Annotated in this window: 50 protein-coding genes, 1 tRNA gene and 1 pseudogene (1 of these 52 only partly in view); 40 read left to right on the top strand and 12 right to left on the bottom strand. The window is 70.7% G+C overall.

Features of this window, described 5'->3' with window-relative positions:
- Window positions 1–776: the start of a SulP family inorganic anion transporter gene (locus ACTWQI_RS05605; protein ID WP_443268032.1), read on the bottom strand. 1,591 nt of this gene lie to the left of the window's left edge; only the first 776 of its 2,367 coding nucleotides appear in the window; its start codon is at window positions 774–776; its stop codon lies off the left edge, out of view.
- A gap of 397 nt (window positions 777–1,173) precedes the next feature.
- Window positions 1,174–2,163, bottom strand: a complete 990-nt coding sequence (locus tag ACTWQI_RS05600) for an ATP-binding protein (RefSeq protein ID WP_443268030.1) — start codon at window positions 2,161–2,163, stop codon at window positions 1,174–1,176.
- A 102-nt stretch (window positions 2,164–2,265) separates the two neighbouring features.
- Here ACTWQI_RS05600 and ACTWQI_RS05595 point away from each other — a divergent pair, with 102 nt between their 5' ends.
- Window positions 2,266–3,120 (top strand): oxidoreductase, encoded by an 855-nt coding sequence (locus tag ACTWQI_RS05595; protein ID WP_443268029.1) that lies wholly within the window; start codon window positions 2,266–2,268, stop codon window positions 3,118–3,120.
- 396 nt (window positions 3,121–3,516) lie between these two features.
- On the opposite strand, the gene ACTWQI_RS05590 is transcribed toward ACTWQI_RS05595, so the two are convergent.
- Window positions 3,517–4,353, bottom strand: coding sequence for an HAD family hydrolase (locus tag ACTWQI_RS05590; RefSeq protein ID WP_443268027.1), 837 nt, complete (start codon window positions 4,351–4,353; stop codon window positions 3,517–3,519).
- Window positions 4,354–4,795: 442 nt separating this feature from the next.
- Between ACTWQI_RS05590 and ssd the strand changes: the two genes are divergently transcribed.
- The 7 genes and pseudogenes from ssd to ACTWQI_RS05555 form a co-directional block, all read left to right on the top strand.
- On the top strand, window positions 4,796–5,929 hold the full coding sequence (gene ssd, locus ACTWQI_RS05585; protein WP_443268025.1) for a septum site-determining protein Ssd: 1,134 nt from the start codon (window positions 4,796–4,798) through the stop codon (window positions 5,927–5,929).
- A complete protein-coding gene (locus ACTWQI_RS05580) occupies window positions 5,926–7,116 on the top strand; it encodes a TadA family conjugal transfer-associated ATPase (protein WP_443268023.1) in 1,191 nt (396 codons plus the stop codon). Before ssd ends, ACTWQI_RS05580 begins: the two co-directional genes overlap by 4 nt.
- Complete coding sequence (locus ACTWQI_RS05575; protein ID WP_443268021.1) at window positions 7,113–8,033, top strand: type II secretion system F family protein; 921 nt, start codon at window positions 7,113–7,115, stop codon at window positions 8,031–8,033. Before ACTWQI_RS05580 ends, ACTWQI_RS05575 begins: the two co-directional genes overlap by 4 nt.
- Entirely contained in the window at window positions 8,030–8,836 is an 807-nt protein-coding gene (locus ACTWQI_RS05570) for a type II secretion system F family protein (protein WP_443268019.1), read from the top strand. The genes ACTWQI_RS05575 and ACTWQI_RS05570 overlap by 4 nt, the downstream gene beginning before the upstream one ends.
- Before the next feature lie 82 nt (window positions 8,837–8,918).
- Entirely contained in the window at window positions 8,919–9,119 is a 201-nt protein-coding gene (locus ACTWQI_RS05565; RefSeq protein ID WP_443268017.1) for a DUF4244 domain-containing protein, read from the top strand.
- Window positions 9,106–9,471, top strand: coding sequence for a TadE family type IV pilus minor pilin (locus tag ACTWQI_RS05560; protein ID WP_443268015.1), 366 nt, complete (start codon window positions 9,106–9,108; stop codon window positions 9,469–9,471). The genes ACTWQI_RS05565 and ACTWQI_RS05560 overlap by 14 nt, the downstream gene beginning before the upstream one ends.
- Window positions 9,468–9,839 (top strand): annotated as a pseudogene (locus ACTWQI_RS05555) (Rv3654c family TadE-like protein); the annotation flags it as partial. The gene ACTWQI_RS05560 and the pseudogene ACTWQI_RS05555, both read left to right, overlap by 4 nt.
- Before the next feature lie 40 nt (window positions 9,840–9,879).
- Here ACTWQI_RS05555 and ACTWQI_RS05550 read toward each other — a convergent pair.
- Complete coding sequence (locus ACTWQI_RS05550; protein ID WP_443268012.1) at window positions 9,880–12,468, bottom strand: DEAD/DEAH box helicase; 2,589 nt, start codon at window positions 12,466–12,468, stop codon at window positions 9,880–9,882.
- A 54-nt stretch (window positions 12,469–12,522) separates the two neighbouring features.
- Between ACTWQI_RS05550 and bldG the strand changes: the two genes are divergently transcribed.
- From bldG to ACTWQI_RS05490, 12 genes are all read left to right on the top strand, one after another.
- On the top strand, window positions 12,523–12,864 hold the full coding sequence (bldG, locus tag ACTWQI_RS05545; protein ID WP_009716787.1) for an anti-sigma factor antagonist BldG: 342 nt from the start codon (window positions 12,523–12,525) through the stop codon (window positions 12,862–12,864).
- 85 nt (window positions 12,865–12,949) lie between these two features.
- On the top strand, window positions 12,950–13,396 hold the full coding sequence (locus ACTWQI_RS05540; RefSeq protein ID WP_443268640.1) for an ATP-binding protein: 447 nt from the start codon (window positions 12,950–12,952) through the stop codon (window positions 13,394–13,396).
- 536 nt (window positions 13,397–13,932) lie between these two features.
- Window positions 13,933–16,338, top strand: a complete 2,406-nt coding sequence (locus tag ACTWQI_RS05535) for a sodium-translocating pyrophosphatase (protein ID WP_443268009.1) — start codon at window positions 13,933–13,935, stop codon at window positions 16,336–16,338.
- A 134-nt stretch (window positions 16,339–16,472) separates the two neighbouring features.
- The gene (locus ACTWQI_RS05530) at window positions 16,473–17,030 is read left to right on the top strand and encodes a small secreted protein (protein WP_443268007.1); all 558 of its coding nucleotides are present in this window, start codon (window positions 16,473–16,475) and stop codon (window positions 17,028–17,030) included.
- Window positions 17,031–17,132: 102 nt separating this feature from the next.
- Window positions 17,133–18,656 carry a DUF7059 domain-containing protein gene (locus ACTWQI_RS05525; RefSeq protein WP_443268638.1) on the top strand — a complete coding sequence of 508 codons (1,524 nt, stop codon included), beginning with the start codon at window positions 17,133–17,135 and terminating at the stop codon, window positions 18,654–18,656.
- A 176-nt stretch (window positions 18,657–18,832) separates the two neighbouring features.
- Window positions 18,833–19,030 carry a hypothetical protein gene (locus tag ACTWQI_RS05520; RefSeq protein ID WP_443268005.1) on the top strand — a complete coding sequence of 66 codons (198 nt, stop codon included), beginning with the start codon at window positions 18,833–18,835 and terminating at the stop codon, window positions 19,028–19,030.
- Between the two features lie 227 nt (window positions 19,031–19,257).
- Window positions 19,258–22,098 (top strand): type I DNA topoisomerase, encoded by a 2,841-nt coding sequence (gene topA / locus ACTWQI_RS05515; protein WP_443268003.1) that lies wholly within the window; start codon window positions 19,258–19,260, stop codon window positions 22,096–22,098.
- Between the two features lie 205 nt (window positions 22,099–22,303).
- Complete coding sequence (gene tmk / locus ACTWQI_RS05510; protein ID WP_443268001.1) at window positions 22,304–25,585, top strand: dTMP kinase; 3,282 nt, start codon at window positions 22,304–22,306, stop codon at window positions 25,583–25,585.
- A gap of 234 nt (window positions 25,586–25,819) precedes the next feature.
- A complete protein-coding gene (locus ACTWQI_RS05505) occupies window positions 25,820–27,088 on the top strand; it encodes a DNA polymerase III subunit delta' (RefSeq protein WP_443267999.1) in 1,269 nt (422 codons plus the stop codon).
- A 172-nt stretch (window positions 27,089–27,260) separates the two neighbouring features.
- A complete protein-coding gene (locus ACTWQI_RS05500) occupies window positions 27,261–28,859 on the top strand; it encodes an alpha/beta hydrolase (RefSeq protein ID WP_443267997.1) in 1,599 nt (532 codons plus the stop codon).
- 139 nt (window positions 28,860–28,998) lie between these two features.
- Window positions 28,999–29,075 (top strand) — tRNA-Thr (locus ACTWQI_RS05495).
- Between the two features lie 440 nt (window positions 29,076–29,515).
- A complete protein-coding gene (locus ACTWQI_RS05490; RefSeq protein ID WP_443267995.1) occupies window positions 29,516–30,787 on the top strand; it encodes an MFS transporter in 1,272 nt (423 codons plus the stop codon).
- Between the two features lie 111 nt (window positions 30,788–30,898).
- Here the strand turns inward: ACTWQI_RS05490 and ACTWQI_RS05485 are convergent, their stop codons facing one another.
- On the bottom strand, window positions 30,899–31,759 hold the full coding sequence (locus ACTWQI_RS05485) for a glycoside hydrolase family 19 protein (protein WP_443268636.1): 861 nt from the start codon (window positions 31,757–31,759) through the stop codon (window positions 30,899–30,901).
- Between the two features lie 381 nt (window positions 31,760–32,140).
- Here ACTWQI_RS05485 and ACTWQI_RS05480 point away from each other — a divergent pair, with 381 nt between their 5' ends.
- From ACTWQI_RS05480 to ACTWQI_RS05400, 17 genes are all read left to right on the top strand, one after another.
- Window positions 32,141–32,620, top strand: a complete 480-nt coding sequence (locus ACTWQI_RS05480; protein WP_443267994.1) for a histone deacetylase — start codon at window positions 32,141–32,143, stop codon at window positions 32,618–32,620.
- A gap of 163 nt (window positions 32,621–32,783) precedes the next feature.
- Complete coding sequence (locus tag ACTWQI_RS05475; RefSeq protein WP_443267991.1) at window positions 32,784–33,578, top strand: VOC family protein; 795 nt, start codon at window positions 32,784–32,786, stop codon at window positions 33,576–33,578.
- Window positions 33,579–33,838: 260 nt separating this feature from the next.
- Window positions 33,839–34,003: a hypothetical protein gene (locus ACTWQI_RS05470; protein ID WP_443267989.1), complete on the top strand. Its 165-nt coding sequence runs from the start codon at window positions 33,839–33,841 to the stop codon at window positions 34,001–34,003.
- The gene (locus ACTWQI_RS05465; protein ID WP_443267987.1) at window positions 34,000–34,167 is read left to right on the top strand and encodes a hypothetical protein; all 168 of its coding nucleotides are present in this window, start codon (window positions 34,000–34,002) and stop codon (window positions 34,165–34,167) included. The genes ACTWQI_RS05470 and ACTWQI_RS05465 overlap by 4 nt, the downstream gene beginning before the upstream one ends.
- A 403-nt stretch (window positions 34,168–34,570) precedes the next feature.
- Window positions 34,571–35,671 carry an RNA polymerase sigma factor gene (locus ACTWQI_RS05460; protein ID WP_443267986.1) on the top strand — a complete coding sequence of 367 codons (1,101 nt, stop codon included), beginning with the start codon at window positions 34,571–34,573 and terminating at the stop codon, window positions 35,669–35,671.
- Window positions 35,672–35,782: 111 nt separating this feature from the next.
- On the top strand, window positions 35,783–36,769 hold the full coding sequence (locus ACTWQI_RS05455; protein WP_443267983.1) for an ABC transporter ATP-binding protein: 987 nt from the start codon (window positions 35,783–35,785) through the stop codon (window positions 36,767–36,769).
- Window positions 36,766–37,536 carry an MlaE family ABC transporter permease gene (locus ACTWQI_RS05450; RefSeq protein ID WP_443267981.1) on the top strand — a complete coding sequence of 257 codons (771 nt, stop codon included), beginning with the start codon at window positions 36,766–36,768 and terminating at the stop codon, window positions 37,534–37,536. The genes ACTWQI_RS05455 and ACTWQI_RS05450 overlap by 4 nt, the downstream gene beginning before the upstream one ends.
- Before the next feature lie 2 nt (window positions 37,537–37,538).
- Complete coding sequence (locus ACTWQI_RS05445; RefSeq protein ID WP_443267979.1) at window positions 37,539–38,366, top strand: MlaE family ABC transporter permease; 828 nt, start codon at window positions 37,539–37,541, stop codon at window positions 38,364–38,366.
- Window positions 38,367–38,369: 3 nt separating this feature from the next.
- On the top strand, window positions 38,370–39,629 hold the full coding sequence (locus tag ACTWQI_RS05440; protein WP_443267977.1) for an MCE family protein: 1,260 nt from the start codon (window positions 38,370–38,372) through the stop codon (window positions 39,627–39,629).
- Entirely contained in the window at window positions 39,626–40,654 is a 1,029-nt protein-coding gene (locus ACTWQI_RS05435) for an MCE family protein (protein WP_443267975.1), read from the top strand. The genes ACTWQI_RS05440 and ACTWQI_RS05435 overlap by 4 nt, the downstream gene beginning before the upstream one ends.
- On the top strand, window positions 40,651–41,652 hold the full coding sequence (locus tag ACTWQI_RS05430) for an MCE family protein (protein ID WP_443267973.1): 1,002 nt from the start codon (window positions 40,651–40,653) through the stop codon (window positions 41,650–41,652). Before ACTWQI_RS05435 ends, ACTWQI_RS05430 begins: the two co-directional genes overlap by 4 nt.
- Window positions 41,649–42,827, top strand: a complete 1,179-nt coding sequence (locus ACTWQI_RS05425; protein ID WP_443267971.1) for an MCE family protein — start codon at window positions 41,649–41,651, stop codon at window positions 42,825–42,827. The genes ACTWQI_RS05430 and ACTWQI_RS05425 overlap by 4 nt, the downstream gene beginning before the upstream one ends.
- Complete coding sequence (locus ACTWQI_RS05420) at window positions 42,824–44,065, top strand: MCE family protein (RefSeq protein WP_443267970.1); 1,242 nt, start codon at window positions 42,824–42,826, stop codon at window positions 44,063–44,065. Before ACTWQI_RS05425 ends, ACTWQI_RS05420 begins: the two co-directional genes overlap by 4 nt.
- The gene (locus tag ACTWQI_RS05415; protein WP_443267968.1) at window positions 44,062–45,348 is read left to right on the top strand and encodes an MCE family protein; all 1,287 of its coding nucleotides are present in this window, start codon (window positions 44,062–44,064) and stop codon (window positions 45,346–45,348) included. Before ACTWQI_RS05420 ends, ACTWQI_RS05415 begins: the two co-directional genes overlap by 4 nt.
- Window positions 45,321–45,893: a hypothetical protein gene (locus ACTWQI_RS05410; protein ID WP_443267966.1), complete on the top strand. Its 573-nt coding sequence runs from the start codon at window positions 45,321–45,323 to the stop codon at window positions 45,891–45,893. The genes ACTWQI_RS05415 and ACTWQI_RS05410 overlap by 28 nt, the downstream gene beginning before the upstream one ends.
- Window positions 45,894–46,001: 108 nt before the next feature.
- A complete protein-coding gene (locus tag ACTWQI_RS05405; RefSeq protein WP_443267964.1) occupies window positions 46,002–46,760 on the top strand; it encodes a hypothetical protein in 759 nt (252 codons plus the stop codon).
- 284 nt (window positions 46,761–47,044) lie between these two features.
- Complete coding sequence (locus ACTWQI_RS05400) at window positions 47,045–48,016, top strand: carbohydrate kinase family protein (protein WP_443267963.1); 972 nt, start codon at window positions 47,045–47,047, stop codon at window positions 48,014–48,016.
- Window positions 48,017–48,134: 118 nt separating this feature from the next.
- On the opposite strand, the gene ACTWQI_RS05395 is transcribed toward ACTWQI_RS05400, so the two are convergent.
- The 4 genes from ACTWQI_RS05395 to ACTWQI_RS05380 form a co-directional block, all read right to left on the bottom strand.
- Complete coding sequence (locus ACTWQI_RS05395) at window positions 48,135–49,625, bottom strand: glycosyltransferase family 87 protein (RefSeq protein WP_443267960.1); 1,491 nt, start codon at window positions 49,623–49,625, stop codon at window positions 48,135–48,137.
- 98 nt (window positions 49,626–49,723) lie between these two features.
- Window positions 49,724–50,374 carry a class I SAM-dependent methyltransferase gene (locus ACTWQI_RS05390; protein WP_443267958.1) on the bottom strand — a complete coding sequence of 217 codons (651 nt, stop codon included), beginning with the start codon at window positions 50,372–50,374 and terminating at the stop codon, window positions 49,724–49,726.
- Window positions 50,371–51,024, bottom strand: coding sequence for a TIGR04282 family arsenosugar biosynthesis glycosyltransferase (locus ACTWQI_RS05385; RefSeq protein WP_443267956.1), 654 nt, complete (start codon window positions 51,022–51,024; stop codon window positions 50,371–50,373). The genes ACTWQI_RS05390 and ACTWQI_RS05385 overlap by 4 nt, the downstream gene beginning before the upstream one ends.
- Window positions 51,021–51,731, bottom strand: coding sequence for a glycosyltransferase family 2 protein (locus ACTWQI_RS05380; protein ID WP_443267954.1), 711 nt, complete (start codon window positions 51,729–51,731; stop codon window positions 51,021–51,023). Before ACTWQI_RS05380 ends, ACTWQI_RS05385 begins: the two co-directional genes overlap by 4 nt.
- A 118-nt stretch (window positions 51,732–51,849) precedes the next feature.
- Between ACTWQI_RS05380 and ACTWQI_RS05375 the strand changes: the two genes are divergently transcribed.
- The 3 genes from ACTWQI_RS05375 (at window position 51,850) to ACTWQI_RS05365 (ending at window position 54,233) form a co-directional block, all read left to right on the top strand.
- Window positions 51,850–52,593 carry a response regulator transcription factor gene (locus ACTWQI_RS05375; protein ID WP_443267953.1) on the top strand — a complete coding sequence of 248 codons (744 nt, stop codon included), beginning with the start codon at window positions 51,850–51,852 and terminating at the stop codon, window positions 52,591–52,593.
- A 5-nt stretch (window positions 52,594–52,598) separates the two neighbouring features.
- Window positions 52,599–53,780, top strand: a complete 1,182-nt coding sequence (locus ACTWQI_RS05370; RefSeq protein WP_443267951.1) for a sensor histidine kinase — start codon at window positions 52,599–52,601, stop codon at window positions 53,778–53,780.
- A gap of 81 nt (window positions 53,781–53,861) precedes the next feature.
- The gene (locus ACTWQI_RS05365; protein WP_443267950.1) at window positions 53,862–54,233 is read left to right on the top strand and encodes a hypothetical protein; all 372 of its coding nucleotides are present in this window, start codon (window positions 53,862–53,864) and stop codon (window positions 54,231–54,233) included.
- Between the two features lie 19 nt (window positions 54,234–54,252).
- On the opposite strand, the gene ACTWQI_RS05360 is transcribed toward ACTWQI_RS05365, so the two are convergent.
- The 3 genes from ACTWQI_RS05360 to ACTWQI_RS05350 all read right to left on the bottom strand — a co-directional run bounded on the left by ACTWQI_RS05360 (window position 54,253) and on the right by ACTWQI_RS05350 (window position 57,368).
- On the bottom strand, window positions 54,253–55,320 hold the full coding sequence (locus ACTWQI_RS05360) for an NAD-dependent epimerase/dehydratase family protein (RefSeq protein ID WP_443267948.1): 1,068 nt from the start codon (window positions 55,318–55,320) through the stop codon (window positions 54,253–54,255).
- A gap of 116 nt (window positions 55,321–55,436) precedes the next feature.
- Window positions 55,437–55,700 carry a GlsB/YeaQ/YmgE family stress response membrane protein gene (locus tag ACTWQI_RS05355; protein ID WP_443267946.1) on the bottom strand — a complete coding sequence of 88 codons (264 nt, stop codon included), beginning with the start codon at window positions 55,698–55,700 and terminating at the stop codon, window positions 55,437–55,439.
- Window positions 55,701–55,832: 132 nt separating this feature from the next.
- Complete coding sequence (locus ACTWQI_RS05350) at window positions 55,833–57,368, bottom strand: ATP-dependent DNA ligase (RefSeq protein ID WP_443267944.1); 1,536 nt, start codon at window positions 57,366–57,368, stop codon at window positions 55,833–55,835.
- Window positions 57,369–57,414 lie beyond the last annotated feature (46 nt).

Raw genomic sequence — 57,414 nt, 5'->3', positions numbered from 1 at the left:
GACGGCAGATCCACCTGCGGCAGCCGCAGTCCGGCCAGCACCGTCGCCGCCGTGGCGACGGCGACCGCGATCAGCGCTGCCGGCGCCTTGCGGAGCCGTCGGCCCCAGCGCCCGGGCAGCCGCGGCCACGCGAGGAGGGTCACCCCGGTCAGGACGCTGACCGACAGCGCGGCGGGGTGAGGGTTCGCCAACTGGCCGGGCAGCGCCAGGACGTTGGCGACCGCCGAGCTCTGCGGACTGCCGCCGAGCACGACGTGAAGCTGCGCCAGGGCGATGGTGACGCCGATGCCGGCCAGCATTCCGTGCACGATCGCAGGGCTGACGGCCAACGCCGACCGGGCCACTCGCGCACATCCGAGGGCGAGTTGGGCGAGTCCGGCGACCACGGTGAGAGCACAGGTGGTCCGCCAGCCGTAGACCTGGATCATGTCCGCTGTGATCACGGTGAGACCGGCTGCCGGTCCGCTGACCTGAAGGGGAGCGCCGCCCAGAAGCCCTGCGACGATGCCGCCGGCAGCTGCGGCGACGAGCCCCGCCTGGAGGGGGGCGCCGGTGGCCATAGCGATGCCGAGCGAGAGCGGGAGGGCGATCAGGAAGACGGTGACCGACGCGGAGAGGTCGGCCGGATGGATACGGAACGGTCGGCCAGGACGGCCCGGCGAACTCGGGTCCTGCGACGTCGGACGGGTTCGTGGCGTCCGAGGGCTCCGTTTCGTGCGGTCGGAGCGGTAGCTGCGAGAGGGGCGGTCGATGCGCGTGGGCGTACAGGCGGACATGGTTCCCGTCTCCTCCGGGGCGGCGCGGTCGCGGTAAGGCGCGGCCGTGGGTCACGGCGTACAGCGGCGGGATCGTGGATCGTCCTGGCGTTCGACAGGGTGATGATCGACCCAGGCATCCTCAACTCTCGGTAAACGAATAGTAATGCAGAGTAAAGGAGATCAGAAGTCATTCGGGTCGAAAAGGGTATTGATTACGTCGAACAGGTGAATGGGGATGGTGATCGTATTGTCATATAAATACGCCGTCTTGGTTATGCAGGTTGGGCGCGTCGGCGCCACGCCCACATGAGGCGGGGAGCTGGTCCTGACGTTCGGAGCCCGCGGCCCCGGCGGGGGACTCACCGGGGCCGCGGAGGGTGAGGTCGCCGGCGTGAAGCCGGGGCGATGGTCCGGGTCAGACGGGAAGGGGCGCGGCTGTCCGCTCCCCCAGAACGAAGGCCGGGTCGACCTGGCTCGCCAGATCGGCGCCCGTTCGCGCGTTCCCCCAGCTCTCCGCGTTCTTCAGATGGAAGTGGACCATCTGCCGGGTATAGCGCTCCCAGTCGCGCCGCTCGTACGAGGAGTCGGCCGCCTCGTGCAGGGTGCTGAGAGCGTGGCGATTGGCGGGCTCGAGGTCGTCGAATCGCGGCGGGCGCCCCTTCTCCATCGACCGCACCCAGTCGGAGTGGCCGACCGTCACGAGCAAGTCGTCGCCCACCTCGCGGCGGAGGAAGTCCAGATCGTCCGGCCCCTGGATCTTGTTGCCCACGACATGCAGCGCGATGCCGAAGTCGCGGGCGTACTCCTTGTACTGGCGGTAGACGGCGATGCCCTTACGGGTCGGCTCGGCCACGAGGAAGGTCGTGTCGAAGCGAGTGAACATGCCTGAAGCGAAGGAGTCGGAGCCGGCCGTCATGTCGACCACGACATATTCGTCACGGCCGTCGATGAGGTGGTTGAGGCAGAGTTCCACCGCGGCGACCTTGGAGTGGTAGCAGGCGACTCCAAGATCACCTTCGGCGAAGAGCCCGGTCACCATCAGCCGCACGCCGGTGCCGTCCTCGAGTGCGACGGACCGCGCGCACGCGGCGTACACCGGGTTGTCCTCGCGAATCCGCAGAAGGCGCGATCCCTCGCCCGGCGGAGTCGTCTTGATCATGGTGTCGGCCGAGGCGATCCGTGGATTGGTGCCCCGGAGATAGTCCTTGATCAGTGGCAGATGGGCGCCCATGGGGGGAAGTTCCGCGGCTGCTGCCTCGTCCAGACCCAGGGCTGCGCCCAGATGCTGGTTGATGTCGGCGTCCACGGCGATCAAGGGGATGCGGGCGGCGGCCAGATGGCGAATGAACAGCGAGGACAGCGTGGTCTTGCCGCTGCCACCCTTGCCTACGAAAGCGATCTTCATGTTCACCAAGAGTAGGCGCGTGTCTGCACGGAGTGACTACCGAGGATGAGGAAGACCACTCCTTCGAGGGGGTGCGAGCGCCGACTGCGTAGGGTCGTCACCATGACTGCGTCTTCCCGGGGAACGAACCCCGGTCCCTCGGAGAATGCCGACCCGCTAGCCGCGCTGGGCGACCTCCCCGGTGTGCCCGGCACCGTGGATTCCGTGCGCAAGGCTGTGGACCGGGTCTACGGCCACCGGGTGATGCGCCGCCGCAGCAACGAGATCACATCGGAGGCCGCGCTGCGTGGCGCCCGTGCGTCGGCGGCGCTGGCCGGAGCCGACTGGGCGCTGGAGGAGGTGCGACGGCGCAGCGACTTCGGGGGTGAGGGCGAGCCGAGGACCGTCGGAGCGGCCCTACGACTGACCGCTGAGGCGGGGCAGCTGCTCGGCGTCTGGCGGCAGTCGCCACTGCGTGCCCTCGCCCGGCTGCATCTTGTGGCTGCCGGAGGTGCGGCGCCGGACGAGACCGTGGGCCGGCCACGGGTGGCGGGCGAGAAGGTGTCGGAACCTCTCGTCGAGCTGCCGCTGCCGGATGCCGAGGAGGTGACGGGGCGGCTGGACGGGCTGGCCCGCCTGCTGCTCCGCGAGAGCCGGGCTCCGGCGCTGGTGACAGCGGCGGTGGTGCACGGCGAACTGCTGGCCCTGCGGCCCTTCGGCTCGTGCAACGGGCTAGTGGCACGGGCTGCCGAACGGATCGTGCTGGTCGGCAGCGGACTCGATCCGAAGTCCATCTGCCCCGCGGAGGTGGGACACGCGGAGTTGGGTCGCGAGGCATATCTGAAGGCCCTTGACGGCTATGCGTCCGCCACGCCTGAGGGTGTGGCGGCCTGGATCGCGCACTGCGGGCACGCGGTGGAGCTGGGAGTCAGGGAGAGCACGGCGGTGTGCGAGGCGCTGCAGCGCGGTGCGGCCTGAAGTCTCGGAAGGGGACGGAAGCCTGATGTCTCGGAGCGGGACGGAAGAAGTCCGGCAGGGCCTCTGGTGAGACCCCCTGAGGCCCCTGGCAAGACCCCGAAAGGATTGCGGCGGTACCGAAGGCGGTACCGCCGCTGGCATGTCCACCCGGTTACCATGCGTGCTCGATAATGTGCCGATCAGGTCGGGGACTTTGCCCGTTACCTGGTGCGGCTGGCCCGTATTCGACGGGTCGGCGTCGCGTGGGTGCCAGATTTCCATGCGTCGGTCCGTGGGGCCTTGGTGCGTTTTCGGGAAGATCCTCCCGGATATCCCTGGTCTCGCGGGCCGTTGACTCCTTTCTACCGCGGCAATCGGTGAAGCGGAAGCCTTCGTTTCAGTTCTTTACTTTTGGCTTCAATTTCGGGCATAAGTGGCGCGGCGTCGGCTCGCGTACCAGACGAGGCCGGCGGTGGCCGCCGCCGCTCCCACGGCGGCAACGGCGGCGAGCAGCGGTCGGGGAGGCATGGACAGTGAGGGCACGCGTTGCTTCAGCCGGACCGGTCGGCTGAACGAGAGCACCGGCCAGCCGCGGGCGGTCGCCACGCGGCGCAGGCCTCGGTCCGGATTGACGACACAGGGGTGGCCGACCGCCTCGAGCATGGGGATGTCGGTGATCGAGTCGCTGTACGCATAGCAGCGCGCCAGGTCGTAGCCTTCGCTTTCGGCCAATTCTGCGATGGCCTCAGCCTTCGTCGGCCCGTAGCAGTAATAGGCGATCTCGCCTGTGAAGCGGCCCTCGTCGACGACCATACGGGTGGCCACCACGCGATCCGCTCCGAGCAGTTCGCCGATCGGTTCCACGACCTCGGCGCCCGAGGTGCTGACGATCACCACATCGCGTCCTGCGGTGTGGTGCTCCTCGATGAGGGAGGCCGCCTCGTCGTAGATGATGGGGTCGATCAGGTCGTGGAGGGTCTCCGCCACGATCTCTCGCACCTGCTGCACATTCCACCCGCGGCACAGGGCCGAGAGGTACTGACGCATCCGCTCCGTCTGATCGTGGTCGGCCCCGCCGACGAGGTAGACGAACTGGGCGTACGCGGTGCGCAGGACGGCCCTGCGGTTGATCAGACCGCCTTGGTAGAACGACCTGCTGAAGGTCAGCGTGCTCGACTTCGCAATGACCGTCTTGTCGAGGTCGAAGAAGGCGGCTGTGCGCGGCAACGAGTGGTTTTCCACGAGGGTGAGCATAGGGCCCACCATTCGGCGTAAGCTGGGGCGCGTGGGTTTGCCTGAGAAGGCTCTCGGGTACACCATGGAAGTCACGGATCGTTCGCGACCGTGCTAACCCGGTCCGACTCCTCCCCCCCCGAGTCGGCCGTGGGGACGACCCCCGCTCTCCCCCCCGGCGGGGGTCGTCGCATGTCCGGACACGTTTTCGTCACTCCGCCATGATCTTTCCTCCGATTCGCGCCGTGCGTGCTCGGTGCTGCCGATACACGTAACGCGGTGACGGAGCGTAATCATTCCACTCCGTGTCAGGGGTCACCGGTATAGGTGAGCGGGATATTCACAACTCGCGAGTTGTCCACAGTTTTTTACCAAGATCCGCACGATTTCCCGGATCGCTGCACGGTGATTCCCCGCGATGTCCGCGGACATGAGAGTTGCCGAGCGAGAGGGGGAGCGGACCGTGACCGGATCCATCACATCCGAACGGCTGGCCGCCGAAGGGCAGCAGGGCCGACCGCTGATCGTCACCGAGGACGAAGGACTGCTCGACGATCTCCTGCGGCTGTGCGCCGCGGCCGGCGCCGAGCCCGAGGTCACCCATGGGATGCCCGCGACCAGAGCCGGCTGGGAATCCGCACCGCTGGTCCTGGTCGGAGACGACGCGGCGCACCGGCTGCGTGGCGCGGCCCGCAGAGCGGGGGTGCTGCTCGTCGGGCGGGACCTGGACGACCACGACATCTGGCGGCAGGCCGTGGCCATCGGCGCGGACCAGGTCCTCTTCCTGCCGGACGCCGAGTCCTGGCTGGTGGACCGGATCGCCGACGCGGCGGAGGGGGTGGGCCGGCAGGCGCTCACCCTCGGGGTGGTCGGCGGTCGCGGCGGGGCGGGAGCGAGCACCTTGGCCTGCGCGCTGGCGGTGACCGCGGCGCGTGCCGGCCGGCGCACGATACTGATCGACGGGGATCCGCTGGGCGGTGGACTCGATGTGCTGCTCGGCGGAGAGGGCACGGGCGGGTTGCGATGGCCCGCCTTCGCCCAGTCGCGTGGCCGGGTCGGCAGCGGAGCCCTGGAGGAGGCGCTGCCGGAGCTGCACTCGCTGCGGGTGCTGAGCTGGGACCGCGGCGACGCCGTCGTCATTCCCCCGGAGGCCATGCGCTCGGTGCTGGCCGCCGCGCGCCGACGCGGCGGAGTGGTGGTTGTCGATCTGCCGCGGCGGGTCGACGATGCCGTCGCCGAGGCCCTCGCACAGCTCGACCTGGGGCTGCTCGTGGTGCCGTCGGAGCTGCGGGCGATTGCCGCCGCGCACCGGGTGACGGCGGCAGTGGGCATGCTGCTGAAGGATCTTCGCGCGGTGGTCCGCGGGCCATGTGCTCCGGGGCTGGACGCCGAGGAGATCGCCCGGCTGCTGGACCTGCCGCTGGCCGGCGAGCTGCCTCCGGAGGACGGACTCGTAGGTGCGCTCGGGAGTGGAGCGCCGCCCGGGAGTGGCGTCCGGGGTCCGCTCGCCAGGTTCTGCTCGGAGTTCTGGGCCCAGGCGCTGGCGGATGGAGGCGGTATCCCTCCTGCGGATGGCCAGGGGGGTGTCGCCGTATGAGCGGCGCGACGACTCGGGCGGGTGGGATTCTGCCGACTCCGCTTCTGGACGCGGTGCGGCTCCGGCTCGCCGAGGCCGTTGCCGAGCCGACACCGGCTCGGGTAGCTGCCGCGCTGCGGGAGGAAGGGCGGCTGCTCGGTGACGCGGAAGTGCTCGGGGTGGTGGAGACCCTGCGGTCCGAGCTGGTCGGCAGCGGCCCGCTGGAGCCGCTCCTGGCCACCGAGGACGTCACCGATGTACTGGTCACCGCGCCGGACCAGGTATGGGTGGACCGGGGCCGGGGCTTGGAGCGCACGGACGTGCGCTTTCCCGACGCGGCGGCAGTGCGCAGGCTCGCACAGCGACTCGCCGCGGTGGCTGGACGGCGGCTGGACGACGCCCGGCCCTGGGTCGACGCGCGGCTCCCGGACGGTACGCGGCTGCATGCGGTCCTGCCGCCGGTGGCCGTCGGGTCGACCTGCCTGTCGCTTCGGGTGGTGCGGCGGAGGGCGTTCGGGCTGGAGGAGCTGGTCGCCGCCGGGACGGTGCCGCCAGGTGGGGAGCGGCTCCTGAGAGCCATGCTGGACGCCAGGCTCTCCTTCCTGATCAGTGGGGGAACCGGATCGGGGAAGACCACGCTGCTCAGCACGCTGCTCGGGCTGGTGGGTCCGGATGAGCGCCTGGTCCTGGCGGAGGACTCGGCGGAGTTGCGGCCCGATCACCCGCATGTGGTGCGGCTGGAGGCCCGTCCTGCCAACCAGGAGGGCACGGGCCGGGTCACACTGCGGGACCTGGTCCGGCAGGCACTGCGCATGAGACCGGACCGGCTGGTGGTCGGCGAGGTCCGCGGGGCGGAGGTCACCGACCTCCTTGCCGCGCTGAACACCGGCCATGAGGGCGGGTGTGGGACGGTGCACGCCAATGCGGCTGCCGACGTACCCGCGCGGCTCGAGGCCCTCGGTTCGACCGCAGGACTTGACCGGGCGGCCCTGCACAGTCAGTTGGCCGCGGCCCTGTCCGTTGTCGTGCACCTCGTACGGGACCGGGCCGGACGGCGAAGGATCGCCGAGGTGCATGTGCTGGAGCGGGACGGAGCCGGATGGGTGCGGACCGCGCCGGCCGCTCTATGGGGTTCGGACGGCTTCCGGCGCGAGCGAGGCTGGGAACGGCTCGAGGGCATGTGCGCACGGGGAGGGGGTGCGCTGTGACCGGCGGACCGGCCGGCAGTGATGCGGCACCGGTGTACGCGGCCGTGTTGTGCGCGGGCCTTGCCGTCTGGCTGCTGGTGGACCGGAATCCGGAACTGCGCAGGGCCCGGCTGATGTTCGCGGGCGGGGGCGCGCCGACGCCAGAGGGTGCTGAGTCCCCTTGCTTCCTCCCGGAGTTGAGCGCGTGGTGCCGTCGGCAGTGGCGAGCGCGACTGGCCGAGCGACTGGGACTCGAGCTGTGGTGCCTGCCGGTCGGAGGGGGCCTCGCGCTGCTCGGGGAGTCCGTGCTGCCACTGCTCGCAGCCTTGGCGGCGGTGCCGGTGGTACGGCGGTGGCTGCGCCGGAGGGAACAAGGGCGAGTGCGTGACCGCACTGCCGCCCAGGTCATCGACCTGTGCACCGCGGTGGCTGGCGAGCTGCGGGCGGGGCGGCAACCGTACGAGGCGCTGCGGATCGCCGTACCGGGGGCGCTCGGTGAGGCGCAGGCCGTTCTCAGGGCGGCGGCGCGGTTCGGTGGTGACGTACCGGGAGCGCTGCGGCTGGCGGCGCGGCAGCCGGGTGCCGAAGGGCTGCTGGGTGTCGCGGCCTGCTGGCAGGTTGCCGCAGACGGCGGGGCGGGACTCGCGACCGGGCTCGAGCGGGTGGCGGCCGCCCTACGTGCCGAGCGGGACCAAGAGGAGGAAGTGCGCGCTCAGCTTGCGGGCACGAGATCCACGGCAGCGATGCTGGCTCTGCTCCCGGTTCTCGGGCTCCTGATGGGCAGTGGGCTCGGTGCCGAGCCGCTGCGGGTACTGCTGCACACCCCGGCCGGCTGGGCCTGCTTGCTGGTCGGAGGGCTCCTGGAGTGCGCGGGCATCGCCTGGACGGCACGGATCGTGCGGTCCGTGACCGGCGAGCGGGGAGCGGGTGCCGTATGACCGGCGAGTTGTTCCCCGGACTGGGCGTCCTGACGTCGGTGGTGGCTGTGCTGGCCCTGATCGCGGTGGCCCGTAGTGTCCGGCGGAAGCGTGTGGTGCGTCGGCGTCTTGCTGCGGTGATCGCGGCGCAGAGCGCTCGACGGGGTCTGCTGAGCGCGCTGCGGGACCGGCTGAGTGCATGGAACGGACTGCGCAGTGCCGCAGTGCGCGACTGGTGGCCACCCGCGGCTGTGGGGTTGACCGGCTTCGTCTTGATCGGCGGCATGACGGGATGCGTTGCGGGGCTGGCCGCGGCATATGGCATGGCGAGGTGGTGGCGTGGGCGCCGGGGCAGCAGCGAGCATGCGGATGACGTAGCGGCCGTGGAGCGTCAACTGCCGCTCGCCGCTGATCTCTTGGCTGCCTGTCTGGCGGCCGGCGCCGGACCCTGTGAAGCGGCCGCGGCGGTGGGGAGATCACTCGGCGGCCCGGTCGGCGAACGGTTGGCGCACGCCGCCGCCGAGCTGCGGCTCGGAGCGGAACCGGCGGACGCCTGGGGCAGGTTGGGCACCCTCCCCGCCGGCACCCGGTTGGCGCGCTGTCTGGAGCGGGCCCAGGCGGCGGGAGCGCCAGTGGTGGAACAGGTGACCAGCCTGGCGTTGGTCTGCCGTGCTGACCGGGCCCGGGAGGCGACGGCTGGAGCACGGCGGGCCGCGGTGCTGGCGACCGCTCCTCTGGGGCTGTGTTTCCTTCCCGCCTTCCTGGCGGTCGGCGTCGCGCCCGTCGTCATCGGGCTGGCGAGCGGCCTCGTGAACCGCGGCTGACGCAATGGCCGAGGACGGCACCGAAGCCGGGCGAGGAAGAACGAGCAAGAACGAGGAAGAACGACAACGACAGGGGGATGTGATGTTCACGAAGGTCTTTTCGTGGTGGGGGGCCGTTCGGCGGGGTGCGCGACGAGAGGTCGGAATGACCACGGCCGAGTACGCGGTGGGCACGGTCGCGGCATGCGGCTTCGCGGCCGTCCTCTACAAGGTGGTGACGAGCGGGACGGTCTCCGGTGCGCTCGAGTCGTTGATCGCCAGGGCTCTCGATGTCCAGTTCTGAGCACAGCGGCGACCGCGGGTACGTGACGGCTGAGGCGGCGGTGGCACTCCCCGCGCTGGCGCTCTTCGCGGTGGTGCTCATCTGGGGTCTGATGGCGGCCGCCGCCCAGATCCAGTGTGTGGACGCGGCGCGGGCGGGGGCGCGGGCGGCGGCCCGTTCCGAGCCGCCCGCGGCTGCGCTGGCCGCCGCCCACTCGGCCGCGCCGCCCGGGGCGCGGGTTGCGATCGACCGGGAGGGGGGCCTGGTACGGGTGCGGGTCGACGCCCCCACACCGGGTCCGGAGCACCTGTCGGTCCGGCTGCGAGCCGAGGCCGCGGCCCTTTCCGAGGACACGGTGGTGCAGCCCCGATGACGAAGTGGATGAAGAAGCCGGTGAACCCGACGATGAACCCGCCCGGCGTGATGAGGCGGTGGCGGCACCGTATGCCTGCACCCGCACGCCGGAGGTCCGGGAGACCGACGGTCGCTGACCGCGGATCGGCCACGGTGTGGACCGCGGTGCTCATCGCGACGCTGTGCGCAGTGTTCACCGCCGTGCTCGGGATGGGCCAGGCCGTCGTGGTCCGGCACAGGGCCGGCGGGGCGTCGGACTTGGCTGCGCTCGCCGCCGCGGACCACGCCTTGCAGGGGCAGCAGCCTGCTTGCGTCCTGGCACGCCGGGTGGCTGCGGCCCAGGGCGCACAGGTGACGCGCTGTGCGCTGACCGGTGAGATCGCCGACCTCACCGCCGAGGTGCGGTCCGGGCCGTTCTTCTCGCGCGTCAGGTCGCGGGCCGGCCCGGCGACTGGCGCGGCCCTTCCCGACGACTCGCCCGGTCCTGATCCGCCAGATCAGCGGGATCACCCGGCTCCCGGGGATCAGCCGGCTCGGGATCGGTCGGCGCATCCGGCTCCGCGTCCTCCGCCGGAGCGCCCTTGAGGAGCGTCGTGAGCAGCCGGACGGCGGCGCGCTTGTTCAGGGGGTCGTTCCCGTTGCCGCACTTCGGCGACTGGATGCAGGAGGGGCACCCTGCCTCGCACTCGCAGGAGGCGATGGCTTCCCGGGTGGCCCGCAGCCAGCGCGACGCCGTCTGGAAGGCGCGCTCGGCAAATCCCGCTCCGCCGGGGTGGCCGTCGTACACGAAGACGGTCGGCCGCAGGGTGTCCTCGTGCAGCGGTACGGACACACCACCGATGTCCCAGCGGTCGCAGGTGGCGAACAGCGGCAGCATCCCGATGGAGGCGTGCTCGGCGGCGTGCAGGGCGCCGCCCAGTTGCTCCGGGACGACAGCGGCGACGTCGAGCTGGTCGTCGGTGACCGTCCACCACACGGCGCGAGTGCGCAGTGTGCGGGGCGGCAGGTCCAGCCTCGACTCGCCCAGGACCTCACCGGTGATCAGTTTCCGTCGGAGGAAGGAGACGACCTGGTTCGTGACCTCGACCGAGCCGAAGCACAGGCGCGACTCGCCCCAGGGAATCTCCGTGGTGGTCTCCAGCACGGAGATGGCCGTCGTGTCCCGGGCCGTGGTGGAGTACGGCGGATTCGCCTCCTCCACCAGGGCAACGGAGTCCTCGAGATCGAGGTGCTTCACGAGATACGTGCGGCCCTGGTGGAGGTGGACCGCGCCGTCGTGGACCGTGGCATGGGCTGCTGAGGCGTCGACGGTTCCCAGCAGCCGTCCCGTCGCCGCCTCGACGATCTGAACCGGGGCGCCGCCCGCCCCGCGGATGTCGGTGAGGTCCGCGGCCCGCTCACGGCGCGGCCAGTGCCAGGCCGTGGTTCCGCCCGTCGTGCGGCGGCGCAACAGCTTGCGCTGTTCGAGCTGCGGTATCAGCCCGGGGGCGGCCGGGCCGAACAACTCCAGGTCCGCCTCCGTGAGCGGGAGCTCGGCGGCAGCGGCGCACAGATGGGGGGCGAGGACGTAGGGGTTGTCGGGATCGAGGACGGTGGACTCCACCGGTCGCCGGAACAGCGCCTCGGGGTGGTGCACGAGATAGGTGTCCAGCGGGTCGTCACGGGCCACGAGCACGGCGAGCGCACCCTGCCCTGCCCGGCCTGCGCGGCCGGCCTGCTGCCAGAGCGACGCGCGGGTCCCTGGGTAACCGGCGATGACCACTGCGTCGAGACCGGAGACGTCGACACCCAGTTCCAGGGCTGTGGTGGCGGCCAGGCCCAGCAGCTCGCCTGAATGCAGGGCACGCTCCAGGGCCCGACGCTCGCCCGGGAGGTAGCCGCCACGGTAGGCGGCGACCCGGGCGGGCAGCGACCGGTCGACGGCGGCCAGCCGCTCCTGGGCGATGAGGGCGATCAGTTCGGCGCCCCGGCGCGAGCGGACGAAGGCCACGGAACGCACCCCCTGGACGGTGAGGTCCGTCAGCAGGTCGGCGGTCTCGGCGGTGGCGGTGCGCCGGACGGGGGCGCCCTGCTCACCGTGGAGTTCGGTCAGCGGCGGCTCCCACAGGGCGAAGACCAGCTCGCCGCGGGGTGACGCGTCGGCGGTGATCTCGGCGACCGGCAGACCGGTGAGCCGGAACGCGGCCCGCGCGGGGTCCGCGGACGTGGCGGAGGCGAGGAGGAAGACCGGCTGGGAGCCGTATCGGGCGCACACCCGGCGCAGCCGCCGCAGCACCTGGGCCACGTGCGAGCCGAAGACCCCGCGATACGTGTGGCACTCGTCGACGACGACATAGCGCAGGGCACGCAGGAAGGAGGACCAGCGGGGGTGGCCGGGGAGGATCCCGCGGTGGAGCATGTCGGGGTTGGTGAGCACGTAGTTCGCGTACTGGCGCACCCACTCCCGCTCCTCGACCGGCGTGTCCCCGTCGTAGACGGCCGGCCGTACGGCGGTGCCCAGCGGGGCGGCCAGCTCGGCCACGGCACGCCGTTGATCGGCGGCGAGCGCCTTCGTCGGCGCGAGATAGAGCGCGGTCTCCCCCCTCCCGTTCGGGGCCTCCGAGCCGTCCAGCAGGGAGCTGAGGACCGGCGTCAGATAGGCGAGGGACTTCCCGGACGCGGTTCCAGTGGCGACGACCACCGATTCGCCGCGCAGAGCGTGTTCGACGGCACGCGCCTGGTGTTCCCACGGTCGGCCGATTCCGGCCCGCCCGATGGCCTCGGTGATCTCGTCGCGGATCTCCGCCGGCCAGTCCGCATGACGCCCGGCACGTGGGGGCAAGTGCTCCGTATGAGTGATGCGCACAGCCCGTTCGGCCCCGGCCGCGAGCCGGTCCAGCACCGAGCGGGGGGAGGGGCGTACGCCCGCGTCATGCGGGAGTTGATTGTTGGCCATCGGCACCGAGTGTGTCACTGGCGTGACGGAGAATGGACTCAAGGCGTCGTGCACGCCTGCTGGTAAGTGATTGAATGCCATCGCGGCTGCCGATCCATGGGGGGCGACCGCTCGATGCAAGGTGCTGGAGGATCCGTGGACCTGTCCCTGTCGACCCGGACCGTTGGCGACCGCACGGTCGTCGAGGTCGGTGGCGAGATTGATGTATACACCGCGCCCAAGCTGCGCGAGCAGCTGGTCGAGCTTGTCAACGACGGTAGCTATCACCTCGTCGTCGACATGGAGGGCGTCGACTTCCTCGACTCCACCGGGCTCGGCGTGCTGGTCGGCGGCCTGAAGCGGGTGCGTGCCCATGAGGGCTCGCTGCGCCTGGTCTGCAACCAGGAGCGCATTCTCAAGATTTTTCGAATCACCGGCCTGACCAAGGTGTTCCCGATTCACACCTCGGTCGAGGACGCTGTCGCGGCCACCGACTGACGCTTCACCGCACGGAAAGCTGCTGGGGGCACCGGGCTGAGGCCCGGGCCTCAGCAGGTGTACGCGTATGACTGAGGGGGATGGCATGGCCACCGTCGAGCTGCTCTTCAGCGCTCTGCCCGAGCACGTCCGCACCGCCCGCCTGGTGGCGGCGGCGGTCGCGCGCCGTGCCGGGGTCGACGAGGCTGTGCTGGACGAAGTGCGGCTGGCCGTCGGTGAGGCCTGCACGCGTGCCGTGAGCCTGCATCAGAGCAATGCGGTGTCCGCGCCGGTCAAGGTCGTGCTGATCGAGGAGGAGAAGAAGTTCTCCATCGAGGTCGGCGACGAGGCTCCGCACGCCGTCTTCGGCCCCGCCTCCGGTGGCCGTGGCGGTGAGGAGCCCGCTCCGGCGGAGGCCATCGCAGAGGAGGAGGACGAGATGGGCCTCGCGGTCATCAGCGGCCTCGTCGACGACGTCGAAGTCAGCGCGGGCGAGACCGGCGGCCTCATCCGCATGAGCTGGCCCGCCACGCACGCCCCCGTCCTGCCGTAGCCCTCTGCTCATCCCCACCTCTCTGTTCATCCCCACCCGCCGTCGGGTGCGCCGCTTGCGTGATCACGGCGCCTGCCCGTCGTGGATGGACCTCACGAAACCGTCTCGCCACCCGCGAGCCGGTGACCGCTGTCCTGCTCTCCCACCCCCTCTCCCTCCGCAGCCACGGTCGCCCTGCGTCACCACGGCACGCCGCCTCCCTCTCCCGTGACGTCTACCGCCCGCGGCCCCTGACCAGCCCGTTCGTCGACCGGGAAGTTCTTTTGCGGATCATTGAGATCATCATTCATATACCGTCAGTGAATCATCGACCGTCGTTCATCCGGGCGAAATTCCGCAGCACTCCTTTTTGATCTTCGCTGGTCCCCCGCCGGTCAGTGTGAATTCCCCTTCGGTTGCCCTTTTTTGATCAAGCCCTGCTACCTAGAATCCGTCCACATCTTGAGCTCAGGACGCCTGAGCGTGGCGGCGGTACTTGCGACAATGATGTGCAAGGACCGGCTGCGCGCCCATGTGCCAAACGTCAAGGAGGACGAATGGCGGGGCCCTTTCCCCCTCTCCAGCAGAACCACCCCTCATCTCTCGCGGCTGCCGTACTGACCAGCGAAAACCGCTTGATCGTGTTGGTCATCGCAGTAGTGGCGATCGCGGCGATCGCCGTGGCCGTGAGTCTGGTACGCCAGGTACTCGCCGCGGGCGAGGGCACCGACAGCATGAAGAAGATCGCCGCCGCGGTGCAGGAAGGCGCCAACGCCTACCTCGCCCGTCAGCTGCGCACGCTCGGCGTGTTCGCCGTCGTCGTCTTCTTCCTGCTCATGTTGCTTCCGGCGGACGACTGGACGCAGCGCGCCGGGCGTTCGGCGTTCTTCCTCATCGGCGCCGCCTTTTCGGCGGCGACCGGCTACATCGGCATGTGGCTCGCGGTGCGCAGCAATGTGCGCGTGGCCGCCGCCGCCCGCGAGGCGACTCCTGCCGAGGGCGAACCGGCCAAGGACCTCACCGAGGTCTCCCACAAGGCCATGAAGATCGCCTTCCGCACGGGTGGCGTCGTCGGCATGTTCACCGTGGGCCTGGGCCTGCTGGGCGCCTCCTGTGTCGTACTGGTCTATGCGGCCGACGCACCCAAGGTGCTCGAGGGCTTCGGTCTCGGCGCCGCGCTGATCGCGATGTTCATGCGTGTCGGCGGCGGCATCTTCACCAAGGCCGCTGACGTCGGCGCCGACCTCGTCGGCAAGGTCGAGCAGGGCATCCCCGAGGACGACCCGCGCAACGCCGCGACCATCGCCGACAACGTGGGCGACAACGTCGGCGACTGCGCCGGTATGGCGGCCGACCTCTTCGAGTCGTACGCCGTGACTCTCGTCGCCGCGCTCATCCTGGGCAAGGTCGCCTTCGGCGACGCCGGTCTCGCCTTCCCGCTTCTGGTTCCGGCGATCGGTGTCGTCACCGCGATGATCGGTATCTTCGCGGTGGCCCCGCGGCGCTCCGACCGCAGCGGCATGACGGCCATCAACCGCGGCTTCTTCATCTCCGCGGTCATCTCTCTCGTCCTCGTGGCCGGTGCCGCCTACAGCTACCTCCCCTCCTCCTACGCGGAGTTGGAGGGCGTGACCGACTCCGCCATCGCCGGGCACCCCGGCGATCCCCGGGTCCTCGCGCTCGTCGCCGTCGCCATCGGCATCGTCCTCGCCGCGCTGATCCAGCAGCTCACGGGCTACTTCACCGAGACGAACCGACGCCCCGTACGGGATGTCGGCAAGACCTCGCTGACCGGGCCCGCGACCGTCATCCTGTCCGGCGTCTCCCTCGGCCTGGAGTCCGCCGTCTACTCGGCGGTGCTGATCGGGCTCAGTGTCTACGGGGCGTTCCTGCTCGGCGGCACCTCGGTCATGCTGGCGCTGTTCGCGGTCGCCCTCGCCGGTACGGGTCTGCTGACCACCGTCGGGGTCATCGTCGCCATGGACACCTTCGGTCCGGTCTCCGACAACGCGCAGGGCATCGCCGAGATGTCCGGTGACGTCCGGGGCGCAGGAGCCAAGGTGCTCACCGACCTCGACGCCGTCGGCAACACCACCAAGGCGATCACCAAGGGCATCGCCATCGCCACGGCCGTCCTCGCCGCGGCGGCGCTGTTCGGTTCGTACCGGGACGCGATCGCCACGGCGGTCGCGGAGGTGGACGCCAAGGCGGGGGAGCTGGGCCTGAGCCTGGATATCTCGCAGCCCAACAACCTTGTCGGGCTGATCCTCGGCGCCGCCGTCGTCTTCCTCTTCTCGGGGCTGGCGATCAACGCCGTGTCGCGATCGGCCGGAGCGGTGGTCTTCGAGGTCCGGCGGCAGTTCCGCGAGCACCCCGGGATCATGGACTACTCCGAGAAGCCGGAGTACGGGCGGGTCGTCGACATCTGCACCAAGGACGCCCAGCGCGAGCTCGCCACCCCCGGCCTGCTCGCCGTCATGGCCCCGATCCTCGTCGGCTTCACCCTCGGCGTCGGTGCCCTCGGCTCGTTCCTGGCAGGAGCGATCGGCACCGGCGTTCTCATGGCCGTGTTCCTCGCCAACTCGGGCGGTGCCTGGGACAACGCGAAGAAGCTGGTCGAGGACGGGCATCACGGAGGCAAGGGCAGCGAGGCGCATGCCGCCACCGTCATCGGCGACACGGTCGGCGACCCGTTCAAGGACACCGCGGGCCCCGCGATCAACCCGCTGCTGAAGGTGATGAACCTGGTGGCGCTGCTGATCGCACCTGCGGTGGTGCAGTTCTCCTACGGCGACGACGCCAGCATCGGCGTACGGGTGGTCGTGGCGGTGCTCGCCAGCGCGATCATCGTGGGTGCCGTGTATGTGTCGAAGCGGCGCGGAATCGCCGTGGGTGACGAAAACAACTCCGAGCGGACCACGAAGGCGGATGACCCGGCCGGCGACCCGGCGGTGGTGTCCTAGATCCGCAGGTCGCGGGCGCTTTTCGAGTGGCCGCGAGGCCTGAGAGGCGGACGGGGCGGGCGATGCGTCAAGGGCGCACCGCCCGCCCCGCCGTGTATCTTCCGGGGCCGAGAGCCATGGAAGGGACCGATCCGGTGAACAAGAAGCTTCTGGCCGCCCTGTCCGGCGGAGCGGCACTGCTGATGGCACTGTCCGGCTGCACGGACGACAACAAGGTCGACGGCTACGCCAAGAGCGTTTGCGACGAAGTCCAGCCGCAGTTGAAGAAGATCAACCAGGCCAACCAGTCGATCACCTCCACGGCGGCGGACGGCAAGCCGGCGGATATCAAGAAGGCCGACTCCGCCGCCTTCCAGCAGATCTCCGAGGCCTACGCCGCGATGTCCGACTCGGTGGAGAAGGCGGGCGCCCCCCCGGTCGACAACGGTGAACAGATCCAGAAGAACGCCGTCAGGGAGCTCGACGCGACCTCCAAGGCGTACGCAGACCTCAAAAAGGCCGTCGACGGGCTGGAAACCAAGGACCAGGCCAAGTTCGCGGGCGGTCTCGCCGATATCGCCGACGACCTCAATGCGGTCAACAAGATCGGCGACGACGCCATCAAGAAGCTGCAGTCCGGCGAGGTCGGCACGGCGATGAGCAAGCAAGCCGGCTGCCAACGTCCCGGCTCCGCCACGCCCACAGAGTCCTGATTCGCCTCCCCCGAGTCCGACAATGGTCGGGTGAGTACGCCACCACCTTCCGCCCACCGCCTCCCCTCCGGGGATGCGCAGGGGGCCGCGCCTGCCGTCCCCATGCCCGACGCCGACCGCACCTCCAGGCTGCGCGAGGCGCTCCAGTCCGCCGTCTTCACCGCCGACGGACTGCTGGAACTCCTCGGCGCGCCCGCGTATGCCGCGCTGGCCCGGAGCGAGTCGGTCCCGGCCCTGCGCGCGACCCGGGGCGACTCGCCGTTGGAGACCCTCGTCCGGCTCTTCCTGCTGCAGTCCCCGGTGCCGTACGACCGGGCGCGCCGGGCCCTGGCGGTCGATGACTGCGTGGCCGACGGATGGCTGGTGCAGCACGGTACGGAGGTGCGGGCCACGGTGGACGTACGTCCGTACGGCGGGCCGGAGGGCCAGGACTGGTGGATCGTCTCCGACCTCGGCTGCGCCGTCGGTGGCGCGGGCGGCATCGCGGCAGGCCGGACCGGTGTGCCGGACGCGCCCGGAGTCGACCGCTCGCAGGTGGTCCTCGGGGTCGGCGGCGCCTCCACGACGCTGGCCGGCATCACAGTCCGCAGGCCCGTCGCCCGGGCGCTCGACCTCGGCACCGGCTCCGGCCTCCAAGCTCTGCACGCTTCCCAGCACGCCACCCGGGTGACCGCCACCGACGTCAACCCCCGTGCTCTGGGCTTCGCGCGCCTCACCCTCGCGCTCTCCGGCGCGCCCGCGGCGGACCTCCGCGAAGGCTCGCTGTTCGAGCCGATCGCGGAGGACGAGGTCTACGATCTGATCGTCTCCAACCCGCCCTTCGTCATCTCCCCCGGACCCCGGCTCACCTATCGAGACGGCGGCATGGGCGGCGACGACCTCTGCCGGACGCTCGTCCAGCAGTCCGCGGAGCGGCTGGCCGACGGCGGATATCTGCAACTGCTCGCCAACTGGCTGCACATCGAGGGCGAGGACTGGCGGGAGCGGCTGACGTCCTGGGTGCCGAGCGGCTGCGACGCCTGGATCGTGCAGCGCGAGGTGCAGGACGTGACGCAGTACGCCGAGCTGTGGCTGCGCGACGCAGGGGACCACCGCGCGGATCCGGCCGAGTACGCCGCCCGCTACGACGCGTGGCTGGAGGAGTTCGAGGCCCGCAAGGCCAAGGCCGTCGGCTTCGGCTGGATCACGCTGCGGAAGTCGGGGTCCGAGCAGCCGGCCATCACGGCCGAGGAGTGGCCGCACTCCGTGGAGCAGCCGCTCGGTGCGGCGGTGCTGGCGCATTTCGACCGACAGGACTTCCTGCGGGCGACCGATGACGCGGGGCTGCTCGCCGCCCGCTTCCGGCTGGCCGACGAGGTGCTGCAGGAGCAGGTCGGGCTGCCCGGCGCCGAGGACCCCGAGCACGTGGTGCTCCGCCAGAACCGGGGCATGCGCCGGGCGACCAAGGTGGACACGGTCGGTGCGGGCTTCGCGGGCGTCTGCGATGGGACGCTGAGCGCGGGCCGCATCGTCGATGCGATCGCACAGCTCGTCAGGGAGGACCCGGTGCTGTTGCGCGACCGTACGCCCGAGTCGATCCGGCTGCTGGTGGAGCAGGGCTTTCTCGAGCCGGTGAGGGACGGGTAGCCCCGGGCGTGCGGTGACCCGGTGACCAGGGTCGTTCACCCTGAGTTCTTGCGTACGCCGGCCGTGCGTGCCACCCTCCAGCCTTCGCGCCGCGGTGTCGGCGGCGCCGGTGGTCCTCGCCGTGCGAGGTGGCTGGTCCTCGCGGTGCGAGGCGGTGCTGGGAGGTGCTTCGGCTGATGGAGAGCGGACCCGCGATCTTCGCAGGGGCGGCATTCGGATTGTTCGGCGCAGCGCTGCTGCTCTGGACGGGGGCGCGCCTCCGGCTGCGTGCGCCGGTCGCATACGGCGTGAGCCCCGTCGCATCCGCGATACTCGCGACGATCTTCGGTGCGGTGTCGCTGTTCCTCGGCATTTGGTGCCTCGACCTGGCCTGATCCCGCCGTTACCCGGTGCCGAAACGGGCGTTTGTTCGTGCGGCGTGCATACGGTGCCCTGGCGGCGGCGTACCGGCCCGGGCGGCAGACAGGACGCTTGTCGGGTTACCGTTCGAGTGGCGTTGCGGGCTTTTCCCGTTTGACACGGGGCCGGGAGGTACCGTCACACTCCGCATCGTCACCGCAGTGCCAATACCACCTGGCGTCGACCGGAGAGAAGAGCGAAGTTGTCCCCGACCAGCGAGACCGCAGCAGGCGGCCGCCGACTCGTCATCGTCGAGTCGCCCGCCAAGGCGAAGACGATCAAGGGCTATCTCGGCCCGGGCTATGTCGTCGAGGCCAGCGTCGGGCACATCCGCGACCTGCCCAACGGCGCAGCCGAGGTGCCGGCCAAGTTCAAGGGCGAGTCCTGGGCCCGCCTGGGCGTCAACGTGGATCAGGACTTCCAGCCGATCTACGTCGTCAACGCCGACAAGAAGAGCCAGGTCAACAAGCTTAAGGAGCTGCTGGCGGAGTCCGACGAGCTCTACCTCGCCACCGATGAGGACCGCGAGGGCGAGGCCATCGCCTGGCACCTCCAGGAAGTGCTCAAGCCCAAGGTCCCGGTCCGCCGGATGGTCTTCCACGAGATCACCAAGGCCGCGATCCAGGAGGCCGTGAACAACCCGCGCGACCTCAACCAGCGCCTCGTCGACGCCCAGGAGACCCGCCGCATCCTCGACCGCCTCTACGGCTACGAGGTCTCGCCGGTGCTGTGGAAGAAGGTCATGCCCCGGCTGTCGGCCGGCCGCGTGCAGTCCGTGGCGACCCGGCTCGTCGTCGAGCGCGAGCGCGAGCGCATCGCCTTCCGCTCCGCCGAGTACTGGGATCTGACCGGTACCTTCGCCACCGGCCGCGCCGGTGACGTATCCGACCCGGGGACGTTCACCGCCCGTCTGAGCACGGTCGACGGGCGCCGTGTCGCCCAGGGCCGCGACTTCGGTCCGAACGGGCAGCTGAAGGACGGCGCGCAGGTCCTGCACCTGGACGAGGCCACCGCACGCGCGCTCGCCGCGGCGCTGCAGGACACCGCCTTCGCGGTGCGCTCGGTCGAGTCCAAGCCGTACCGCCGCTCGCCATACGCCCCGTTCCGTACCACCACGCTCCAGCAGGAGGCGTCGCGCAAGCTGGGCTTCGGTGCGAAGGCGACGATGCAGATCGCGCAGAAGCTGTACGAGAACGGCTTCATCACCTATATGCGGACCGACTCCACCACCCTGTCGGACACGGCGGTGGCGGCGGCCCGCGCGCAGGTCACCCAGCTGTACGGCGCGGACTACCTGCCGGACAAGCCGCGGATCTACGCGGGCAAGGTCAAGAACGCCCAGGAGGCGCACGAGGCGATCCGGCCCTCGGGTGATCGTTTCCGCACCCCGGCCGAGACGGGCCTCACCGGTGACCAGTTCCGCCTCTATGAGCTGATCTGGAAGCGGACCGTCGCCTCCCAGATGAAGGATGCGGTCGGCCAGTCCGTGACCGTGAAGGCCGGCGGGCGGGCGAGCGACGGCCGGGACGCCGAGTTCTCCGCCTCCGGCAAGATCATCACCTTCCACGGCTTCATGAAGGCCTACGTCGAGGGCGCGGACGACCCGAACGCCGAGCTCGACGACCGCGAGCGACGCCTGCCGCAGGTCGCCGAGGGCGACCCGCTGTCGGCCGAAGAGATCACCGCTGACGGCCACGCCACCAAGCCCCCGGCCCGCTACACCGAGGCCTCGCTGGTCAAGGAGCTCGAGGAGCGGGAGATCGGCCGCCCGTCGACCTACGCGTCGATCATCGGCACGATTCTCGACCGCGGCTATGTGTTCAAGAAGGGCACGGCGCTGGTGCCGTCCTTCCTCTCCTTCGCCGTCGTCGGGCTGCTGGAGAAGCACTTCGGCCGGCTCGTCGACTACGGCTTCACCGCGAAGATGGAGGACGACCTCGACCGCATCGCGCGGGGCGAGGCACAGGCCGTGCCGTGGCTGCGCCGGTTCTACTTCGGCGAGGGCCCGGAGGGCGGCGCGGCCGAGGCCGGGAACGGCGACGGCGACCATCTCGGCGGCCTGAAGGAGCTGGTCACCGACCTGGGCGCGATCGACGCCCGCGAGGTGTCCTCGTTCCCCGTCGGCGACGGCATCGTGCTGCGCGTCGGCCGCTACGGGCCGTACGTCGAGGGGCCCGCGCGGCCGTCCGCCGACGGAGGGGCGGAAGAGCCCGCGCAGCGCGCCGACGTGCCCGACGACCTGCCGCCGGACGAGCTGACCGTCGAGCTGGCCAAGGAACTGCTCAACAAGCCGAGTGGCGAGCGGGTGCTGGGCACCGACCCGGACACCGGTCACGCCATCGTGGCCAAGGACGGCCGCTACGGCCCGTACGTCACCGAGATCCTGCCCGAGGGGACCCCGAAGACGGGCAAGAACGCGGTCAAGCCGCGGACGGCCTCGCTCTTCAAGACGATGTCCCTCGACACGGTGACGCTGGAGGACGCGCTCCGACTGATGTCGCTGCCCCGGGTGGTCGGCACCGACCCGGAGTCGGGCAACGAGATCACGGCGCAGAACGGCCGCTACGGTCCGTACCTGAAGAAGGGCACGGACTCGCGGTCGCTCGACGGCGAGGAGCAGCTCTTCACGATCACGCTGGACGAGGCCCTGGCGATCTACGCGCAGCCGAAGCAGCGCGGGCGTGCCGCGGCCAAGCCGCCGCTCAAGGAGCTGGGCACCGACCCGGTCAGTGAGCGTCCGGTGGTCGTCAAGGACGGCCGCTTCGGCCCGTACGTCACGGACGGCGAAACGAACGCGACGCTGCGCCGTGACGACGACGTCGAGGCGATCACGCCGGAGCGCGGGTACGAGCTGCTGGCGGAGAAGCGCGCGAAGGGCCCGGCCAAGCGGACGGCGAAGAAGACCGCCAAGAAGGCCCCCGCCAAGAAGGCGGCGGCGAAGAAGACGACCGCCGCCAAGAAGACCACGGCGAAGAAGACGACTGCCGCGAAGAAGACGACGGCGAGAAAGGCCCCCGCGAATACGGCTTCCGAGGACGCCTGAGGACGCGCGGAGAGTCCCCCAGCTAACTCCCCTTGGGGTAACCACCCGGGCCGTTAGGCCCAGAGGGACAATCGCTGGGGGTGCCCCCAGGGGTGCCCCCAAACCGACCGCCGGCGCACGCGAGAGCCGCGCCGGGCGGCCGACTCCGTGCTCGCGTGTTCGAACCGTCCGACAGTGAGCCGTCCACTCCAGATAGGCTGACGGGATGACGCGATCCGAGCAGCCAACGGTCGTGACCCCCGCACCCGACGCCCTTGCCGAAGATTCACGCGAGCGCGCCGTCCGGGCCCTGTTGCGCTTCCCGCCGCTCCGACGGCTCTGGAGCGCCCAGCTCGTCGGCGGCATCGGAGACGTGCTCGCCCTGCTGGTGCTCCTCGTGCTGGCGCTCCAGGCGGCGGTGGCCGAGGGTTCCTTCGGCGGCGGCTACCGCGGTGCCGCCTTCGCCGTCGCCGCCGTCTTCGGGGCACGGCTCGTCGCGACGCTTCTCTTCGGTGCCGTACTCCTCGGCCCGCTCTCGTCCCTCACCGCGCCCGGAGCGAAGGAGCGTGGCGCGGCAGCGGGCGAGCGCGGTGGCGGGCGCCGCGAGGGCGGTCCGCTCGACCGCCGCTGGACCATGATCGGTGCGGATGCGGTACGCCTCGTGCTCCTCGTCGTGGCTCCGCTCTGGATCGACCTGACCCCCGGCAACGCCTTCGCCCTGCTCCTCGTCACCGTGTTCGTGGCCGGTGTCGCCGAGCGCTTCTGGACGGTCGCCAAGGAAGGTGCGGCCCCGGCCCTGCTGCCCGCACCGCCACCCGAGGGCGCCGCCGTACGACCGCTGCCGGACCACATCGACGCGCTGCGCCGGCTCTCGCTCCGTACGAGCTACGTCACCCTGCCCGTCGCCGCCGCGGGGCTCGTCGCCGTCACGCTGATCGGGAAGCTGCTCGGCGTCGGGATCGACTGGTTCGATCTGCACCAGGCGGCCCTCGGGTCGTACGTCGCGTCCGGGCTGTTCGCCGCCTCCGTGTCGATTCTCTACTTCCTCGAACTGCCCGGCGCGAAGACTCCCCGCCCGCGCTCCCCCCTGGAGGGACTGCGCCGCCCCAAGACCGGCACGGGCGTCGACAAGGGCCGTACGGGCGCGATCCCGCCGCTCGTCCTGACCTGCGCCGCCGTCGCCGGGGCGATCGCCTCGTCCGTCGCGGTCGCCGCACTGCACGCCGATGACCTCGACGCCGGGGCCGTCGGCTTCGCCCTGCTCGTCCTGGCGCTGACCGGCGGCACCGTGGTCGGCATCCGGCTCGCGCCGCGCGTCCTGCCCGCCCTGTCCCGGCGCCGGCTGCTCGCCCTCTCTACCGCCTGCACCGGACTGGCCCTGCTGGCCGCCGGGTTGGTGCCCGACGCCACCAGCGTGATGCTGCTGGCGCTGCTCGCGGGCGCAGCTGCCGGTGTCGCGGCCAACACCGGGCACACGCTGCTCGACCAGGAGGCGGAGGAGAACCGCCGGGCTCGGACGACCGACCATCTGCACGCCGTGGTCCGGGTCTTCATCGGCCTCGGAGCAATCGCCGCCCCGCTGCTCGCCGCGGCCATCGGGCCGCACCGGCTGGCCAGCGGCGACTTCGTCTTCGCACACGGCGGCGCCGCCTTCACGCTGATGCTGGTCGGGGCGCTGCTGCTGCCCGTCGCGGCGCTCGTGCTCGGCAGGACCGACGACCGGTCGGGCGTTCCGCTGCGCCGCGACCTGCGGGACGCGCTGCGCGGCGGGGAACCCGCACAGGCCCCCGCGGACAGCGGCTTCTTCCTCGTCGTGGAGGGCGGTGACGGCGCTGGGAAGTCCACTCAGGTCGAGGCGCTCGCGGAGTGGATCCGCGCGAAGGGCCACGAGGTCGTGGTGACCAGGGAGCCCGGCGCGACCGCGATCGGTAAGCGGCTGCGCGCGATCCTGCTCGACGTGTCAAGCGCGGGGCTCTCGCACCGGGCGGAGGCGCTGCTGTACGCCGCCGACCGCGCCGAGCACGTCGACTCGGTCGTACGCCCCGCCCTGGCGCGCGGCGCCGTCGTCATCTCCGACCGCTACATCGACTCCTCCGTCGCCTACCAGGGCGCAGGCCGCGACCTGTCGCCGACCGAGATCGCCCGGATCTCGCGCTGGGCGACGGACGGCCTGGTGCCGCATCTGACAGTGCTGCTGGACGTCTCGCCGGAGACCGCGCGGGAACGCTTCACCGAGGCCCCGGACCGGCTCGAGTCGGAGCCCGCCGAATTCCACACGCGCGTGCGGGCCGGGTTCCTGACCTTGGCCGCCGCCGACCCCGCGCGCTATCTGGTCGTCGACGCCGGCCAGGAGCCGGAGGCGGTGACGACGGTCGTGCGGCACCGGCTCGACCAGATGCTGCCGCTGTCGGAGGCCGAGGCCCAGGCGCAGGAGGAGGCCCGTCGGGCTGCCGAGGAGGAGCGTCGGCGGCGGGAGGCGGAAGAGGCAGCGCGGAAGGCTGAGGAGGAGCGGCTGGAGCAGGAGCGCCAGCAGCAGCTCGCCAAGCTGCGTGCCGAGGAAGAGGAGCGCAAGCGGCACGCGTTGGAGGAGGCGCGGCGCATCGAGGAGGAGCGCCGGGCCGAGGAGGCGCGGCAGCGGGCGGAGGAGGCACGCCGCCTGGCCGAGGAGGAGCGGGAGCGGCGCGCGGCTGAGGAACGGGCGCGCGCGGCCGAGCAGGAGCGGCTCCGGCGACAGGCCGAAGAGGAGGCCCGGCTGCGGGCCGAGGCGGAGGAACGGCGCAGGGAGAAGCAGCGGAAGGCGGAGGACGCGCTGCTCCGCGCGGAGCAGGCCCGTCTTGAGGCTGAGGCACGGGCTGCCGGGGAAACGCCGCCGGACGAGGCGATGACGGTGGAGACGCCGGTCGTGGAGCCGGAGCGCCCCGACACGCAGCCCCCTGGGCAGCCCGGTTCGGGCTCTGGAACCTCCGGAAGCTCCCCCCCTGAAGGACCCGAAGGCTCCGACGGCCCCGACACCGTCCCGACGCCGAAGGTGAACCCGAGGGGCGGGCGGGACGCCGGCCGCGCCGCGGATGAGACGGCGGTGCTGCCGCCCGTACGGCCGGAGGATCAGGGCCGCGGAGAAGGTGTCTCGGACGCCGAGGAGACGGCCGTACTGCCGCAGCCGCCCGTGCCGGACGACGCGGACGAGACTGCGGTCCTGCCGCCGGTACATCCCGAAGGGCAGGCGCCGCAGGGCTCCCGGCCCGCGGACCCGGCGGACCGCGTGCCGCGGTGGCTGTTCCGGCGGGAGGAGGAGGGGACTCCCCCAGCTGACGCTGGGGGTGCCCCCACCCAGGCCGACGCCCAGCGCACGCGCGAGCTGCCGCAGATGGACCCCGCCGAGGGGGGCGGGCGCCGCTCCCGCCCGGAGTGGGCCGAGGAAACTCCGCTGGACCACCTCCCGACTCTTGCCGACGAACTGCTCGGCCCGCGCGAGGAGGAGGACGGGAACGGCCGCGGCCGTCGCTGATCCTCCTGCCTCTCCCCGACATTGGACGCCCCGTCAGGGCCGCACCCCAGGGCTCGCGTACGGGGGCGCGTCGGCACGACCCACAGCCGGGGGCGCGCGCCCGCGCCGCCGCGTGCGTCGGTGCTGGGCCCGCCGAGGGCGGGTCCCCGTGTCGGTCCCGTGGACCACAATGGGGAGCCAGGGATCGGGACGTACGGCTGACGGTCGGCGCGACGGAGGGACGGCGGAGAAGGCATGGCGGTCTGGGACGACCTCGTCGGGCAGCAGCGGGTGGCGGAGCAACTGGCCGCCGCGGCGCGCGACGCCGATGGCTTCGTCACCGCCGACGCGGAGGCCGCGGGCGAGCACTCCCTCCCCACCGCTCCGGTGGCGGACGGATCCGGAACAGCCCCCGGCGGAGCGAGCGCGGCGTCGAAGATGACGCATGCCTGGCTCTTCACCGGCCCGCCCGGCTCCGGCAGGTCCACCGCTGCCCGGGCATTCGCCGCCGCGCTGCAGTGCGTCAGCCCCGACCGCGCCCTTGGCGGGCCGCCCGGCTGCGGCTTCTGCGAGGGTTGCCACACGAGCCTGGTCGGTACCCACGCCGACGTCGAGGTCGTCCGCACCGATCTGCTCTCCATCGGCGTGAAGGAGACCCGCGACCTGGTCCGCCGGGCCCAGCTCTCGCCCGCGGGCGGCCGCTGGCAGGTGATCGTCCTGGAGGACGCCGACCGGCTCACCGAGGGCGCGGGCAACGTGCTGCTGAAAGCGATCGAGGAGCCGGCGCCCCGTACGGTCTGGCTGCTGTGCGCACCGTCGGTCGAGGACGTCCTCCCGACGATCCGCTCGCGCTGCCGCCTGCTCACTCTCCGTACGCCCTCGGTCGACGCCGTCGCGGACGTGCTGATGCGGCGTGACGGCATCGATCCCGGTCTCGCCGCGGCAGCCGCCCGGGCCACCCAAGGACACATCGGCCGCGCCCGTCGGCTCGCCACCGACGAGCGGGCGCGGGCCCACCGTTCGGCCGTATTGAAGCTGCCGCTCCGGATCGATGACATCGGCGGCTGCCTGCGGGCCGCGCAGGAGCTGGTCGATGCGGCGGCGGAGGACGCCAAGCAGGTGGCGGAGGAGGTCGACGCGAAGGAGACCGAGGAGTTGCGCGCCGCGCTCGGCGCCGCGTCCGGCACGGGCGGCAAGCTGCCCCGGGGTACCGCGGGCGTGATGAAGGACCTCCAGGACCGGCAGAAGCGACGCGCGACCCGTACTCAGCGCGACACGCTCGACCTCGCACTGACCGATCTCACCGGCTTCTACCGTGACGTGCTCGCCCTCCAGCTGGGCTCTTCCGTGGCGATCGGCAACACCGAGGCGGAGGACGCCCTACGGCGGATCGCGGAGAGTTCGAGCCCCGAGCGGACCCTCCGCCGGATAGAGGCCGTGCTCGCCTGCCGCGATGCGCTGGACCGCAATGTCGCCCCACTGCTGGCCGTCGAGGCGATGACCTTGGCGCTCAGGGCGGGGTGAGGTGCGAGGCGGTCGTCAGGTGCCGGTCACACCCACCCATGACGGTGACCGGTAACCACGATCCTCGCCTTCACCCGTACGGAGCGGACGGACGGCGCATGGATCGTGCTCGGACGGATACTCTCCGAACACCCGGCGCGTCGACGCGAAGAACGGACAGAGGGATCGCCGCATGACCACCAGCCGTCTTGTCCGCACCACCGGCGCCGTTCTCGCGGTCGCCGGTCTGCTGGTCTCCGGCTGTTCCTCGGGGAGTTCCTCCCCCAGCGCGTCCGTGTCGTCCAGGACCGCCCCAGCTCGCGAGCAGCAGATGGACAACCGGCTGCAGGGTCTCCAGCCACTCCCCGCCGCCGTGCCGGCGGAACTGCGGCGGTACTACGCGCAGCGGCTGCACTGGCGCGAGTGCGGCGAGGGGGGCGGCTTCGAGTGCGCCACGATGAAGGTGCCCCTCGACTACGCGCGACCGGGGCGGGGCGATGACGTCAAGCTCGCGGTCTCCCGCGTCCTGGCCACGGGCCCGGGAAAACGGCTCGGATCGCTGCTGGTGAATCCGGGCGGGCCGGGCGGCTCCGCGATCGAGTACCTGCAGGCCTATGCCGGCATCGGTTACCCGGCGCGGGTCCGCGCGCGGTACGACATGGTGGCCGTCGATCCGCGCGGGGTGGCCGGGAGTGAGCCCGTCACCTGCCTGTCCGACTCGGAGATGGACGCCTTCACCCAGGTCGACGGAACCCCCGACGACCGGGCCGAGGTCGATGGACTGATCACGGCATTCAGGGACTTCGCGCAGGGCTGCAAGGACCGCTCCGGCGACGTCCTCGGGCACATCTCGACGGTCGAGGCGGCCCGCGACATGGACCTGCTGCGGGCGGTGCTCGGCGACGAGAAGCTCACGTACGTCGGGGCTTCGTACGGCACGTTCCTCGGCGCCACGTACGCCGGGCTCTACCCGAGACGTGTCGGACGGATGGTGCTGGACGGCGCGATGGACCCCTCCCGGCCCGCCCTGCAGCTGAACCGCGATCAGACCGCCGGCTTCGAAACCGCCTTCACCGGCTTCGCCGAGGACTGCGTACGACGCGACGACTGCCCGCTCGGACGCAAGAACGCACCCGACGCCCGCCGACGTCTTCAGGGCTTCTTCAAGAAGCTCGACGCCGAACCCCTGGAGACGGGGGAGATCCGCGAGCTGAGCGAATCCCTGGCCACCACAGCTGTGATCTCGGCCATGTACGACGAGGCGGCGTGGCCTCAGCTGCGTGGCGCCCTGCGGTCGGCGATGGACGGGAAGGGCGCCGGGCTGCTGAAGCTCGCCGACGAGTACTACCAGCGGGACGCCGACGGTGCGTACGCGAATCTGATGTTCGCCAATCCGGCCGTCAACTGTCTCGATCTCCCGCCCGCCTTCGCCGGGCCGGACGAGGTGCGCACGGCGCTGCCGTCGTTCCGCAAGGCGTCGCCGGTGTTCGGCGAGGGTCTGGCGTGGGCTGCCCTGAACTGCACGTACTGGCCGCACCGGGCGACCGGCACGCCGATGCGCATCCGGGCCGAGGGCGCCGCCCCGATCGTCGTCGTCGGCACGACCCGGGACCCGGCGACTCCGTACGGCTGGGCGCAGGCCCTGGCCGGGCAGCTCGCCTCGGCGACGCTCCTGACGTACCAGGGCGACGGGCACACCGCGTACGGGCGGGGCAGCGACTGCATCGACACGTCGATCAACACCTACCTGCTGGACGGCAGGGCCCCGGAGAACGGGAAGAAGTGCCGCTGAGCGGAACCAGGCGGATCCGGCCGTCCGCGCGGTGATCGCCCCGCCCTCGGGCGGGTACGGGGCACCCTTCGAAACTGTGTAGACTTGGCGCCGTTGCTGATGCCAGTCTCGTCCCGCGGGTCCGGCATACCCGCAGCTCGCCGCCTTAGCTCAGTCGGCCAGAGCGACGCACTCGTAATGCGTAGGTCAGGGGTTCGACTCCCCTAGGCGGCTCCACCCCCTGACCAGGGAATCGAGGCCCTCGTGAAGATCACGGGGGCCTTCTTCGTGAGGGCGTGCGGCATTGTCCTCAGCCGTCGGCGCGGCGGGACAGGAACACGGTGAGCAGGTACTTTCCGGCCTCCCGCGGAGCTGCTGCCCGGCCTGGCCGAGGGCATCGGTAAGCCGCTGAACGCGCTGAACCTGCCCGGCGGCCCCCGGACAGGCCGGCTGGGCCGGTTGGGAGCCTCCCGGGTCACGTTCGGCGGCGGTCTGCACGAGCAGGCCACCGCCGCGGTCCGGGAGTTGGTGCGTCATCTCACTGAGCCGGAGCAGATGGTCGACGACTGAACGGGCACACCGACCGGAAGGCACGGTGCGCGAAGGGATCGGCGACATAGTGATACGACTGCGCTGTCGTACGGCAGTGCGGCCACCGAATTCACGAAGGAACGGGCGTGATCCGGATCATTCCTCCCCAGGGTTCGCCACGCGTGCTGGCCCTGGCCCAGTTGACCAACTCGGTGGGCGACGGCGCCTATTACGTCTGCTCCGTGCTGTACTTCAGCCGGATCGTGGGCCTGTCGCCGGCGCAGATCGGTTCGGCGCTCACCATCGGCTGGGCCATCGGTGCCGTGGCGGGCGTACCGCTAGGGCATCTGGCCGACCGGCGCGGGCCGCGCGGCACAGCGGTGCTGCTGACGGTGGCGACCGGGGCGGCGGTCGGCTCGTTCCTGTTCGTCCGGTCCTTCACGACGTTCCTGCTGGCCGTCTGTCTGTACACCTGCTGTCAGTGCGGTCTTGCAGCAGCCCGGCAGGCCCTGCTCGCCGGGCTGGTGGAGCCCGAGCGGCGCACCGAGACCAGGGCCTACCTCCAGTCGACGGTCAACGCCGGACTGGCGGTGGGAGCGGCCTTCGGCGGTATCGCGCTGCAGATCGACACCAAGGAGGCCTATCTGGCCGCCTTGGCGATGGACGGGGTGAGCTTCCTGTTCTCGGCCCTGGTTCTGCTGCGCCTGTCGGCCGTGCCCGCGGCGGTCACCGAGACCGTCAAGGGGGAACCCCGGCTGGCGGTGCTCCGCGATCGGCCGTACGCCCTGGTCTCGTTGCTGAACATGGTCATGCTGCTGTACATGCCGCTGCTGAGCGTGGTGATCCCGCTGTGGATCGTCCAGCGCACCGAGGCGCCCGGCTGGATGGTTTCGGCCCTGCTGGTGCTCAACACCGCGAGTGTCGTGCTCTTCCAGGTCCGTGTGGCGGGCCGGGTGAGCGATCTGGACTCCGCCTCCCGCGCCGTCCGGCATGCCGGGATCCTCATGCTCGTGGCGTGCGCGTGCTTCGCCGTCTCCGCCGCCGATACGTCGGCGTGGGTGGCCGGGGCCATTCTCATCGTCGCCGCCTGCGTCCAGGTCATGGGTGAGATGTTGCTCGGCTCGGGCTCCTGGGAGATCGGATTCGGGCTGGCGCCGCCGGACAAGCAGGGCCAGTACCAGGGCTTCTACGGCTCCGGGACCGCTGTCGCCCGTATGGTCGGCCCGCTGCTGCTGACCACGCTCATCCTCACTTGGGGCACTCCGGGCTGGCTCGTCATCGGCGCCCTGTTCCTGGCTGCCGGAACGGCGATGGGTCCTGCCGTCCGCTGGGCGGGCCGCGCCCGCGCAGCGGACGGGGCGTCCTCGTCCGTCGAGTCCGCGGAGCAGGTGCCCGGCGCCGGGCGCGCGGGGCCGTGACCGCTCCCCGCCGCCCCGACGCGGCGGCGGTCGGCCGCGCTCCCAGCCCAGAGACCGGAGGCCCTCCCGCATCACGGGAGGGCCTCCGACAGCAGTACGGGTGTCAGGCGGTCAGCAGTACAGGTTGCCGCCCTCGGTCGTGCCGAGGATCTGGACGAACTGCTTGTACTTGTCGACGCGGCTCTGGACCTGTGCGGGGTTCCTGCCGTTGCACTCCAGGCTGCCGTTGATGCTGCGGATCGTCTCGCCGAAGCCGCGGCTGTCGGCCATGGCGTCATGCGGGGTCATCGTGCCGGGACCGGTCTGGGTGTTCCAGTACCACAGGCCGGTCTTCCAGGCCACGGCGGCGTTCTGTTCCACCTGCCACGGGTCGTTCAGCAGGTCGATGCCGAGTGCGTCGCCCGCCGCCTTGTAGTTGAAGTTCCAGCTCAGCTGGATCGGGCCGCGGCCGTAGTACGCGGACTGACCCGCGGGGCAGCCGTACGACCGGCCCGTGTCGCAGTAGTGGGAGTAGTTGGCCTGATTCTGCTCCACGATGTGGACCAGGCCGCCGGTCTCGTGGCTGACGTTGGCGAGGAAGGCGGCCGCCTCCTGCTTCTTGACGGTGTCACTGCCGCTGTTCGCGAAGGCGGGGTACGCGCTCAGCGCGTCGGTTAGGCCCTTGTACGTGTAGAACGAGTTCCGGTTCGGGAACATCTGGTTGAACTGTGCTTCGCTCACGACGAAGCTCCCGTCCCCCGAGCCGGGCGGATCGCTCGGGGTGCCGGAACCGCATGCGCCGTTGTCCTGCCAGACGCCCGAGCCTCCGGTGCTGGGGGCCTCGTACTGGGTCCACCATTTGGCGGTCCAGTTGTGGCCGTTGTACGAGGCTGTGTCGCCGCCGCGGTACACCTGCGACGAGTTGTAGGCCGTGACGCACGACGCGGCAGAAGCGAAGGTCATAGGCATGACAACCCAGAGCGCGCAACCCATCACCAGCGCGGTAATGAAGGCCACGATGCGTTTTCTTGACACTTGAGCACTCCTTCGTCCGGAGCCGTTCGGTCGTACGGCACGGGATCGAGGGGCACTCTGACTGGTCTACACCAGTGGAGTCAAGGTTTGGGCCACAACGGATTGCCGTAGCGTTTGCGCCGGTGGAATACCCGTCTCAGGCGGGAGTGAGATGTGATCGTCCCTCGCCGACTCGAAGACCGTGACGGCCGACATCCGTCACAAGGGCACCTCTGGTATGCGGCTTTCGGCTCCAACATGGACCGTCGTCGCCTTCGGTATTACCTCGGAGGGGGCACACCGCCCGGCGGGAGACGCACGTATCCGGGCTGTCGAGATGGACGCGACCCCGCGCGTTCCGTGCCGGTCCTGCTGCCCGGAGTCATGTACTTCGCCACCGAGTCGGCCGTGTGGACGGGGGGCAGGGCGTTCTACGACCCCGACGCCGCCGGCGAGGTGCCCGCTCATGCCTACCTTGTGACGGCAGCGCAGTTCTCGGACATCGCCGCTCAGGAGATGTATGAGGAACCCGGTCACGACCTCGACCTGACGGAGGTGCTCACCAGCGGGCGAGCACAGATCGGGACCGGGCGGTATCAGACGCTGCTCTGCCCCGGTGCCCTGGACGGCCTACGGGTGGTGACCTTCACCGCCCCCTGGAGGTGCAGCGAGGTCCCCTGGAACGCACCTTCTGCGGCCTACCTACGGCACCTCGCGTACGGGCTCATGGCGGCGCATGGATGGAGCGCCCCACGCGCGGCCGCATACCTCGCCGGTTGTCCGGGGGCTCGTGGGACGTGGACGCCCGACGCTGTCCTTGCCGTGAGCGAAGAGCCTTGATCACAGGGGTGATCTGAGCCCCTTCGCAGGGGTGCGGCTGGAGCGCATCTCTCGTGGGCCGGTGGCGTCGCCGATCGGGTGAAGCAGTCGGCGGGCGAGTGTCAGTGGCGGGTGTCACGCTGACTTCATCAGGATCTGCGAAGGGAATGCGAAGGGAATCCACATGATCACCACTGACTTCGTGCCCGGCTCTCCTTGCTGGCTCGATCTCGGCGCCCCCGATGTCGCCGCCGCTGCCGCCTTCTACGGCTCGGTGTTCGGCTGGGAGTTCCAGTCCGTCGGCCCGGAGGCGGGCGACTTCGGCTTCTTCCGGATGAACGGCAAGAGCGTCGGCGGGATCGGGCCGCTCACCGAGGAGGGGGCCCGTTCGGCCTGGATGATCTACTTCAACACGCCCGACGTGGACGCCACGACCGAAGCGGTCGAGCGGTTGGGCGGCACGGTACGGGTCGCCCCGATGGACGCCGACGGCGAGGGCCGGATGGCGCAGTTCACCGACCCGTTGGGTGGTCAGTTCGCCGTCTGGCAGCCGGGGAAGATGGTGGGTCTGGAGGCGGTCGACCAGCCGGGCACCCTGAGCTGGACCGAGCTCTACACCACCGACGCGGCGGCCGCGAAGGAGTTCTACGGCACGCTCTTCGGCTGGCAGACCCAGGACATTCCGCTGCCGGGCGGCGGAGGGACGTATGCCCTCATCACTCCCTCCGGTCTCAGTGAGGAGCGCATGCACGGCGGCCTCATGCAGCTCCCCGCGGAGCACCTCGTCCTGACCGGCGGCCGCGCCTACTGGCACCCGGTCTTCGCCGTGGCGGACTGCGATGCCGCAGTCGCCCGGGTCACCAAGAACGGCGGCGAGGTGCAGATGGGGCCCGAGGACGCGGAGGGCGTCGGGCGGCTGGCCGTCTGCCTCGACCCGTCCGGCGCGGACTTCGTGGTGCTCGCCCCCACCGAAAGCTGATGTCACGGCTCGGCCCGGCGGGTTCCTGCGGGCCGAGCCGTCTCGAGAACGGGCGCTGCGCAACCGCGGCGCCCGGGTGCTGCGCGGTAAGCGGTAAACAGACCGGCTCCGACGACGAGTGTCGCGGAGCCGGTCCTGTGTCCCGCCGTGCGTTACGGCGGATCTTTTCGTGCCCTGGAGCACCGGCGGCGGAACCGAGGGAGCTCTCGGACCGCCGGTGGACCTTCACCAAGGGGGATGTCCGCGAGCATCTGGAAAAGGTGCCCGCCGACACCGGCTACCTGTTCATCGATGCGGACCACGGGGCGCGGTTCGCCCACTGGTACATCGAGAACGTCTTCCCGGCCGTGCCCGCCGGGACGCCCACCAGCGTCCACGACGTAGTCCATGGGCGCCGCCCGAAGCCGTTCAGCGAAGGCTCGTGATCATCAAGTGGCTGGCCGAGAGGGACATCGACTTCTTCACCCCGTCGACCGCCAAGGCCCCACAGGTGACCGATCAGCTCGCCGAGGTGAAGCGGGAGCTGCGACTCGATGAGCCGGTCCGCACCAGCAGGGACAACCCGATGATCTTCTTCGCGCTGCCCTGAGCCTCTCGCGGCCCGCGGTGTCTCGGTCGGCAGCCGTCCGGCCGGCATCGACGGATCTGGATGGTCGATCGGTCGCCCATCGAGGGGAGCCCAGCCCCTCGGGCGGTCCGGCTCCCGGGCTCGAAGAGGTGTATCACCGCACCCTGTTGGCACATAACGGATATATCGTGCGCACGCCGCGGATTCGGACCGCACCCCCAGTACGTCCGTCCGGCGCGAACCGGAACCCCTGCCTCGATTCGGTTATCGACCTGCTGCCGAATCGTGACTGACATCGCTCGATTCGTCCGTCGCACCCCCTCCCACCACGCTGTACCCGGCGGTAATGTCGGCGCCCCACCCAGAAAGTCGGGCGGCTTCCGAGACGCCTCGTTTTGATCGTGAGCAAGTGTGAGGGGCCCTGATGGCGACTGATCCGCAGTCAGCACATTCGGTGCGACCGCATGCCTGCTCGGACGAGCGCTGGCAGCGCATGTGGAGCCATCGTGAGCACCTGCTCAGGGTGGCGCGCAGGCGGTCCATGAGCCTCGAGGACGCCGAGGACGCCGTACACGAGGCGATGCTCCGCGCCATGGAGAACGACCACGTCGAGGACGAGCGGCTCGGCCCCTGGCTCACCACGGTGACGATGCGGCTGTGCGTCGACCGGTACCGCCAGATCAACCGTGAGGCCGAGGTCGGCAGTCGCTCGACGCTGACCGCCTCCGTCTCCGCCCCCGTCGATGAAGTGGTGTGCGATCGTGCGGAGGCGAAGTGGCTGGCGAACCGGAGTGGGGACCTCCCTGCGCGGCAGGCCGAGGCGCTCTGGCTCAAGTCCGAGGACTTGGACGTCGGTCAGGTCGCACGGAAGATGGGGCTGAGCTACCGGACGGTCGAGTCGCTGCTCGCGAGGGCACGGCGGACGATGCGCAAAGCGCTCGTCGCCACGCTCACCGCCGGCCTGTGGCTGTGCTGGCGGGGCCGTCCCCGGGTGGGGAACGGTGCGCAGGCGATCACAACGGCGTCCACTGCGGCCACCCTTGCGGCGCTCGGCCTCGCCCTTCCTTATGCGCATCAAGAGGAAGGGGAGCGTCCGCCTCCGACCGCCAGCGAGCGAACGGACGACTGGCCCCAGGCGGCGTACGACCGCGACATGGCGTCGGAGTCGCCGGGCCTCCTCTCTGAACCCATGGGTTCCCACGGTCTCGCCGGGGTGGGACCGACCGGTCCCGTCGGGGGCGTCGGGCTGATCCTGCCGGACGCTTCGCTGCCGGTGCTCCCCTCGGTCGAGGAAACGGTGTCCGCCACCCCCTCCGTTACGCCGGACCTTTCCATGCCGGATGTCCCGGATGTGTCGGTTCCGGATGTGTCGTCCATTACTCAAACTTCCGGCCGGTTGACCGCACCCGTTCCCGGGATATCGTCCGTACCGGGCACTTCCGCGGAGGGCGGCGTTCCGGACGACCTGCGTGATGTCCCCACCAAACTGCGGAGCACTCCGTTGCACACCGATGTTGGGCCCTGATCGACACACGATTGCGGGCCTGTAAAAAATCTTCTCGGTTCAGCGACGGACACCCCCCACATCCCCGTAGAACACATGACAGAGCTGCTTCAGGGCTGAAGGGCGGACCGGATGGGTGTCGAGATCTGCGTGGAAGGGTTGACCAAATCCTTCGGTCACCAGGTCATCTGGCAGGATGTTTCGCTGACGATGCCCGCCGGGGAGATCTCGGTCTTGCTGGGGCCGTCGGGCACGGGCAAGTCGGTGTTCCTGAAGACGCTCGTCGGCCTGCTGAAACCTGAGAGAGGCTCGATCGAGATCGCGGGCCAGGACATCACACAGCTCCGCGAGCACGATCTGTACGAAGTGCGGAAGTTGTTCGGCGTCCTCTTCCAGGACGGCGCACTGTTCGGCTCGATGGACCTCTACGACAACATCGCCTTTCCGCTGCGCGAGCACACTCGTAAGTCCGAAAGCGAAATCAAGCGGATCGTCCTGGAAAAAATGGACATGGTCGGCTTGATCGGTGCCGAGGGGAAACTCCCGGGCGAGATATCCGGAGGTATGCGCAAGCGGGCGGGCCTGGCGCGTGCGCTCGTGCTCGATCCGGAGATCATTCTGTTCGACGAGCCCGACTCGGGGCTCGACCCGGTGCGCGTGGCCTATCTCAACCAACTGATCGTCGATCTGAACGCACAGATCGACGCCACCTTCCTCATCGTCACCCACGACATCGCCTCGGCCCGACAGGTGCCGGACAACATCGGGCTGCTGTTCCGCCGCGAGCTGGTGATGTTCGGTCCGCGGGAAGAGCTGCTCGCCAGTGACGAGCCGGTCGTGGGCCAGTTCCTCAACGGACGCATGCAGGGCCCGATCGGCATGGCCGAGGAGAAGGACGCGGCCCAGGTCGAGCAGGAACTGGCCGAGCTCGACGCCGGAAACCACCGCGGCCCCCAGGGCGGCAAGGGTGCGTCGGGCGGGGGCGTGACACCGCGCCTGCTGCCCAGCTCCAACATCGTCCGGCCGCCCCGCTGGCAGGCGATCGCCGAGCATGAGGATCAGCTGCACCGGCTCCGGAAGCTGCGGCTCGGCGTCGACGGCGAGGTGGCCGAAGCATGAGCCTGTCGCCCACCAACGCGCTGAAACATTCGGGCAGCCTGTTCTCGCTGGCCCTGGATGTGCTGCGCACCCTGCCGAGACGCCCCTTTCAGGTCCGGGAGTTCATTCAGCAGTCCTGGTTCATCGCGAGCGTCACGATTCTTCCCACGGCGCTGGTCTCCATTCCGTTCGGTGCGGTGATCGCGCTCCAGATCGGCAGCCTGACCCGGCAGCTCGGTGCGCAGTCGTTCTCCGGAGCCGCCTCGGTTCTCGCGGTCCTCCGGGAGGCGTCGCCGATCGTGACCGCGCTCCTCATCGCCGGCGCGGGCGGCTCCGCGATCTGCGCGGACCTCGGGGCCCGCAAGATCCGCGAGGAGATCGACGCCATGCAGGTGCTCGGCATCGATCCCATTCACCGGCTGGTCGTTCCCCGGGTGCTGGGCTCGATGCTCGTGGCGGTCCTGCTCAACGGCCTGGTCTCGGTGGTCGGCGTGGCAGGCGGCTACTTCTTCAACGTCATCCTGCAGAACGGGACGCCCGGTGCCTATCTCGCCTCCTTCACCACCCTCGCCCAGCTACCCGACCTCTATTGGGCTGAATTGAAGGCGCTGGTGTTCGGAGCCATCGCGGCGATCGTTGCCTCGTACAAGGGATTGACGGCGAAGGGCGGTCCGAAGGGAGTCGGCGACGCGGTGAATCAATCGGTCGTCATCACCTTCATGTTGCTGTTCGTCACGAATTTCGTGATGACGGCGATCTACTTCCAAATCGTTCCGCAGAGGGGATAGAGATGGCGCTGTCAGACCGATTCATCTCAGGCCCCCTCCGCTCCCTCGAGGAGCTCGGGACTCAGCTGTCCTTCTACGGGCGCTCGCTCGCCTGGACGGGCCGCACCCTGCGCCGGTACAAGAAAGAGGTCCTGCGCCTGCTGGCCGAGGTGACCTTCGGCCGCGGAGCGCTGGCGGTCGTCGGCGGCACCGTCGGTGTCATCGCCTTTCTCTCCTTCTTCACCGGCACCGAGGTCGGCCTCCAGGGATACGCGGCGCTCAACCAGCTGGGCACGTCCAACTTCGTGGCGTTCATCTCCGCCTACTTCAACACCCGTGAGATCGCACCGCTCGTCTCCGGGCTCGCTCTCTCCGCCACGGTCGGCGCCGGGTTCACCGCCCAGCTCGGCGCCATGCGGATCAGCGAGGAGGTCGACGCCCTCGAGGTGATGGCCGTTCCTTCGCTGCCGTTCCTGGTCACGACCCGGATGATCGCCGGGTTCATCGCGGTGATCCCGCTCTACGTGATCGGGCTGCTCTCCTCCTACCTGGCCGCCCGGACGATCACCACCGGCTACTACGGGCAGTCGGCCGGCACGTACGACCACTACTTCCAGCAGTACCTCCCGCCGATCGATGTGCTGTGGTCGTTCGGCAAGGTGATCATCTTCGCCATCGTGATCATCCTTGTGCACTGCTACTACGGCTACACCGCCAAGGGCGGCCCCGCGGGGGTCGGCGTCGCGGTCGGTCGCGGGGTGCGCACGTCCATCGTCGCCATCAACATCCTTGATTTCTTCCTCAGCCTGGCGATCTGGGGAGCCACCACGACCGTGCGGATCGCGGGGTAACCGATGCCGACAACCAATCCGATATCTACCAAGCTGCGGCTGTACGGCGTGATCTTCATCGTCGTGCTCGGGCTGCTGCTGTCCCTGACCGTCGCGATCTACCAGAAGGTGTTCACGCCGGTCACCCACATCACTCTCCAGGCGGACACCGTCGGCAACCAGCTGGAGCCGCCCGCCGACGTGAAGCTGCGCGGCCTCATCGTGGGCGAGGTCCGCGAGGTGCGGGCCGACGGCGACAAGGCCTCGGTCGACATCGCGCTCGCGCCCGAGCATGTGGACAAGATCCCGGCTGATGTGCACGCCCTGCTGCTGCCCAAGACGCTGTTCGGTGAGAAGTACGTCGACCTGGTGATCCCCGAGAAGTCCACGGCAGGGCCCATCAGCGCCGGAGACGTGATCACCCAGGACCGTACGAAAGCCGGCATCGAGCTGCAGAAGCTGATGAACGACCTGCTGCCGCTGCTCCGTACGGTCCAGCCGGCCAAGCTGAACGCCACGCTGTCCGCCTTCGCTACCGCGCTCGAAGGGCGCGGCGACCGGATCGGCGACAACCTCGAACGGGTCGAGCGCTACTTCCACCGCCTGAACCCGCATATGCCGGCCCTCAAGAGGGACCTCTCCAGGTTCGCCGATGTGGCCGAGCTCTACGGTGACGCCGCCCCCGACCTGCTGAGGATCCTGAAGAACAGCATCACCACCAGCCTGACCGTGGTCGAGAAGAAGGATGCGCTGGCCTCGGCCCTCACCGGGACCACCCGCTTCGCGAAGACGGCGGAGGAAATGATCGACGAGAACTCCTCGCGGTTCATCACCCTCGGTCGCGTCTCCCGCCCCACTCTGGCCCTGTTCGCGCGCTACTCGCCCGAATTCCCCTGCCTGCTCAAGGGACTGGTGAAGGCGCAACCACTGTCCGACGCGATCTTCAAGGGCGGGAAGATGCACATCACCCTGGAGGTCGCCCTGCCTCGGGACCCGTACAAGCCCGGAGAGGAACCGCAGTACGCCGATCGCTCCGGCCCCAACTGCCGCGGCCTGCCCAATCCCACCAAGCCTGCGCCGGCGATCAAGCTGAACGACGGCACCAAGGGCTCCGGCGCCTCGACACACGGCGGGCAGAGCGGTGTGACCTCGACGGCCGCCGAACAGCAGCTGATCGGCTCGCTGGTGGCTCCGGTCATGGGCGTTCCCGCCGATGAGGTGCCCTCCGTGGCGACCCTGCTCTTCGGTCCGATGGCACGTGGAACGGCGGTGAGCGTCGCATGAAGGCCATGGACACGGCCGCTCCCCTGGTCAAGTTCAGCATCTTCGCGGTGGTGACCCTGATCGCGACCGCGATGCTCTCGGCCACCATCGTCAACATCAGCTTCACCTCCAAGGACACCTACCAGGCGGTGTTCAGCGACGTCACCGGCCTGGAGGAGGGCGACGACATCAGGGTGGCCGGCGTCAGAGTGGGCGAGGTGGAGGAGATCCGGATCAAGGACCGGACCCTCGCCGAGGTCAGCTTCAGCGCCGCCAGCGACCGGCCCCTGCTCACCTCGACGGGCGCCGTCATCCGCTACCGGAACCTGGTCGGACAGCGGTACATCGCGCTCACCGAGGGCGCCGGCGACGGCTCGAAGCTGCGGCCCGGCGACACCATCCCGCTGTCCCGTACGCAGCCCGCGCTTGATCTGAACGCGCTCCTCAACGGATTCAAGCCGCTGTTCGCGGCGCTGAGCCCGAAGGACGTCAACCAGCTCGCGACCGAGATCATCAAGACCCTGCAGGGCGAGGGCGGCACGGTCAACAGCCTGCTCGCGCACACTGCCTCGCTCACCACGACGCTCGCCGACCGCGATGAACTGATCGGTTCGGTGATCGACAACCTCAACGAGGTGCTGGGAACGCTGGACCAGCGCAGCACCCGGTTCTCCGGTCTGCTGAAGCAGCTGCAGCGGGTGATCTCCGGGCTGTCCGCCGACCGCGAGGCGATCGGCGATTCGCTGACGGGTATCGGCGATGTGTCGGCCGCCACCGCCGGGCTGCTCGAGGACGGCCGTCCGGCGCTGCGCACCGACATCGCCGAGCTGTCGCAGGTGGCGGGGACGCTGCAGAAGAACGAGAAGACCGTGGAGGGCGTCCTGAAGCGACTGCCGCGCAAGCTCAACAAGCTGACCGCCACCGGCTCGTACGGCTCCTGGTTCAACTTCTATCTGTGCGACTTCGACGGCCGGATCGTGCTGCCGAAGACGGCGAAAGTGTTCACGCCCGACCTCCACGTCGCCAAGGCGAGGTGCGGCCGATGATTCCCTTCCGCGAGCGCAACCCCGTGACGATCGGGGCCGCGGGACTCGCCACGATCGCGGTGCTGATCGCCGGGGCCTTCAACATCGAGAGCCTTCCTCTGATCGGGAACGGCGAGGAGTACAGCGCGGCCTTCACCGAGGCGAGCGGTCTCAAGTCCGGCGACGAGGTCCGCATCGCCGGGGTCAAGGTCGGCAAGGTCAGCGAGGTCGACCTCGACGGCGACCATGTGAAGGTCACCTTCCGGGTCAAGGACGAGGCGAAGTTCGGGGCCGACACCGGCGCGGCCATCCGGGTCAAGACGATCCTCGGCGCCAAGTACATGTCGCTGGAGCCGAAAGGCCCCGGCCAGATGGAGCCCGAAAGCGAGATCCCGCTGAAGCGGACGGTGTCGGCGTACGACGTGGTGGAGGCGTTCAGCGACCTCACCACGACCTCCGAGAAGGTCGACACCAAGCAGCTGGCGACCGCCCTTGACACCATCTCCACGACGTTCAAGGACTCGCCCGCCGAGGTCAAGGCCTCCATCGCGGGACTGTCCCGGCTCTCCCGGACCGTGGCCTCGCGCGACAAGGAGCTGCGCGAACTGCTGAAGAACGCCAACGGCGTCACCGGTGTGCTCTCCGATCGGTCGAAGGAGTTCATGAAGCTCGTCAAGGACGGCGGGGTTCTCTTCCAGGAGCTCACCAAGCGGCGCCAGGCCATCCACAACCTGCTCGTCAACGCCTCCGCACTCGGGGTACAGCTCTCCGGCCTCGTCGACGACAACCGCAAGCAGATCGGCCCGGCGCTGACCCGTCTGAACTCGGTGGTCGAGATGTTGCGGCGGAACGAGAAGAGCCTCAACCGCAGCGTCAAGCTGCTGGCGCCGTTCGCCCGGGTCTTCACCAACACCCTCGGCAACGGCCGGTGGTTCGACACCTACGTCCAGAACCTCGTCGCCGCACCTGTGACCCCCCGGGGCGGCTCCGCGGAGATAACCCCAGGAGGGTCACGATGAGCCGGCATCGCGGGAGGCTCCCGCTGAACAGGCGCACCCTCAACCGCCTGGCGATCGTCCCTGTGCTGGCCCTCCTCGCCGGCCTGGCCTTCGTGTTCTGGCCGAAGCCGGACCCGATCGCGGTCACCGCGTACTTCCCGCGCACCGTGGGCATCTACCCCGGGTCCGACGTCCGCGTCCTCGGCATCAAGATCGGTGAGGTCAAGAAGATCACCCCGCAGGGCCGCAGCGTGCGGGTCGAGTTGGAGTACGAAGCCGACCGCAAGGTGCCCGCGGACGCCAAGGCCGCGATCATTAACTCCTCGGTGGTCAGCGACCGTTACGTCCAGATGTTGCCGGTGTACCGCGGGGGCCCGGAAATGCAGAGCGGCGCCGTCATTCCCGAACAGCGGACAGCCGTCCCGGTCGAACTGGACCGGATCTTCGACAGTCTCCACACCACGTCGGAGGCGCTCGGTCCGCGCGGCGCCAACAAGGACGGAGCGCTGTCCAAGCTCCTCGGCGTCAGCGCGGACAACCTCGAGGGGCAGGGCGGCAATCTGCACCAGACGGTCAAGGACCTCTCGCGGGCCGTCACCACCCTCTCGGACGGGCGGCAGGACATGTTCGGGACGGTGAAGAACCTGCAGGTGTTCACCGCCGCGCTCGCAGCGGACGACGACAGCGTCCGCTCGTTCAACGACAGTCTGGCCACGGCCGCGAACCAGCTCTCGGGTGAGCGCAAGGAGCTCGCGGCGACCTTCAAGCACCTGTCGGTGGCCCTGAAGGACGTGTCCGCATTCGTCCGCGGCAACAAGAAGACACTGACCAAGAATGTGAAGGGCCTCAGCGAGGTGACCCGCGTGCTCGTCGAGCAGCGCGCCGCACTGGAGGAGCTGATGGACGTCGCGCCCGCCGGTTTCGGCAATCTCGCGAACGCCTACAACCCGGCATCGGGCACGCTGGACACCCGCAACAACGGCGACCATCCCGATCATCCGCAGGATCCGGCCAGTGTGCTGTGCTCCCTGCTCAAGACGACCGGCGAAAAGGCAGACTGCCAGGACCTGGGGAAGCTCTTCGATTCCCTTCCTGAACTGCCCACGGCCAATCCCCTCACCGGAGCTGCCCACGCGGTGTCCGGTACCGCCACGACCGACAAGACGCTCGGTGGAATCCTGGGAGCCGCCGCATGACCGCCCCGCGCAAAGCGGCCCTGTGGGCGGCCGCCAGTGCGCTGCTGCTGACGGGCTGCGAGTTCAACGGCCTGTACGACGTGCAACTGCCCGGCGGTGCCGCCTCCGACGGTGAGGCGTACCACGTCACCGTCCACTTCCGGGACGTCCTCGACCTGGTGCCGCAGTCCGCTGTGAAGGTCAACAACGTCACCGTGGGCGCCGTGGAGAAAGTGGAGCTCAACGGCTGGCAGGCCCGCGTGCGCCTGCGCATCGACGACTCGGTGAGGCTGCCGGGCAACGCCGTCGCCGAACTGCGCCAGACCAGCATGCTCGGCGAGAAGTACGTCGCGCTCGCCAAGCCCACGGCTGTCCAGCCGGTGGGCAAGCTCACCGACGGCGCGCAGATCCCGCTGTCCCGGAGCAACCGGAACCCGGAGATCGAAGAGGTGCTGTCCGCTCTGTCGGCGCTGCTCAACGGCGGCGGCGTGGCCCACCTCCACACGATCACCAAGGAACTCAACAACGCCATGGAGGGCCGGGAGGACCGGGTCAAGAACCTCCTGACCGAGCTGGACACCTTCCTCGGCGGGCTCGACGAGCAGCGCTCCGAGATCGTCCGTGCCCTGAAGGGAATGGACCGGCTGGCCAAGAGGCTCGAGACCGAGAAGGTCACGATCGGCCGGGCCGTCGACACCATGCCGCCCGCGTTGAAGGTCCTGGCCGACCAGCGCAAGGACCTGACGCGCATGCTCCGCTCCCTGTCCGACCTCGGCAAGGTCGGCACGAAGGTGATCAAGGCCTCCCGGGACGACATGATCGCCAATCTGCGGAGTCTGCAGCCGATCCTGACGCAGCTGGACAAGGCGGGCAACGACCTGCCCAACGCGCTGGAGCTGCTGACCACCTATCCCTTCCCGCGCCGTTCGGTCGACGCGATCAAGGGCGACTACACCAACCTGCACGTCACCGCCGATCTCGATCTGAAGAGCATCTACGGCAATCTCTCCAACGACGAGGGGACGAAGCCCGGAAAGCCCGGCTCTCCGGACAAGCCGACCCCTGACCTCCCCGGGGAGCCCGATCTGCCGACGCCTCCGGACCTCCCGGGCGACGAGGACTCGTCGGGCGGTGGTGGCGCGCTGTGTCCGCCGGTGTGCACCGGCAGCCAGGCCGCTTACCACAGCGGCTCGGCCGGTTTCGGCAGCGGAGCCGACCTGGGCCTCGCGGAGCTCATGATGAAGGGGATGCAGCCGTGATCAGTCGTACGGTCAAGGTCCAACTGCTCGCCTTCTCCGCCATCACGGCGGTCGGCGTGTCCTATGTCGCCGCCGAGTACGCCGGACTGGCCGACCGCGTCACCAAGAGCGGGTACAACGTGCGGGCCGAGTTCGCCGACTCCGGGGGCATCTACTCGGGCGCCGAAGTCACGTACCGTGGCGTGCCCGTGGGCCGCGTCGGCGATCTGCGCCTGGTCGGCTCCAGCAGCGTCTCCGCCGAGCTGCGCATCGAGGACAGCACGCGCATCCCGGCCGACACACTGGCCGTGGTCGCGAACCGCTCGGCGGTGGGCGAGCAGTACGTCGACCTGCAGCCCCGAGCCCTGAGCGGCCCGTATCTGAGCGACGGCAGCACGATCCCCCGCCGGGACACCCGTACTCCGCTGCCGACGACGAAGATGATCCTCAGCCTCGACCGCCTCGTCGGATCCGTCGACAAGAAGGAGCTGCGCACCACGGTCGACGAGCTGGGCCAGGCGTTCGCCGGCACCGGCCCGCATCTGACCCGGATGGTGGACTCCGGCAACCGGCTCGTCGAGTCGGCCAGCGACTCCCTGCCGCAGACGATCTCGCTGATCGACGACTCCCAGACCGTGCTGAAGACGCAGATCGACAAGGGCTCGGCCATCAAGTCGTTCTCCCGCGACCTGGCGGATCTGACCGGCCAGATCAAGAACAGCGACGGCGACATCCGCCGGCTCGTGGACAGCGGCAGCACGGCGGCGCATGAGCTGGACTCGCTGCTGAAGGCCAACCGGAAGGCGCTTCCGGTCCTGCTGGGGAATCTGATCAGCGGGGGCCAGGTCACCGTGGCGCGCCTTCCTGGAGTGGAGCAGACGCTGGTGACCTTCCCCGTCGTCGTCGCCGGCAGCTTCACCGTGCTGCCCGGCGATGGCACCAGCCACTTCGGCATGGTGCTCAACTCCGACGATCCGCCGTCGTGCCGGCAGGGTTACGGCGGGACGCAGAAGCGCGACCCCAAGGACACCCGCGAGGTGCCGTCGAACACCAAGGCTCGCTGCACGGAGCCGCGCGGCAGTAAGACCTCGGTCCGCGGTGCGCAGAACGTCCCCCAGCCCGACGGCTCGGCCGCTCAGGGCGGCCGGGGCTACCCGATGTCCCACATCGCCCCTTACGATCCCCAGACCGGCCTCACCGCCGGCCCTGATGGAAGGACCGTCGCGATCGGCTCGACCGGCGGAGAACAGAGTGTGTTCGGAAAGGACTCCTGGCAATGGCTGCTCGTCGGACCGATGGCCTGAGGCGCCTGATTGCGCGTACGGCGCGGCCGCTGCTTCGCCTCACGGCCAAGACGGTGGGCGCGGCGCGCCGTAGCCGGGCCCTGACGCTGGGGCTCGCCGGAGCCCTCGCCGTCCTGGTGATCCTCTCCGGGTTCCTCGGTGTGCAGCTGTACCGGCAGCATGCGGAGGAACAGCGCAATCAGGACATTCTGGCGGCGGCCCGGCAGTCTGCGGTCAATTTCACATCTCTCGACTACCGGCACTACGACCGGGACAGCAAGAACGTCCTGAAGGGGGCCACCGGCGAGTTCAAGAAGCAGTTCGCCGCCCAGACCAAGGATCTCACGAAGCTGGTCGCGGATAACAAATCGGTCTCACAGGGCCATGTGCTCGAAGCGGGCATCGCCAAGGCCGACGACCGGTCCGCCCGAGTTCTGGTCGTGGCCGACAGCAGGGTGACCAACACCGCTGCGCCGAAGGGCCAGGCACGCAATTACCGGCTGCAGCTCGACCTCGTGCACGAGGGCGGACGGTGGCTGACGTCCAACGTCGAGTTCGTCGGCTGACACGTCGTCCCCCAGCTACCTCCCCCAGACTCCGTCCGGGAGGTGCCCCCAGGGGGTGCCCCCAGATCCGCACCCTCACGAGCCACGCGGCCAGTAAGGAGAAACACCGTGACGAAGGCGCCCATCCGAGGCCGTACCGGCAGTGGAACGATCCGGCAGCGCTCCGTGGCGGCGGCCGCCCGTGCCGCCTCCAAGCGAGCCGAGAAGGCACGGAGTGAGGCCGAGCCGGAGGCGTCGAGCCGGGCGGTGAAGGCCTCCGCCCGCGGTGCCGCCGACGTTGAGACGCCGAAGCGGGCGAAGGGTTCCGGCCCTGCCGAGCCCGGAACCGGGTCCGAGCCTGAGACGACCGGGAAGCCGTTCCTCCAACGGTCCGGCCTGCTCACCGCCGTGCTGGCCGTGCTCGTCGTCGCGGGCCTGGTCGCCGCCGGACTGCTCGGCTGGGAGTACCGGGAGGAGACGCGGACGGACCAGGCGCGTACCGAGGCCCTGGCCGCCGCCCAGAAGGCCGCACCGGTGATCCTGTCCTACGACTACCGGCACCTGGACAAGGACTTCGCCGCAGCCCGCCGCCACCTCACCGGCTCCTTCCAGAACAAGTACAAGAAGACGACCACGTCTGTGGTGGCGCCCACCGCCAAGAAGTACCAGGGCGTCGTCACGGCCACGGTGGCCAAGCCCCCGGCCGGGGGAGAACCGGCGGCGTCGGTGGTCTCCGCCTCGCCGGAGAAGGTGGTCGTCCTGCTCTTCATGAACCAGGTCACCAAGAGCACCCAGGTGTCCGGGCCGCGCCTCGACCTCAACCGGGTCCGTATGACCCTCGTCGACACGCCCCAGGGCTGGAAGGTCAGCACACTGGACGCCCTGTGACCGCTGACCACGCCCGCACATCACCTGACCAGGGAGCACCGAAGGCCGGCGCGGAGGCCCGCAAGGCCACGGCGCGCAAGCCCCGCCGTGCCCGGTGACGCACCGGCGATGACCGTCCGGCGGCCCTCGCCCAGCAGCGGGCCGCGGGACCGTACACGGCTGCTCGTCATCCGGCGCGCCATGCATTGACCTGCGAAGACGACGGCCGGAAGGATGGCGGGGGATGCACCCCGCCGATCCGTGCTGCGGCGGTGGGGGAACGCCCCGGCCGAGAGGAGCCGCCCGTGATCGTCGTCGCCGGTGAAGCCTTGATCGACCTCGTCCCCGGTGGCCGGGCGGGCGGAGTCCACGCGTCCGGCTCGTCATCCGGCGCGCTCGGCGATCTGCCCGCGCTCTTGCCCCGGCTCGGCGGCGGCCCGTACAACACGGCCGTTGCCCTGGGCCGCCTCGGATCCCGTACCGCCTTCTGCTCCCGCGTCTCGACCGACCGCTTCGGGGAGGCGCTGCTGGCCTCCTTGCGTGCGGCGGGCGTGGACACCTCGCTGGTGCAGCGCGGCCCGCAGCCCTCCACCCTCGCCGTCACCGACATCGGCACCGACGGCTCCGCGGCGTACACCTTCTATGTGGAAGGCACCGCCGACCGGCTGTTCGCCCTCCCCAGCGAACTCCCCGCCGGCGTACGGGCGCTGTCGCTCGGCACCTGCTCCCTCGTGCTGGAGCCGGGGGCGAGCGCGTACGAGCAGCTGATGCGACGCGAGGCCGGGCGCGGCGTGCTCATCGCGCTCGACCCCAACATCCGCACGGGTCTGATCCCCGACGCGGACGCCTACCGCACTCGCTTCCGCTCCTGGCTGCCCAGCGTCGACCTGCTCAAGCTGTCGGCGGAGGACGCCGGGTGGCTCGCCGGCGGCGGCGAGCCCGACGCCGCCGTCAAGGAGTGGCTGGCCGCGGGCGTCCCCGCCGTCGTGCTCACCCGCGGCGCCGACGGCATGACGGTCCACACCGGCCACAGCGGGCCCGTTCGGGTTCCCGGCGTGCCCGTCGAGGTGGTGGACACCATCGGCGCCGGTGACACGGCGGGCGCGGCACTGCTCCACCGGCTCGCCGCGCACGCGGCCCTGTCCCGTGACGCCTTGTCCGCGCTGGGCGCGGATGAGTGGCGGGACATCCTCGGCTTCGCGGCGCGCGCGGCAGCCGTCACCTGCTCCCGCGCGGGCGCCGAGCCTCCGTATCCGGACGAGCTCGGTCGCGCGTGAACACCGCGCCTCAGGGTTGCGGCGCGGGTGTCGCCTTGCAGGTGGCGTCCTTGGCGGGCAGCTCGCCGATCAGCAGATAGCGGCTGCCGTGGTCGTCCCCGACTGGGGGCGGGGTGCGTCAGACGCCCGATGTCTGGGCGGGTTCGGGTTCCGCGGTACGGCGGTCGGCACGGCGCCGACGGACGTCGCGCAGCGCCCATCCCGCGAGAACGGCGGCCGCCGCGATCGCGTACCCCGACGTCCCCACGACGTCACCGTCCGGGACCCCCCGGCCGGCCACGTACTTGGCCGTGCCGGCGAGCGGGACGACAAGCCACTCCCACCGGCCGTCGAGGGCGACGAGTGCCACGACGAGCAGTGCGTACCAGGGATAGCCCGGTGTCATCAGCAGGAAGGCCGTGCCGGTCACCAACAGGGCCCCTCGCCAGGGGCGCTCAGGGTCGCCCCGGCGCAGCACGTACAGGACCACGGTCAGCATGGCGGCCACGACCGCGACCTGCGCCCATGACTCGGGCAGCACGAGGCGCAGCAGCGCGTACCGGTTCTTGACGGACGGGTCCCGATAGCCCTCCTCCTCGACGTACCCCGACAGATAGCCGAAGACGGAGGCCTCGGAGCCCAGGACGTACGGGAGGTAGCCGAGGGCGATGACGGCGGCGGCGGGCAGGGTCACGGCCGCAGCTGTGCGGACCCGGCTGCCGACCGGCGCCCGGCCTTTGGCGAGTACGCCGGACAGTGCGCCCGGAACGACCACGGCGGGCAGGAGTTTGACCGCCGTCGCCGCGCCCAGGAGCGCGCCACCGGCCACCCGTCTGCGGGCGCCGAGGACCGACAGACCGGCGACGGCGAGCAGCACGCCGAGGACGTCGGCATGGGCGTTGTTGACCGCTTCGATGGGCACGGCCGGACACCACGCCCAGTACGCGGCCAGGTGGGGACCGGCCTGGTCGCCCGCACCGGGGTCCGCGCGCCGGCGCCGCAGGACGTACAGCAGCGTCGCCGTCGTGCCGACGGACAACAGCGCCCCGCCGACCTGCAGCGGCTTCAAACGGGCGCCGGCGGGCGAGAGTTCGTGCACCAGGAGGAAGTAGCCCTCGGCGACAGGCGGGTAGATGGTGTGCTCGGTGGGCCGGTTGATGCGGGTGCAGTGCGGCTCGTCGCCGTCCGGCCCTCCGGGGATGCGCGCACGGTCCGGACCTGCGCACTCCGGGCCCGTCGGGAAGAGCCAGCCGTCCCGGAGACGGGTCAGAGCGGGGTCGGCGGGCGCGTGGTCGTACGGGGAGATGCCGGCGGCCTGCACCCGGCCGTCCCAGGCGTAGCGGTAGGCGTCGGTGCTCGTCCGCGGCGGGGCGAGCAGGCCCGTGGCGGCCACGGCCACCCCGCCCGCCAGGACCAGCGCTGTGGCCTGCCGCGCCGGGACCTTCCGTACGGCGAAGGCGGCCGCGGCGAACAGCGCCCACGCCGCGGCGTACCACCACCACAGCGTGGCGGGGTCGCTGTGGAAGGTGTCGCTGCGCACGGTCAGCGCGAGCACGGTGACGAGGGCGGCCACGAGCCCACCGCAGACGGCGGCGGGGGCGGAGTTGCGGGCGGAGTTGCGGGCGGTCACACCGGGCAGCGTGTCATCGCGCCAGGGCGGAACGGCGCTGCGCAGGGCGGATGTCCGCCGTCCGTAAGATGCGCCGCCGGGCGCCGTCCGCCGGCGCATCAGCCGTTGCGGAGCGCCACGAAGCGGCGGGTCGCGTGGCCCCATTGGTCGGCCGGGGTCCAGCCGGTGGCGCGCGCCTCACGGAGGAGGGCCGAGCTGCCGACCCTCGCCCAGGGGAAGTCGGCCTGCGCACCGACGCCGGTGCCGTCGTCCAGGCGGACGCGGAGCCGCTCGTCGATGTCCGCCGGAGCCACCTCGACCAGGGCCAGGCCCTCCGGCGCCACGATGGCCCTGACGCGATCGAGCAGGGCCCGCGGGTCACCGCCGATGCCGATGTTGCCGTCGATCAGCAGTGCCGTACCCCAGCGGCCTTCGGCCGGGAGCCGGTCGAAGACCGAGCGGCGCAGCGCCGGGCCTCCCTCGCTGACGGTACGGGCGACCGCTGCCGGGCTCACGTCTATGCCCAGGGCCGGATGGCCGGAGGCGACGAGGGCGGAGACGAGCCGTCCCGGCCCGCACCCGATGTCGAGCACGGTTCCTGCGCAGCGCCGGAGGACGGTCATGTCGGCGGTGTCGGCGCCGGCGCACCAGCGTTCGACCTCGAGGGGGAGCAGCCAGCCGTCGGAGCGGCGCAGAAAGAGCGGACCGCGGCCGGTGCGCAGGGCGGCCGTGTACGGGTCGGCGCGCCATGAGGCGGTCTGCGTACTCACCGCGCCCCCGCCCGCGCCAGCCGGGCGACCGTCGCGGCGAACCGGCCGCCCGGCACGGCAGCCGCGACCTCGGCGGCGTCGGCGGGGGTATCCACATCGCGCAGCGGTGACAGGTCACGCACCGCCAGACCCGCGTCCGTGAGCCGCTGCCGCTGGACGGCACCGGTGGTGGAGGTGGACATCGGGACGCCGCGGAGCAGTTCGGGCGCCGGGGCGGCGAGGCCCAGGGCCCAGAAACCACCGTCGGCTGCCGGGCCGAACCAGGCGTCACACCCCTGCCAGGCGTCCTCGTGCAGCGCGGGGGAGAGCAGCGCAGGCGTCACCTGCGGGGTGTCCATGCCGATCAGCAGCGCAGGGCCGTCGCAGGAGTCGAACGCCACCGCGAGCCGCTCGTCGAGCCCGCCGGCGCCCTGCGGTACGACGTCGATCCCGGGCGGCAGCCACGGACCCGTACGCCCGTCGAGCACGAGCACGCGACGCCGGGCGGGTGCGGCGAGGACGGCGTCGAGGGTGTCGGCGAGCGAGGCCTCGGCGAGCAGCGCGGCTTCGCCCGGCGTATAGGCGGGAGTGAGCCGGGTCTTCACCCGTCCGGGAACGGGCTCCTTGGCGATCACCAAAAGAATGGTCTCCCCGCCGGGGTCGACGCTCATCGGATGTCCGCCCCCTGGAGGCGGACATCCGGCCGCTGCCGCAGGGCGCCGCGCATGTCCTGAACCGCATGCCAGGTGCCGCGCCAGGTGCCCGTGACCTTGGAGGTCCCGGTGCGCGGCAGGTACGGCACGTCCCGTTCCTCGATGCGCCAGTCCGCGTCCGCGGCCCGTACGACCATCTGCAGGGGATAGCCGCTGCGCCGGTCGGTCAGACCGAGGCCGAGCAGCGCCTCCCGCCGGGCGGCCCGCATCGGCCCGAGGTCGCCGAGCGTCACGCCCGTACGGCCCCGGATCATCCGGGCGAGGGCGAGGTTGCCCAGGCGGGCGTGGAGCGGCCAGGCGCCGCGCGCCCGTGGTCGCCTGCGCCCCAGCACGAGATCCGCCGATCCACCGAGGACGGGCCGTACGAGGCCCGGCAGCAGCCCGGGATCCAGGGACGCGTCGCAGTCGCAGAAGCAGACGATCTCGGCATGGGAGGCGAGGAGCCCGGCGTGACAGGCGGCTCCGAAGCCGCGCCGCGGTTCGTGCACCACGGTCGCGCCGAGTTCGCGGGCGATGTCGGCGGAGCCGTCGGTCGAGCCGTTGTCGACGACGACGGCGCGCCAGCCCGCGGGGATGCGCTCCAGCACCCAGGGGAGGGCAGCGGCCTCGTCGAGGCAGGGCAGTACGACGTCCACGTCGGAGGCGGTGGTGTGGGTCACCCTCATCACAGTACGAAGCCGGAACGGACATTTCGGACGCAAGGTCCTTACGAAACGCGGACGTCGCCCGTGCGCGGACAGCCGGGGGGTCACGCGATCCCCGTTCGATGTCACGCTGGGGGGCATGCAGAACCCACTGCCCGCAGGTCCGCACCCGTCGCCGTACGCGCAGCCGCCCCCCGGTCGGGTCCTCGTCGTCGACGACGACCCGACCGTCGGCGAGGTCGTCGCGGGCTATCTCGACCGCGCCGGGTACGCCGTCGATCGCGCCGACGACGGCCCCGCCGCGCTGGCCAGCGCCGCCGTCCACTGGCCCGACCTGGTCGTGCTCGACGTGATGCTCCCGGGCATGGACGGCCTGGAGGTCTGCCGGGCGCTGCGGGAGCGGGGACCGGTGCCGGTGATCATGCTCACCGCGCGCGGTGACGAGGACGACCGGATCCTCGGCTTGGAGATCGGTGCGGACGACTACGTCACCAAGCCGTTCAGCCCGCGCGAACTGGTGCTTCGCGTCGAGTCCGTGCTGCGCCGCTCCCGTACGGCCGCCGGGCAGCGGCCACCGGCACAGCTGAGCTCCGCCGGTATCACGATCGACTCGGCCGCCCGCCGGGCCGTCAAGGACGGCAAGGAACTCGCCCTGACCCTGCGCGAGTTCGACCTGCTCGCCTATCTGATGCGCCACCCCGGCCGGGCCTGCGGCCGGGAGGAGCTGATGCACGAGGTGTGGGGCTGGGACTTCGGTGACCTGTCCACCGTCACCGTCCACGTGCGGCGGCTGCGCGGGAAGATCGAGGACGACCCGGCCGTGCCCCGACTCATCACGACCGTATGGGGCGTCGGCTACCGCTTCGACTCGCCGGGGGACTGACCACCATGCAGGACCTGCTGCTCATGGCCGCCTACGCCTTCTCCGGCGCAACCGGAGCCGGGCTGCTCGGCGCACTCGCCCTGCGGATGCTGCGGCGCCGCTCGGTGGCCGTGTCCCTGACGGTCGTCGTGGCCGTCGCGGTGACGGCGATGCTGGCCGGGACGCTGGCCGTCGCCTGGGCGATGTTCCTGTCGCCACACGACCTGACCGTGGTCACGACCGTGGTGGCGATGGCCGCGGCGGTATCCTTCGCCACCGCTCTCCTGCTCGGCCGGTGGGTGGTCGCGCGCAGCAACGAGCTGACCATGGCGGCCCGTTCCTTCGGCGAGGCCGGCAGCTTCGCCGTCCCCGACTCCGAAGCCACGGCGGAACTCGCCGCCCTGGGGCGTGAACTGGCCGCCACGAGCGCCAAGCTCGCCGAGTCGCGCGAGCGGGAGCGCGCCCTGGACGCCTCGCGCCGGGAACTCGTCGCCTGGATCTCGCACGATCTGCGCACCCCGCTCGCCGGGCTGCGCGCGATGTCCGAGGCCCTGGAGGACGGCATGGTCCAGGACCCCGAGCGCTATCTCCGGCAGATCCGCATCGAGGTCGACCGGCTCAACTCGATGGTCGGCGACCTCTTCGAACTCTCCCGCATCCACGCCGGATCGCTCACCCTCTCGCCCAGCCGGATGTCGGTGTACGACCTGGTGGGCGATGCGCTCGCGGGTGCCGATCCGCTGGCGCGCGAGCTGGGCGTACGGCTGGTGGGCGACCCCGTGGAGGCGGTGCCCGTCGAGGTGGACGGCAAGGAGATGACGCGGGTTCTCGGCAACCTCCTCATCAACGCCATCCGCCGTACCCCTGCCGACGGCACGGTCGCGGTGGCGGCCCAGCGGCAGGGCGACGACACGGTCGTGCTCTCGGTCACGGACGGCTGCGGCGGCATCCCGGAGGACGACCTGCCCAGGGTCTTCGACACCGGTTGGCGCGGCAACAACGCCCGTACGCCGACCCTCCCCCTGGGGGCACCTCCCGGGCCGTCAGGCCCGGGGGGACTATCGCTGGGGGCACCCCCACCGTCGGGCGCGGGCCTGGGCCTGGCGATCGTCCGGGGCATCGTCGAGGCGCACGCGGGACGGGCCGGCGTGCGGAATGTGGAAGGCGGCTGCCGCTTCGAGGTGACCCTGCCCGCGGCGCGTTCGTAGGCCGTTGCCGGCGGGCGGCGTTTCTTCAGGATGATCCGATCGTTGTGCTGTCTGAAGCACAGCCAAGGAGGATGAAGAAACGTGCGAATGCGTACCGTTCCCACCCTGTTGGCAGCAGCGGCTCTCGCCCTGGGCGCCGTGGCGGCGTCCGCCGCCACGGCCGCAGCGGCCGGAGGGCCGACACCGCAGGAGTACATCGACCGGGGCGGGGAGATCAAAATCTGCACCCGCGGAACCCTGTTCGACGGCATGGTCAACTTCGGCTGTCGGCCGCCCCATTACGTCGGACCGGAGACGACCTGGAACGACCTGAGGGCCGAGGAGGACGCCGTCTCGCCCATGCTCTGCCGGCCGTCCTTGGTGAATCACGCCTTCGACCGGACGGAAGTCATGGCTGCCGGCGCCGGGGCAGCCGTCCAGTGCACCCCGGTCCCGGCCTCCTGGTACGAGTAGCCGCCCGCCCCGGCGGTCGCTACGCCTCGGCGCGCGCCGCCCGCAGCGGCGAGCGCGCGAACTCCGCCATTCCCTCGGTGAGTCCGATCCGCGGCCGCCAGCCCAGCTCCGTCATCAGGCGGCGCGACGACGCGGTGATGTGGCGGACGTCGCCGAGGCGGTACTCGCCGGTGACCACCGGGGCCGGGCCGCCGTGGGCGGACGCGAGCGCCGAGGCCATCTCACCGACCGTGTGCGGCTCGCCGCTGCCGGTGTTGTATGCGCGGAAGCCGCCGGGAGCCGGGCCCGCCGATGCGTCCAGGGCCATGACGTTGGCGGCCGCCACATCCCGTACGTGCACGAAGTCCCGCCGCTGGCGGCCGTCCTCGAACACCCGGGGCGGCTCGCCGCGTTCCAGCGCCGAGCGGAAGAAGGAGGCCACGCCTGCGTACGGAGTGTCGCGCGGCATCCCCGGGCCGTAGACGTTGTGGTAGCGCAACGAGACCGCACTCGCGTCGGTCGAGCGCGCCCACGCGGCGGCCAGATGCTCCTGGGTGAGCTTCGTCGCGGCATAGACGTTCCGCGGGTCGGCGGGGGCGTCCTCGCCGACCGCGCCGGGCCGGAGTGCGACGCCGCAGCGCGGGCAGGCGGGTTCGAAACGGCCCTGCTCGAGGTCGGCGGCCGCGCGCGGGCCGGGGCGCACCTCGCCGTGGCGCGGGCAGTCGTAGCGGCCCTCTCCGTAGACCACCATCGACCCCGCGAGGACCAGCTGCCGCACCCCGCGCTCCGCCATGGCGGCGAGCAGCACCGCCGTACCGAGGTCGTTGCAGCCGACGTAGTCCGGCGCATCCGCGAAGTCCTTGCCGAGGCCGACCATCGCCGCCTGGTGGCATACGGCGTCGACGCCGTGCAGCGCCCGCTCGACGACGGCGCGGTCACGCACATCGCCGTGCAGCCACTCGGCGTCGAGCGGGGCGGTGGGGGGCAGTTCGCGGTGGGCCGAGGGCAGCAGGGCATCGAGCACGACCGGCTCGTGGCCGCGCTCCGTCAGGGCCTCGACGATGTGCGAGCCGATGAAGCCCGCGCCTCCGGTAACGAGTACGCGCATGCCGCGACGCTACGTGCCGGGGGCCGCGACCGGACTCGTACGCGCCGCGTCGTCACAGGTCCGTAAGGTCCGGGCCCCCGTAAGACGTCACGGAGGGCCCGGAACGAGCAGCCCGCTCAGCGGCGGGCTTTGGCCCGGTCGACCGCGGAGACCCCGATGGCCGCCAGACCGATCTGGAAGAGCCATTCGACCCAGTCCACGCCGTCCGTGTCGGCCACGCCGAAACCATGGGCGACGGCGGAGCCGACGAAGGCGGCGGCGATGCCGACGAGGATCGTCCACAGGACGCCGATCCGCTGTCGGCCGGGGACGACGAGCCGTCCCAGTACCCCGATCACGATGCCGATGACGACGGCGCTGATGATGCCCGAGATCTCCATGGGGCCCTCCATGGGCTGTGCAACAGAGCTCCTGTAGGACGTGTGCCCCGTCGGCGCTCAGAGATGCTCCCCCAGCGGTGCCCCCAGGCGGACCGCACCCGACCGCCACGTCTGCCGGGCGGCCCGCGAAACCTAGGTGGCGAAGGAGAGGACCGTCTCCACGGTGTCTGCCTGCGCCGCTGTCTTGTCCTCCCGGTAGCGCAGCACGCGCGCGAACCGCAGCGTCACGCCCTCGGGATAGCGGGGAGACCGTTGCACGCCGTCGAAGGCGATCTCCACGACCAGCTCCGGCCGTACGGTCACCACCCAGCCGTCGTCGCTGACCGAGATCTCCCGCAAGCGCTCGGTCTGCCAGGTCAGCAGGGCGTCGGTCAGCCCCTTGAAGGTCTTGCCGAGCATGGCGAAGGAGCCGTCCGGGCGCCGCGCCCCCAGATGGAGGTTCGACAGCTTGCCGGTACGCCGCCCGTGCCCCCACTCGGCCGCCAGCACCACCAGGTCGAGCGTGTGCACGGGCTTCACCTTCAGCCAGGACGCGCCCCGCCGCCCCGCGCTGTACGCCGAGTCGAGCGCCTTGACCACCACGCCCTCGTGGCCGCGGGCCAGCACGTCCGCCGTGAACTCCCGTGCCCGCGCCCGCTCTTCGTCGTTCCGTGGATCGTCGACCACCAGGCGGCGCACGCGCCGCGGCGCGGGCGCCACGCGGGCCAGCTCCGCGTGGCGCTCGGCCGCGGGCAGCGGCAGCAGGTCCCGCCCGTCGACCGACAGCAGGTCGAAGAGGACCGGCGAGAGGGGCAGCGACGCCCGGGCGCTCGTGACGTCCAGCCGGGAGCCGACGCGGCCCGCGGTCTCCTGGAACGGCCGCGGCCGCCCGTCCGCGTCCAGCGCGATGACCTCGCCGTCCAGGACCGCCCGCTCGGCCGCCAACTCCCGTGCTGCGGCGACGACTTCGGGCAACCGGTCGGTGATCTCGTCCAGAGTGCGGGTGAAGACCCGTACGCTCTCGCCGTCCCGGTGCACCTGGATCCGGATGCCGTCGAGCTTCTCCTCGACGGCGCAGGAGCCCAGTCTGTCCAGCGCCTCGTCCACGTCCTTGGCGGTCTGCGCGAGCATCGGCAGGATCGGGCGGCCGACTTCGAGGCGGAAGTCGGCGAGCGCGGCCGGGCCGCGCTCGAGCAGCGCCTCGGCGACGGCGCCGAGCGAACCGCCGAGCATCACCGCGCGCCGTACGTCGGAGGGGGCCGCCCCGACCGCGGCGGACAACCCCTCCACGGCGAACGCGTCCAGCGCCCCCTGCCGCAGCTCACCGCTGATCAGCCCGAAGAGGAAGCGCTGCTCGTCCCGGGTGGCGGCCGCCAGCAGCTCGTGCAGCAGCCGCTTGCGCGCCGCCTGTGAGCCCTTCCCGGAGACGGCGGCGATCCGGCCGAACGCCTGGTGGACCTCCAGGACGGGCAAGCGCGGTTCGGCGGCCGGGGGCACGGGCTCGCGTAGGGCGCTCCATCCGACGCCGATGCGGCGCTGCGGCAGCCGGCCCGCGAGATACGTGATCACGATCGGCGCCTCGGAGGGCTCTGCCTTGCGGAACAGCTCGGCGAGCAGGGCGACCTTCTCCGTACGGGCGGAGGTGGCCGCGACCTCCCGCGAGGTCCGCGCAATGTCGGCCAGCAGCATGTGCCCATCCTCCCACCGGTTGTGGGCAGTTTTTCGCCTCGGGGGG

It is taken from the genome of Streptomyces sp. KR80, assembly GCF_052245555.1.
Classification (GTDB): Bacteria; Actinomycetota; Actinomycetes; order Streptomycetales; family Streptomycetaceae; genus Streptomyces.
This window is presented reverse-complemented; position numbering and strand designations above follow the sequence as displayed.

Bases quoted from the DNA above. Each gene is read 5' to 3' on its own strand.
- ACTWQI_RS05600 (WP_443268030.1), bottom strand. From the start codon at position 2,163: ATGAAGATCGCTTTCGTAGGCAAGGGTGGCAGCGGCAAGACCACGCTG.
- ACTWQI_RS05595 (WP_443268029.1), top strand. From the start codon at position 2,266: ATGACTGCGTCTTCCCGGGGAACGAACCCCGGTCCCTCGGAGAATGCC.
- ACTWQI_RS05590 (WP_443268027.1), bottom strand. From the start codon at position 4,353: ATGCTCACCCTCGTGGAAAACCACTCGTTGCCGCGCACAGCCGCCTTC.
- ACTWQI_RS05580 (WP_443268023.1), top strand. From the start codon at position 5,926: ATGAGCGGCGCGACGACTCGGGCGGGTGGGATTCTGCCGACTCCGCTT.
- ACTWQI_RS05570 (WP_443268019.1), top strand. From the start codon at position 8,030: ATGACCGGCGAGTTGTTCCCCGGACTGGGCGTCCTGACGTCGGTGGTG.
- ACTWQI_RS05565 (WP_443268017.1), top strand. From the start codon at position 8,919: ATGTTCACGAAGGTCTTTTCGTGGTGGGGGGCCGTTCGGCGGGGTGCG.
- ACTWQI_RS05560 (WP_443268015.1), top strand. From the start codon at position 9,106: ATGTCCAGTTCTGAGCACAGCGGCGACCGCGGGTACGTGACGGCTGAG.
- ACTWQI_RS05550 (WP_443268012.1), bottom strand. From the start codon at position 12,468: ATGGCATTCAATCACTTACCAGCAGGCGTGCACGACGCCTTGAGTCCA.
- ACTWQI_RS05540 (WP_443268640.1), top strand. From the start codon at position 12,950: ATGGCCACCGTCGAGCTGCTCTTCAGCGCTCTGCCCGAGCACGTCCGC.
- ACTWQI_RS05535 (WP_443268009.1), top strand. From the start codon at position 13,933: ATGGCGGGGCCCTTTCCCCCTCTCCAGCAGAACCACCCCTCATCTCTC.
- ACTWQI_RS05525 (WP_443268638.1), top strand. From the start codon at position 17,133: ATGCCCGACGCCGACCGCACCTCCAGGCTGCGCGAGGCGCTCCAGTCC.
- ACTWQI_RS05520 (WP_443268005.1), top strand. From the start codon at position 18,833: ATGGAGAGCGGACCCGCGATCTTCGCAGGGGCGGCATTCGGATTGTTC.
- tmk (WP_443268001.1), top strand. From the start codon at position 22,304: ATGACGCGATCCGAGCAGCCAACGGTCGTGACCCCCGCACCCGACGCC.
- ACTWQI_RS05505 (WP_443267999.1), top strand. From the start codon at position 25,820: ATGGCGGTCTGGGACGACCTCGTCGGGCAGCAGCGGGTGGCGGAGCAA.
- ACTWQI_RS05500 (WP_443267997.1), top strand. From the start codon at position 27,261: ATGACCACCAGCCGTCTTGTCCGCACCACCGGCGCCGTTCTCGCGGTC.
- ACTWQI_RS05485 (WP_443268636.1), bottom strand. From the start codon at position 31,759: ATGGGTTGCGCGCTCTGGGTTGTCATGCCTATGACCTTCGCTTCTGCC.
- ACTWQI_RS05475 (WP_443267991.1), top strand. From the start codon at position 32,784: ATGATCACCACTGACTTCGTGCCCGGCTCTCCTTGCTGGCTCGATCTC.
- ACTWQI_RS05460 (WP_443267986.1), top strand. From the start codon at position 34,571: ATGGCGACTGATCCGCAGTCAGCACATTCGGTGCGACCGCATGCCTGC.
- ACTWQI_RS05455 (WP_443267983.1), top strand. From the start codon at position 35,783: ATGGGTGTCGAGATCTGCGTGGAAGGGTTGACCAAATCCTTCGGTCAC.
- ACTWQI_RS05450 (WP_443267981.1), top strand. From the start codon at position 36,766: ATGAGCCTGTCGCCCACCAACGCGCTGAAACATTCGGGCAGCCTGTTC.
- ACTWQI_RS05445 (WP_443267979.1), top strand. From the start codon at position 37,539: ATGGCGCTGTCAGACCGATTCATCTCAGGCCCCCTCCGCTCCCTCGAG.
- ACTWQI_RS05440 (WP_443267977.1), top strand. From the start codon at position 38,370: ATGCCGACAACCAATCCGATATCTACCAAGCTGCGGCTGTACGGCGTG.
- ACTWQI_RS05435 (WP_443267975.1), top strand. From the start codon at position 39,626: ATGAAGGCCATGGACACGGCCGCTCCCCTGGTCAAGTTCAGCATCTTC.
- ACTWQI_RS05430 (WP_443267973.1), top strand. From the start codon at position 40,651: ATGATTCCCTTCCGCGAGCGCAACCCCGTGACGATCGGGGCCGCGGGA.
- ACTWQI_RS05425 (WP_443267971.1), top strand. From the start codon at position 41,649: ATGAGCCGGCATCGCGGGAGGCTCCCGCTGAACAGGCGCACCCTCAAC.
- ACTWQI_RS05420 (WP_443267970.1), top strand. From the start codon at position 42,824: ATGACCGCCCCGCGCAAAGCGGCCCTGTGGGCGGCCGCCAGTGCGCTG.
- ACTWQI_RS05410 (WP_443267966.1), top strand. From the start codon at position 45,321: ATGGCTGCTCGTCGGACCGATGGCCTGAGGCGCCTGATTGCGCGTACG.
- ACTWQI_RS05385 (WP_443267956.1), bottom strand. From the start codon at position 51,024: ATGAGCGTCGACCCCGGCGGGGAGACCATTCTTTTGGTGATCGCCAAG.
- ACTWQI_RS05380 (WP_443267954.1), bottom strand. From the start codon at position 51,731: ATGAGGGTGACCCACACCACCGCCTCCGACGTGGACGTCGTACTGCCC.
- ACTWQI_RS05375 (WP_443267953.1), top strand. From the start codon at position 51,850: ATGCAGAACCCACTGCCCGCAGGTCCGCACCCGTCGCCGTACGCGCAG.
- ACTWQI_RS05370 (WP_443267951.1), top strand. From the start codon at position 52,599: ATGCAGGACCTGCTGCTCATGGCCGCCTACGCCTTCTCCGGCGCAACC.
- ACTWQI_RS05360 (WP_443267948.1), bottom strand. From the start codon at position 55,320: ATGCGCGTACTCGTTACCGGAGGCGCGGGCTTCATCGGCTCGCACATC.
- ACTWQI_RS05355 (WP_443267946.1), bottom strand. From the start codon at position 55,700: ATGGAGATCTCGGGCATCATCAGCGCCGTCGTCATCGGCATCGTGATC.
- ACTWQI_RS05350 (WP_443267944.1), bottom strand. From the start codon at position 57,368: ATGCTGCTGGCCGACATTGCGCGGACCTCGCGGGAGGTCGCGGCCACC.